The organism is Spongiactinospora sp. 9N601, from assembly GCF_044326295.1.
GTDB lineage: Bacteria > Actinomycetota > Actinomycetes > Streptosporangiales > Streptosporangiaceae > Spongiactinospora > Spongiactinospora gelatinilytica.
Genome location: NZ_JBIRBB010000004.1, coordinates 340726 through 397434 on the forward strand (window position 1 = coordinate 340726; position 56709 = coordinate 397434).

The following is a 56709-nucleotide window of genomic DNA, read 5'->3' on the forward strand; positions in this document are numbered from 1 at the left end:
GTCTGTACGTCGCCTCCGGTCTGGAAACGCCACCGCTCCCGGCCGGTGGCGGCGTCGAAGGCGTGCAGGACTCCCTGGGCGTCTCCCAGGTACACGGCTCCATCCGCCACCGCGGGACGGAAGGAGTAGCCGGTGTCCAGCGCGGCGCTCCAGCGCTCCACGCCGGTCGTCGCGTCGAGGGCGTGCAGTCCGCTGTCGGGGCCGCCCGCGTAGACGACGCCCTGGGCCACCACGGGCTCCCACCCCCTTCCGTCCTCGCCGCCCACCGCGGGGAAGCTCCACAGGCGCTTGCCGGAGCGGGTGTCCAGCGCGTACGTCGCGCCGAACCTGTTGGCGAGGTACACGATTCCGCCGGTCACCACGGGGCGGAAATCGACGGTCCCGTGGACCTGCGAACTCCAGCGGACCTTCCCGGAGGCGGCGTCCAGCGCGCGGACGTCGCCGCTCTCGCTCGCGGCGTAGACCATGTCGCCGGTCCGTGCCAGGTGGACGGTGTCGTATCGGCCGCCGACCGGCGAGCGCCACCTGCGGGCTCCGGTGCGGGGGTCCAGCGCGTACAGCATGCCGTTGACGTCGCCGACATGGACGGCCGCTCCGGCGACCACCGGGGCGGGGGCGGCGAAATCGCCCGGCGGCCGGAAGGTCCACAGCCGCCGGCCGGTGGCCGCGTCCAGGGCGACGAGCTCGGCGTTCGGCGCGTCGGTGAAGGTGGTCCAGATGTAGAGGCGGCCTTGAGAGACCACCGGCGCGGTGCTCACCTCCATTTCGCGGCTCCACCTTTTCCGGCCGGTGGCCGCGTCCAGCGCCACCAGCCGCTTGTCGCTCGCCGCGAACATGGTGCCGTCGGCCGGTACCTGGAAGCGGGCGCTCCCATCGCCCATTCGGAAGCGCCACCGCTCCGCGCCGGTGGTGGCGTCCAGCGCGTACACCGTGCCGTCGTCGCTCGTGGCGTGGACGACACCACGGGCCACCACCGGATCGGCATAGAAGACCGCGTCGGCCGGGAGGTTCCAGCCGCGCGGGCGCGGGGCGGCGGGGGCACGGACGCCCGGTCGGTAACGTGCGAGCAGGTTGTCCCGCAGCAACGGCGAGATCAGCCGCACCGCCGGCCGTGACGGGGAGCTGATCCGGACGATGACGGGGCCCACATTGATGATCGTCGCACCGAGGTAGCCGGTCGGCCGGGCCAGCGTGTAGGACAGGAAACCGGGGCCTTCCGTGGTCGGATCATGGGCGTTGGCCGCCTTGACGGCCGCGACCTCGGCGGCGAACAGCTTTCGCGCCCCCGCGCTCGACGGCGACACCGCCTCCACGGCGACCGAGACGACGGCGCCGTCGTCCGTGCGCGGAATCCAGTCGCATTTCGCCGGCGTCGTACCGGCGAGATGGTCCGAGCCCGGCAGCACGCGGTATCCCTCGGCGAAAACCGAAAGGTCACGGCCGGTCAGCAGGGCGCAGGCGGGCGGCCAGGCACTCGCCGGGACACCACCGAACCTGGCGGGCCCGCGCGCAGGCCCGTAGCTCAGCTCGTACGCGGTGATCCGGTCGTCACCCGGGACGGTGCTGTGCACGAAGGCCATGTCCCGGATCGAGCCGATCAGCGTGGCGTGCTCGTGCGGCACGTCCAGCGGCAGCCCGCCGAGCCGCCCGGTGCCGGGGTCCAGCGACACCAGAAACGCGGGCAACGGCCACTGGTTCCCGGGGGTGACCTCGCGCCGGTGGACCGCCTCGGAGTAGGAGTCGGCGAACAGGGGCGGGCTCCAGCGGCCCGGGTTCGGTATGCCGGTGGTCTCCCTGGCGTCGGGCAGCGGGCGGCCGTCGGCGTTGTAGAAGGAGTCGTCCGACCCGACCCAGACCCGGAGGTGCCCCTCCGCATTGGTCGTGACGGAGAGATAGGCGTCCTCCAGCGCCGCGAAGGGCGAGGTCAGCGGGCGCGTCCAGGCGGGCCGCAGGGTGCGCGGGGTCAGCGAGGCGAGCTGTGGCCTGGCGCCCGCGCAGTGGCTGAGCAGGACCACCGCTCGCGGGGTCGCGGCGCTGCGCATGTCGCACCCATGCGTGTACGTCGTCCGTGCCGTGGTCGCGCCGGTCCGCAGATCGAGGGCGTGCGCGGCGACGGGCTCGGCCGACCGCTCGAACACCATGATCCCGCGCTCGGTCACCATGATCGGTGAGTCCAGGTACTTCAGGTCCACACTCATCGGTACCTGGTGAAAGGCGATCGTGCGCCGCCACCGCACGGCACCCGTGGCCAGGTCATGAGCCTCCAGGGTCTTCTCGGCCTGGTCCGGTGCCCCTCTCGACACGACCAGGACGTCCGCCGCGATCCACACCCCCGTGATGGGCTCGGTGCGTGTGGGGACGGTCCGCCTCAGCTCACCGGTACGCAGATCATGGATCCGCAGGCCGCCCTCGCGGGTCGCCACGGCGAGCGCGTCGCCGGACACGGCGTGCCGCGGGGTCTCGAAGGACGGTGGGTGGGCGGGCAGGTCGGTGCGCATCGACCAGGCCACCCGCCATTCGGCGGGCACCGGCCGGAACCGCGGGGCATCGGCGACCGCGGCCGGGTAGGCCGCCATGATCATCGCGGCCAGGACCGCCGCCGAACGGGGAACGAGCACGGTCAGCACCCCTCGGACTTCTGGTTCTTCTCGACCTTCGCGCATGCCGCCGCGCGGGAGAGCGGCTGCCAGCCGCCCAGTGCGGAGCGGCCGTAGTAGGCGCGGTAGCGGTCGGCGATGCCGCTCACCCGGAACGGGCGGCCGTCGGGGCCCTTGATCGTTATCTGTTCGGTCCGGTCCTCGGCGAGCACGGTGACCTGGAGATCGAACTCGTAGTACGCCGCCGAGCCCGTTATGGCCATGACCAGCGTGACCGGCTCGCCGCGTTTCAGGTCGATCTGCTTTTTCCGGAAGTAGGAGGTGTCCGGGTCCCTGGCGGTGTCTTCGGCGGTGTCTCTGGCGGTGGTGAAGCGGGGGGCCGGTTGGTCCAGGTCGGCGGACAGTTCGACGGTCTCGGCCACTCCCTCGGCGGCGTAGACGAACAGCGCGCCGTCCGAGACCGGCTTGCGGGCGAGGACACGAGGGATGATGTCGACGATGCGCAGGCTGCTGCGGTTGCCGGCCAGAACGACCGTGACGTCCGCCGTTCCGAGCGGGGCCCAGTCGTGGCCGGCCATGATCGCGTCCCGGCTGGAGCCGGAACCGGCGCCCAGCAGGATCGCCCGCTCTCCGGGATCGGTCACCGGCCGGCGCAGCGTGGTGTGCCGCGTGGTGTGGTCCACGGCCACGTGGCCGATGGTGAGCGGGGGCTGTCCGCTGATCCGATCGACGGTGTCGGGGCCGCTTGTGCTGAACCATTCGGTGAACACGACGCCGATCGCCGCGACGAGCACGGCACCGAGGATTCCGGCCAGCCATGTCCGCATGGCCTTCCACCGCCCCGCCGCGCTTTGGCCGGTCCCGTGCGCCGGGTCGGCCTTTTGGGCCCGGACGCGGACCACCGCATTCGCCCGAGTGAGTCTGGCCCGCCTCTTCTGGCGCGCTTTGACCATGAGGCCACCTCCCAGGAGCAATGCGCGGAGTGACTTCCCCCTAACGCATAGCTATATACCGGCGAGGCCGTGACGGACAGGTTTTCGGCTGACTCGCGGTACGGCGGACCTGGGAATTGTCCATTTCATCCGACTGCGTGTGGAAGTGAGCCCCGGCCCCGAGGGCGGGCCGGGGGGGTGATGCGGTGGTGATGGGGTGCGCTGAGGTCAGGCCCAGGGGTCGAAGGAGATGCCGCCCGGCTTGGAGGCCGCGAGGTGGCTCTTCATGGTCTCGGTACCGAGCTTGATGGTGGCCCGGCCGTAGCTGGTGTGATAGATGAACTGGTTGCGGAAGTCCACGCTGGGATAGCCGTTCCAGCCCACGAGGCGCGGATAGAACCACCCGCCGGTGTGGTTCTCGATCGCCTCATCGCCGCTGTTGGCCAGGCGGAAGCAGTGCGTCTTGCCCGCGTCCTTGTGATAAACGACCTTGGGGTGGGTGCCGCTGGAATCGAAGCGCACGCTCGAACGATGGTAGGTCTCCCAGTAGTCGTGCTCGGAGTATGAGACGTACTGCACCTGGTTGTTCTGCACCCATACGACGACGTGCTCGAAGTCGTGCCGGTGGCCGCAGCCCGGTTCGACGCTACAGCCGTCCACCGTCTGGTCCTTTTCGAAATAGCTGGCGTACATGATCGCGCACCAGCCGTTGTTGCACTTCGCCCGCGCGTAGGTGTTGGACTCCTGTAATTGCGCGAGGTCGCGGCAGTTGCCGTTCACCGCGCCGCCGAGGCCCCTGCCCGGGTTGGCGTACCGCGACGAGGTGATGGCCGCCGTGGCGTAACAGCCGTCCTTGTCGTAGTCGTACGCGGGGGAGAACGTCTGCTCCAGGCCGTCCGCGTTCTGCGGCAATTTCGGGATGACGTCGGCCTGGGCGGGATACGCCAGGCCCAACACGAGCGCGAGCGCGCCGAACACGCCCACCAAGGTGCTCACCCACGGTCGCCTGCGTGTCCGTGGCCGGGGGTTCGTTGCGGGGGTCAGACCGGCTGTCGGAGCTGTGGTCATCGCGGCCCTTTCCTTTTCTTCGATGGCCCGGAACATGTTCTCCGGCGGAATGCGGGCGCGCGGCCGGATCGGAGGAGCATCGGCCGCGCGCCCGGATTCAGCATCCGCCGGGGGCCGCCTTTCGTCACCTGGTGACGGTCGCCTGGGTCGTGAATTTCCCATTGCTGCCTGGCGGTCACCGGCCGTCCGGCGCGCAGCGGGGGTGACACGGGAGGCGGCGCACGCGTACGGTGAGCGCGTGGACGATGGAGGCGGCCCCCTGGCCTGTGCCGGGACGAACGGCCGATGAGCGGCGGCAGTTGCCCCGACTGCGGCGGAAGCGGCGAGGACCGTACCCTGCCGGGGTACGTCCTCCGGTGCGGCCGTTGCTCCGGCCGTGGCACCGACCAGCCACCGGGAAACGTGACCACCACGCCCACCGAGCCCCCACCGGTCTGGGAAGACCGCTGCTGGGCCGACCCCCGCCTCGCCGGCATCTCCTGCCGTATCTGCCTCGACCAGAGATCCGTCGCCAACGTCCGGGGCGGCGTCCTGGCCACACTTCCATGCCCGGCCTGCACAGCCAGCAGCGACTGACCCCCTGCATTACGTCCTACCGCTCGCGAAGCGGGGCCACGAGCCTGAAGGCCCTTGCCTCGGGGCCGGGGGCGGTGTCCTGGCCGCGCTTTCACGCCCGGCCTGCACGGCCAGCGGCGGCTGACCCTCTGCGTAACGTCTTACCGGTCGTGGAGCGGGGCCACGGACCCGAGGCCGCTCGCCTCGGGGGCCGGGGTGTTGTTCTGGCCACGCTCCCGCGCCCGGCTTGCACGGCCAGCGGCGACTGACCCCCTTCATCACGTCCTACCGTTCACAGACCGGCTCCACGAACCTGGAAGGGCCGCGCCCGGGGCCGGGGGGGGGGGTGTCCTGGCCGCGCTTTCATGCCCGGCTTGGACGGCCAGCGGCGACTGAGCCCCGTGCGTTACGCCGGGTCTGCCGTCAGGGCGTACCGGTCGCGGGCCGGGCCACGGACCTTGGAAGGCCCGCGCCCCGGCCCGTCGCGCGGTGGTGGGCAGTTCATCGCCAGATCTGGTGGCAGTTGTTGTTGCAGACATTCAGGCGCACGCCGCCCTGGAGATGCTGCCGTCGAGGCGGCGTGCGCTCTGATTGTGGATGATGCGGTACGACGCGGCGGCGGTGCCGGATTGTTTTGTCGTTTCGGTGGTGCCGGCGCTGGCCTGGACGGCCGCGACCCCCCGTCACTGGTACGGCGGTGGCCAGAACGACCCGAGCCTTTTCGAGACGATCATAGATGCATGGGAAAAGAGCAGGCGAAAACCCCGAGGCAAATGGACTGCCGGCGAACATCTGACGTTGGCCCGGCGCTTACCGGGCCTGCTCGGCTTTCGGCCTGATCGCCCCCCTGGCATCGACCGGCATCGCCCATGCTGGCGGCTCGCCGGGTTGAACACCAAGCCCCCTGAGCCGCTTTTTTAGCGCCAGCCGGTCGTGCCGCCGCTGAGCGGGCAGGTGGCATTGGCGCGGTCCACAAGGCTGTGACCTGTGCATTAACAGTGTGTTTCGGTGTGTGGTAATAGAGATGATCACGGCTGGCCGCCGGACATTATCGGAAGCGGTCGCGTGGCACTTCAGGGTGGCCGCATAAAGGAATTCGGAGAAAGGAGTTGCGGGAACGGCGGTATGTGTGTCCGAATAGGAGCATGGGGCGTCCGGAGAGCCCGTTGGACCCTGACGCGGGTCCGGCGGAAGAGTTCGCATTCGCCTTGCGGCGTTTAAGAAACGCGGCGGGTAAACCGACCTATCGGGAACTCGCCAGTCGTACGCGTTATTCGGCCACCGCATTGCAGATGGCCGCCCGGGGTGAGCGCTTACCCAGCAAGGCCGTGGCACTGGCATTCGCCGAGGCGTGCGGGGGGCGGAGGGAGGAGTGGGAACGGCGCTGGCAGGCCGCCAGTATGGCCCTGTCGGCCGCCGCCGCGACACAGAACGGCCAGGCGGGGGAATCGCCCTACCTGGGGACGGCAAGCTATGACATCGAGGACGCGCCGCGCTTCTTCGGCCGTACCGAACTGGTGACGGGGCTGCTAGCGCGATTGCGCACCCGCCGGTTTCTGACGCTGACCGGCCCGTCGGGCTGCGGAATCTCCTCCCTGCTACGTGCGGGGCTGATCCCGGCGCTACGCGAGCGCCTGAATCCCCAGGAACCCGCCCCCACCGTCGTGGTCCTCACCCCAGGCCCACACCCACTCACCGCCCTGCACAAAGCCCTGACAAACCCGGTGCAGTCCGATTCGGAGCCGGGGAGTGCAGGTCTGTCGAATTCGGTGTCGGGGGGTACAGGCCGCGAGGGTACGACCTTGCGGGGTCCTGGGCCGGCGAATTCGGTACCGGAGAATGCGGGCCTGGGGGGTACGAGGGGTCCACGGTCGGGGCCCCCGGGGTTGTCGGGGAGTACCGGCCGGGAGAGCACGGTCCCGTCGGGGCCGGGGCTGGAGGAAGCGGATCTGGGGGGTACCAGGAGTTCGGGGGCGGTGCCTCCGGGGCGGTCGGGTCCCCCGCCGCGGAGTACAGGCCAGGAGAGTGCGGCTTTGTCGGGGCCAGGGGCGAGGCTGGCGGATTCGGTGTCGGCAAGTTCGGGCCTGGAGAGTGTGGGGCTGGGGGATTCGGGGGCGGGAAGTACGGGTGCGGGGAGCCAGGGATCGGAGCCTCCGGAGCGGTCGAGTGCCGTGTGGGGGAGTACGGCTCTGTCGGGTTCGGGTTCGGGTTCGGGGAGTACGGACCCGGGGGGCCAGGGGATGGGGAGTCCCGGCTTAGAGAGTTCGGGCATGGGGGGTTCGGGCTCTGAGGGGGCGGGGGGCGCGGGTGTACGGGGTTCGGGCTTGAGCGGGGCGGGGCCGGCGGATTCGGGGGCGAGGGGCGCGGGCGCGGAGGGTGCGGCGTTGGGGAGTACGGGGGTGGCGGATTCGGGGTTGGTGAACGGGGATCGGGCGGGGGTGGGGAACGGCTGGGCCGGGCGGGCGGACCTGGGCGATCTGGCCGGGCTCACCAAGGTGGGCGAGATGGCCGATGGCTACGACCTGACCGAGCGGGCCCGGGCGTGTGGGCTGCTCACGGCCGGGGCGGAGCTGGTGGTCGTGGTGGATGAGCTGGAGGAGGTGTTCACCCGCTGTGCCGACGCGGAGGAGCAGGTCACGTTCATCGCCGCGCTGCTGTCCGCGCGGCGGGTCGGCAGCCGGGTGCGGGTGGTGGCCGGGATGCGGGCCAGCGCCGCGGCGCAGTGCGCGGCGCATCGGGAACTGGCGGCGGCGGTACGCAGCGATGGTGTCGCCATGCCGCCGTTGCGCGCCGCCGAACTGCGAGAGGTGGTCGTCAAGCCGGCCGCTGCCGAACGGGTGATGGTCGAACCGGCTCTGGTGGCGACCATCGTGGCCGACGCGGGGGAGGCGGCGGGCGCGTTGCCGCTGGTCTCGGCGGTACTGGCCGAAACCTACTGGCATCGCACCGGCAGGAGCCTGACGCTGTCGGTCTACCACGCCCTTGGGGGCATCGGCGGCTCGGCGGCCCGGCTGGCGGAGGACTGTTACACGGCCCTGCCGTACGAGTGGCGGTGGTTCGCCCGGCGGCTGTTGCTGCGCCTGGTCACCGTCGATGAGCACGGCCGGGCAGCAGCCGGTACGCTCCGCGCCGCCGACTTGCCCGCCGTACTCGCCGACTCCGGCCCAGAGGCCGTTTCGGGTGTGGAGGTCGTCTCCGGTTCGAGAGCCGCGCCTGCTTCGGCCGCCGTTCCGGGTTCAGGTGTGGTCCCTGATTCCGAGGCCGCGCCTGGCTTGGTGGTCGCCCCCGCTTCAAAGGCCGTTCCCGGTTCAGGGGCTGTCTCTGGCCCAGAGGTCGTTCCCGGTACAGAGGCCATTCCTGGCTTGGGGGCTGTCCCTTGTTCCGAGGCTGTTTCCGGCCTGGAGGGCGTTCCTGGTTCGGAGGCCGGTGCCGGTTCGGGGGAGGGGCCGGGGGCTGGGGCGGTTGGGAGGGAGGTGTTGGAGCGGCTGGCACGGGCGCGCGTGGTCACTGTGGATGAGCAGGGCGTACGTCTTGCGCATGAGGCGGTGATCGGTGCCTGGCCGCGTATGCAGGACTGGCTGGAGCGGGACCGCGCCGGGTTACGCACGCATAGGCATCTGGCCGAGGCCGCCGCCACCTGGCGGAACCATGACGGCGACCCGGACCTGCTCTACCGAGGAGGATGCCTGACCGCCACCCGCAACTGGGCCTACGACGACGCGCCGGTCCCGCTCACCGACACCGAGCGGGAGTTCCTTGAGGCCGGGATCACCGCGGCCGAGGCCGAGCAGGACGCCGCCTGCCGTACCGTACGGCGGCTGGGCATGCTGTCGGCCGCGCTGGCGCTGCTGCTCATCCTGGCCTCGGGCGCGGCCGTCGTCGCCGGTCACCAGCACAGGCTCGCCGAGCGTCGCCTGACCGAGCACCAGTCCCGGGACCTGGCCCGGCAGGCGGGCAACGCGGCCGACGCGGGCCGGGCGCTGGAGCTGGCCCGCCAGGCGTACCGGCGGGCGCCGACCGTCGAGGCGCGCAGCGCCCTGCTCAGCATCGCCGCCGCCCGCCGTCCCACGAAGGGCGTCGCCTACCGGCCCGACCGGCCCGACCGGCGCATGGTGGCCATCGGCCACCCGGCCATGGTCGAGCTGCGCGATCCCGTCGCCGACCGGCGCCTGGCCACCCTGCCGGTCACCGCCGAGCCGAGCCAGGTGGCGTTCAGCCCGGACGGCCGTACCCTGCTGGCCCGGACCGCTTCCGGGTACACCTGGCTGTGGGACGTACGCACCCGCGCCCTCCTGCTGTCCACCGACGGATGCCATGGCGGCCTGGCCTTCACGCCGAGCGGAGACGAGTACGTCTGTCACAACGGCATGACCGTCACCTTCCATGACATTCCATCCCCGTCCGGGACGGTGGGCGGCCGGGCCGCCGACGCCCCGATTCTCACCGGGCGCAGCGGGTACGGCCCGGGCCGGCGACACCTGGCGTCCCTTTCCGAGGCCGGGGAGGTGGCGGTCTGGGACACCGCCCGCCGGACCAGGACCGTACTGGAGGCGGGTCGCGAGCCCGTCGTACGCGTCGTGGCGTTCAGCCCGGACGGGCGGCTACTGGCCGCCGCCGACGACCGGGCCATCCGGCTGTGGGACCTGGCCGATCAGCGCCCCTGGGCCACCCTGACCGGCCATACCGGCACCATCACCGGCCTCGCCTTCCACCCCGACGGCACCACCCTGGCCTCCGCCGACGCCGATCGCCACGTCATCACCTGGCCCCTACGCCCAGAGACCCTGATCCGCTGACCGGCCGCCACCCGCTCACCAGTCGCGGGTGGCGATCAGGTCTTCGACGTCCGCGTTGGTGAACCCGTATGCGGAGGCGATGAACCAGAAGTCCTCGGCGATCTCCTCGCGGGCGACGGTTTCGATCTCGCTCCCCTCCGCCTCGAACTCCGCCTCCAGCCGGTTGAACTCCTCCGTCGCGGCCTGGGTCAGCCGGTACAGGGACGCCAGGTCCGATGGCTGCTCGGACTCGATCCGTTCGCACAGCCGTACCAGGATCGCCCGGCCCTTGTCGAGGACGTAATCAGGGAAGTACGCGTCCGCGTACAGTCGGCGCAGAAATGTGCGCCCCGCCGCCTGCCGGTTGGTGATCGCCATGGTCGAGTTCAGTCCTTCCGCTGGTCGCCCGGGGTCCGGTCCTGGATCGAGAGGCTGAGGAACACGAAGGCGACGACGAAGACCACGCCCGCCGTGGCGCCCCAGCGCCAGTCGCCCAGCCAGATCCAGGCGATGAGCATCGCGGCGACGGCGGCGAACAGGGCGATGGCGACGTTCTTCATCCATCCGGTGGGCTGACGGGTGCTCATCTCGCTCCTGTTCGCGGTGACTGGGGGTCGTGCGATGCCGACGATAGTTGTGAGTGGCCCGGAACGGGGGCGGTCGGGCAAGATCGAGACATGGTCTCTGTGGTACAGAATGTCGCGATCGACTGCTCGAACGCCTACGAACTAGCGCAATTCTGGAGCCAGGTGACCGGCTGCCCCCTGCATCCGGAGGATCGGCCTGGGGATGAGGAGACCCAGGTTCTGCTCCCGGAGGGGCCGGTGCTGCACTTCAACCAGGTGCCCGAGGCCAAGACGGTCAAGAACCGGATCCACCTGTGCCTGCGTCCCGAGTCCACCCGCGAGGCCGAGGTCGATCGCCTGCTCGCGCTCGGTGCGACGCTCGTGGCCGACCGCCGCAATCCCGACGGCACGGGCTGGGCCGTGCTCGCCGACCCCGAGGGCAACGAGTTCTGCGTACTGCGCAGCGCCGCCGAGCGCGAGCGGACCGGCTCCTAAGCCAGGCCCCGAATAAGCCGGGTCCCGAAACCCGTCGGCGGCCGTCCCCCCGAAAGCTCCTTCTCGCCAAGCAGAATGCGGCGCGCGCGGGTCATCGTCGCCCACCGGTTCGCCGCCGTCCGGGACGCCGGCCAGGTGCTCTTCGCCGAGGACGGCAGGCTCGCCGAACACGGCTCCATCGACGAACTGCTCGCCCGAGACGGGCGCTTCGCGGAGTCCTGGCGGCACCGCGAGCGCAGCACCCGGTGGCGGATCACCGCGCCCGCCGATCCCGCCCACGGCCGGCTTCCGTAATTTCCGATATATCAAGTAGGTAATATTGACTTATCGGAGATCGCGGCTTAGCGTCGAAGCATGAGCCAGGGCCTTTCCTTGATCAGGTGCCGCCACGTGGACTTCGGGCACGTCGCCGCCGCTCTCTGTCCTTGATCGGGGACCCGTAGCCGCGGGCCTCCCGCCCTTTCAAGATCGCGGTGTGGCCGGTGCCCCCGCCGACCTCCGGCTCCCCCGCGCCACCCGGGCACCCGCCCCGGCCGCCGGGCGAGCGTGCTTCTCCCGTGAGGCCCCTTTCGACCCTTCACCCTGGGAGGACTTGTGTCCACATACGCACGTACGGCCACCCAGCCGTCGCTCTACGCCACGCCGGTCGATCACACCGCCTACGGCCACTACGGCGAGGGCCGCCTGTACCAATCACCCGGCTGGAACCGCCCGCTCTACCCCTTCCAGGGCCGGATCACCTCCGACGGGACCGGCCCGTTCCCGGCCGAGCCCGGCCGCTACCACATCTACGCCGCGTGGGTCTGCCCCTACGCCCAGCGGACCGCGATCGTCCGCAAGCTGAAGGGCCTGGAGCACGTCGTCTCGCTCTCCTACGTGGACGACGAGCGCGACGGCCGGGGCTGGGCCTTCCGGGAGCGCCGCGGCCCCGACCCGGTCAACGGTTTCACCCTGCTGGAGCAGGCGTACGAGGCCACCGAGAAGGGGTACGGCGGGCACATCTCGGTGCCCGTGCTGTGGGACCGGCAGACCGGCCTCATCGTCAGCAACGACTTCCCCGACATCACCATCGACCTGGCGACCAGGTTCGAGCGGTGGGCCGGTACCGACGCCGACCTCTACCCCGTGCCGCTGCGCACGCGCATCGACGAGCTGAACCGCTGGATCTATGACGACGTCAACACCGGCGTCACCCGCGTGGCCAGGGCCGCCGTGGAGGTCGAGCGGGAGCGCGAGCGGCACCGGGTGGTCGCCGCGCTGGAACGGCTGGACGAGCACCTGTCCGAGCAGCGGTTCCTGACCGGGGACACGATCACCGAGGCCGACGTGCGGCTGTGGGTGACGCTGGCCAGGTTCGACTCCGAGTACAACCGCGGCCACCTGGTGAGCGAGCGGGAGCTGATCGACTTCGAGTACCTGTGGCCCTACGCCCGCGACCTGTACCAGCGCCCGGCGTTCCGGGAGACGACCGAAGGGCTGCCCGCCGCCTGGGACGCCCCGCACGGACGGGGCCGATGAGCCGCAGGCGGGTCCACCTGGCGGCCCACTTTCCCGGCGTGAACAACACCACCGTCTGGAACGACCCACACTCGGGCAGCCAGATCGACTTCGCCTCGTTCGTCCATCTGGCGAAGACCGCGGAGCGCGGCAAGTTCGACTTCTTCTTCCTGGCCGAGGGGCTGCGGCTGCGCGAGCTGAAGGGCCGCATCCACGATCTGGACGTGGTCGGCCGCCCCGAATCGCTCACCGTGCTGAGCGCGCTGGCCGCGGTGACCGACCGGCTCGGCCTGGCCGGCACGGTCAACGCCACCTTCAACGAGCCCTACGAGCTGGCCCGCCGGGTGGCCACCCTGGACCATCTCAGCGAGGGCCGCGCCGGGTGGAACGTGGTGACCACCTCCGACGCCTTCACCGGCGAGAACTTCCGGCGCGGCGGCTACCTGGACCGCGCCGACCGCTACGAGCGCGCCGCCGAGTTCGTCAGGCTGTCGCGCGAGCTGTGGGACTCCTGGCGCCCGGACGCCATCGCCGCCGACCAGGCGGCCGGACGGTTCGTCCGGGAGGGCGCGATCGGCACGGTCCGGCACGATGGCGCGCAGTTCACGATCGAGGGCCGGGCCACCGTGCCGCGCCCGCCGCAGGGCCATCCCGTGATCATCCAGGCGGGCGACTCCGACGAGGGCCGCGAGTTCGCCGCCGCGTCCGCCGACGTGATCTTCACCCCGCACGGCACGCTGGAGGACGGCCGGCGCTTCTACGCCGACGTCAAGCGCCGCCTGGGCAAGTACGACCGGCGACCCCACCAGCTCAAGATCATGCCCGGGGTGACCTTCGCGCTCGGCGACACCGAGGAGGAGGCCGCCGAGAACGCCGCCGCGATCCGCCGGCAGCAGGTCGGGCCGCAGACCGCCATCGCGTTCCTGGAGCAGGTCTGGGGCCGGGACATGTCGGCCTACGACCCGGACGGCCCCCTGCCGGACGTCGAGCCGGACCTGTCGGGGGGCGTCATCCAGGGCCGCACCCCGCTCGGGGACCGCGCCGCGGTCGCCGCCAAGTGGCGGGCGCTGGCCGAGGAGAAGCGGCTGACGATCCGCGAACTGGTCATCGAGGTGACCGGACGGCAGAACTTCGTCGGTACCCCGGCGACCGTGGCCCGGAAGATCGACGAGTACGTGCAGGCCGAGGCCGCCGACGGGTTCATCCTGGTGCCGCACCTGACGCCCGGCGGCCTGGACGGGTTCGTGGACCAGGTGGTCCCGCTGCTCCAGGAGCGCGGCGCGTTCCGCGCCGACTACCGGGGCACCACCCTTCGCGAACACCTGGAGCTGGCATGACGTTGCACCTCGCGGTGGCCCTCGACGGCGCGGGCTGGCACCCGGCCGCCTGGCGCGAACCGCCCGCCACCCCGGAGACGATCTTCTCGCCGCGCTACTGGGCCGGGCTGGTCGCCGAGGCCGAGCGGGGACTGCTCGACTTCGTCACCATCGAAGATGATCTAGGTTTGCAGTCCGCCCTGCCCGACGCCCCCGACGACCGGACCGACCAGGTGCGCGGCCGGTTCGACGCGGTGCTGCTGGCCGCCCGGCTGGCCCCGCCGACCGGCCGGATCGGGCTGGTGCCCACTGCCACCACCACGCACACCGAGCCGTTCCACGTCGCCCTCGGCATCGCCACCCTCGACCACGTCAGCGGCGGCCGGGCCGGGTGGCAGGTGAAGGTCTCGCCCCGCCCCTTCGAGGCCGGGCACTTCGGCCGCAGGCCGACGCCCGGGGTCAGAGACCTGTACGCCGAGGCGACCGACGCCGTGGAGGTGGCCAGGCGGCTCTGGGACAGCTGGGAGGACGACGCCGAGATCCGCGACGTGGCCACCGGCCGGTTCATCGACCGCGGCAAACTCCACTACATCGACTTCGCCGGGCGGTTCTTCTCGGTCAAGGGCCCGTCGATCACGCCGCGCTCGCCGCAGGGGCAGCCGGTGGTGACCACCCTCGCCGGCTCGCGCCTGTCCTACGAGTTCGCCGCGGCCGGGGCCGACGTCGTGTTCGTCACGCCGCGCTCCGCCGAGGAGGCCAGGGCCGTCGTGACGGAGATCAGGGAGCTGTCCGCGGACCTGAAGATCTTCGCCGACCTGCTGGTCTTCGCGGGTGAGGACGCGCACCGGCGCAAGGCCCGGCTCGACGAGCTGGCCGGGGCCGAGCCGGTCTCCGACGCCGCGGTGGTCATCGGCACCGCCGCCGAGGTGGCCGATCTGCTGCTGGAGTGGCGGCGGGCCGGCGTCCAGGGGTTCCGGCTGCGGCCGGGGGCGCTGCCGTACGACCTGTGGGAGATCACCCGGCGACTCACCGCCGAACTCCGCGCCCGCGGGGCGTTCCGCTGCGAGTATGAGTCCGACACCCTGCGCGGGCTGCTCGGCCTCCCGCGGCCGGTCAGCCGTTACGCGGAGGTTCGATGAAATTCCTGACCATAACCTTGATCGCGCACAGTGACGAGCGGTCACCCACCGAACGCTTCCGCGAGGTCGTCGGCAACGCGGTGCTCGCCGAAGAACTCGGCTTCGACGGGTTCGGCGTCGGGGAGCGCCACGAGCGGCCGTTCATCTCCTCCTCGCCGCCGGTCGTGCTGAGCCACATCGCCGCCAAGACCACCAGGATCCGGCTGTTCACCGCGGTCACCACGCTGAGCCTGCTGGACCCGGTACGCGCCTACGAGGACTACGCCACCCTGGACCACCTGTCCGAGGGCCGCCTGGAACTGATCATCGGCAAGGGCAACGGGGCCGCGCAGGCCAAGCTGTTCCACGTCACCGCCGAGGACCAATGGGACCGCAACCGCGAGTCCTACGAGCTGTTCCGCCGGCTGTGGCGGGAGGACAAGGTCACCTGGCGGGGCCGGTTCCGGCCCTCGCTCACCGAGGCCGAGACCTGGCCGCGCCCGCTGCAACGCCCGATCCGGGTCTGGCACGGCAGCGCCACCAGCAAGGAGTCGGTGGACCTGGCCGCCCGCTACGGCGATCCGCTGTTCTCCGCCAACGTCACCAACCCCATCGAACCGTACGCCGAGCTGGTCGAGCACTACCGCGAACGCTGGGCGCACTACGGCCACGACCCGCGCGACGCGCTGGTCGGAGCCGGTACGGCCGGCTACTACGCGGCCAAGACCTCCCAGCGGGCCATCGAGACCTACCGGCCGATCTTCGAGGCCCGCACGGCGTTCCTGCGGAAGTTCGACGTGCCGGTGGTGTTCCCCACGCTGGAGGACGCCATCGAGCGCAGCTCGATGCTGGTCGGCAGCCCGCAGCAGATCATCGACAAGGTCCTGCGCTACCACAAACGGTTCGGCCACGAGGTCATGCACCTGCACGCCGACGCCGACGGACTGACCCCCGCCCAGCACCGCGAGTCCTTGGAACTGTTCCAGGCCGAGATCGCCCCCGTCCTGCGGGCGGAGATCCCCAGCCGCCCGCTCGGAGGAGCCTCATGACGCTGTCCATCCTGGATCTGGCCCCGATCAAGTCGGGCCACACGGCGGCCGAAGCGCTGCACGAGACGATCGACCTGGCCCGGCACGCCGAGCGGTACGGCTACCGCCGCTACTGGCTGGCCGAGCACCACTTCGCCCGGGGCGTGGCGAGTTCGGCCCCGGCCGTGCTGATCGCCCTGGTCGCGGCGGCGACCTCCACGATCAGGGTCGGGTCGGGGGCCGTGCAATTAGGGCACCAGACGCCGCTTTCCGTGGTCGAGCAGTTCGGGCTGATCGACGCGCTGCATCCGGACCGGATCGACCTCGGCATCGGCCGCTCCGGGCAGCGCCGCGGCGAGATCGCCGCCGCAGCCGCCAAACCCGCCGGGCCCGCAGGGAAGCGGCCTGCCCAGGTCGTGGACGGCCTGCTGATCCCGCCCCCGTTCGACTTCGCCAAGCTCATCAAGCACCCCCATTTCGCGCACCAGGCGACGTTCCTCCAGCAACCGGGCGCGCAGACCCCGGACTTCGCCGGCCAGATCGACGACGTGCTCGCGTTGCTCGCCGGCACGCACGAGGTGCCCGCCGTGCCCGGCGAGGGGGCCCGGCTGCGGGTGTGGATCCTCGGCAGCAGCGGCGGGCAGAGCGCGCAGGTCGCCGGGGAGCGCGGCCTGCCGTTCGCGGCCAACTACCACGTCAGCCCGTCCAACGTGCTGGAGGCGGTGGCGGCCTACCGGGCGGCGTTCAAGCCGTCGGAGACGCTGGCCGAGCCGTACGTGATCGTGTCGGCGGACGTCGTGGTGGCCGACGGCGAGGACCGGGCCCGCGAGCTGGCCAAGGGCTACGACCTGTGGGTCCGCAGCATCCGGACGGGCACGGGCGCGATCCCGTACCCGACGCCCGCCGAGGCCGACGCGCACGTCTGGACCGCCGAAGACCTCGAACTCGTCAAGGACCGGGTGGACACCCGGTTCGTCGGCACGCCCGAGCAGGTCGCCGGGCGGCTGCGCGTACTGCGCCGAGTCACCGGGGCGGACGAACTGCTCATCACCACCATCACCCACGACCACCAAGACCGGGTGCGCTCCTACGAGCTGCTCGCCGAGGCATGGAACCGCCCGTGAGACGCCTGACCCCCCTGCTGCTCGTGCTCGCCCTCGCCGCCTGCGGCGGGCAGCCCCAAAAGACCGCCCAAAGCGCCCAGGGCGGCTCGCTGACCTGGGCGATCGAAACGCAGCCGGTCACGCTCAACCCGCAGCAGTGGTCCCAGAACAAGGCCAGGCTGCTGGTGTTCAACCAGTTCGACGCGCTGGTCTCGCGCGCCGAGGACGGCTCCTTCCGGCCGTGGCTGGCCAAGTCCTGGAAGGTCTCCGAAGACGGGCTGACCTACACCCTGCACCTCCGCGACGACGTCACCTTCCACGACGGCACGAAGTTCGACGCCGCCGCGGTCAAGGCCAACCTCGACCAGTTCCGGGTGCCGGGCTACAACCCGCAGGTGCTCGCGATCCAGCTCAAGGCGTTCGACCGGGCCGAGGTCGTCGGGCCGGCCACCGTCAAGATCACGCTGAAGGAGCCGGACGCGCTGTTCCTGGACTTCCTCGCCTCGCCGTACGCCGGCCAGGTGTCGCCGAAGTCGCTGAAGAACGCCAAGGACGTGAAGTTCGGCGGGCCGGACCTGGTGGGCACCGGGCCGTTCGTCCTGAACCGGTACGTCCAGGGCCAGGAGATCCACTACCGCCGCAACCCCCGCTACGCCTGGCCGCCCGCGGGCGCGGCGCACCAGGGCCCGGCCCACCTCGCGGAGATCACCTACCGCTTCCTGCCCGAGGCCGCCGTCCGGGTCGGCGCGCTCACCTCCGGCCAGGTGCAGGTCATCGAGGGAGTACCGGCCACCGAGACCGCCCTGATCAGGACCGACCCGAGCCTGACGCTGCTGACCAGCCTGAACTCCGGCACCGCCTACTCCTACTACTTCAACACCACCCGCCCGCCCTTCGACGACCAGCGGGTGCGCGAGGCGTTCCGCGAGGCCGTGGACGTGGACACGGTGCTGAAGTCGGTCTACCAGGACACCGCCACCCGGGCGTGGAGCGTCGCCGGCGACAAGAGCCCGTTCTACGACGCCACCCTGAAGGACGCCTACGGCGGCGACGTGGCCAAGGCCAACGCGCTGCTCGACGCGGCCGGCTGGAAGGCCCGCGACGCCGACGGTTACCGGGTCAAGGACGGCAAGCGGCTCACCGTGCGCGAGGTGGCCTCCGCCCCGTACGTCCGCGACCGCAGGGACGTCCTCGCCCAGGCCGTCCAGGCCCAGGTCAAACAGAACGCCGGGATCGACTTCCAGGTCAGGATCGTGGACCAGGGCTCGGCCCAGAAGGCCCTGGACGAGGGGCAGTACGAGCTGTTCGGCAACTCCCGCGGCGACTCCGACGTCGGCGCGGCGCTCAACCTGATCCTGCCGACCGGCGGCGCGATCAACCGGACCGGGTACGCCGACCCCCAGGTGGACGGGTGGCTGCGCGCCGCGTCGGCCACTTCCGACGCCGCCGAGCGCAAGGCCCTGTACACCAAGGTGCAGCGGAAGGTCGTGCTGGACAAGGCGATCCTGTTCCCGCTGTACGTGCCCGCCGACCAGATCGCGGCGCAGCGCAGCGTGCAAGGGCTCGGTTTCGACCCGGCCTCCGGCACGCCCGCGAGCGCCTACGACGTGCGGATCGCCACGTGATCAAGCGCCTCGGTACCGGCCTGGTCGTGCTCTGGGCCGCCGCCACCGCGTCCTACCTGGCGCTGCTGCTCGCGCCCGGCGACACGGTGGACATCCTGATCGGCGACGGCGCGGACACCCCGGAGATCCGGGCGGGCATCATCGCCGAGTGGGGCCTGGACCGGCCGGAGGTCGTCCAGTACCTGGCCTATCTGTGGCGGCTGCTGCACGGCGACCTCGGCCGTTCCTACCTGTTGCAGCGCGGGGTGGGCGAGATCCTGGCCACCCAGCTCGGGCCGACCGCGCAGCTCACGCTGGCCGCGGCGGCCACCGGGGTGGCGCTGGCCGCCGTCATCGCGATCGTCACGGCCGGCCGGGGCCGGTGGCTGCGCGGGGCCGCCTCCGCCGCCGAACTGGTGTCGGTCTCGGTGCCGCCGTTCCTGATCGGGCTGGTGCTGCTGTCGGTGTTCTCCTTCACCCTGGGCTGGTTCCCGGTCTCCGGCGCGCAGGGCCCGGCCGCGCTGGTGCTGCCCGCGCTCGCGCTCGGCCTGCCGATCGCGGGCGTACTGGGCCAGGTGCTGCGCGGCGGGCTGGAACACGCGCTGGAACAGCCGTTCGCGGTGACCGCCAGGGCCCGCGGGCTCACCGAGCGGGCACTGATCGCCCGGCACGCGCTGCGGCACGCGCTGATCCCGGCCGTGACGCTGGCGGGCTGGTTCACCGGGACGCTGCTCGGCGGCGCGGTGATCACCGAGGTGCTGTTCGGCCGCCCCGGGCTCGGCCAGGTCGCCATGCAGGCGGTGACCGGCCAGGACATGCCGGTCGTGATGGCCGTCGTCCTGCTGTCGGCCGTCGTGTACGTGACCATCAGCACCCTGCTCGACGTGGCCTACCGGCTCATCGACCCCCGGATCCGCGCATGAGGTACGTCCCTGTCGCCTTTCTGGTGCTGCTCGCCGTGGCGGTGGCCGCGCCCGGACTGGTGGCCGTGGCCGACCCGCTGGCCGCCGACCCGGCGGGCGCGCTCGCCCCGCCCGGCGGCGGCGGCCTGCTCGGCACCGACCACCTGGGCCGGGACGTTCTGGCCCGGGTGATTCACGGGGCCCGGCACTCCGTCAGCATCGGCGTCGCGGTCACCGTCCTCGCCGTCTCCTGCGGCGTGCTGCTCGGCCTGGCCGCCGGGCTGTCGCCGAAGTGGCTGGACGAGGCCCTGGCCCGCGCGTTCGACGTGCTGTCCACCCTGCCGGAACTGCTGCTCGCCCTGCTCATCGTGGCGATCACCGGCCCCGGCACCGGCAACGTCATCCTCGCCATCGCCGCCGCGCAGCTCCCCAACTACGCCCGGGTGATCCGCGCGCAGACCTTCGTGGTGCGCCGGGCCGGGTACGTCGAGCAGGCGCTCACCTTCGGCCGCTCGCGCTGGGCGATCACCGCCCGGCACGTCCTGCCCAACGTGCTCGGGCCGATCCCGGTGCTGGCCACCATCGGCCTGGGCCAGGCGGTGATCGCCGGGTCGGGGCTCAGCTTCCTCGGCATGGGGCCGCAGCCGCCCGCCGCGGAGTGGGGCGCGATGCTCGCCGAGGCTCGCAACTACCTGCGGGTCGCCTGGTGGGAGGCGCTGTTCCCGGGGGTGGCGATCACGCTCACCGTCGTCTGCCTGACCGTCGTCGGGCGGCGCCTGCAACGCCGCTTCGAGGGGAGGACGCCATGACCATGTTCACGGCGGCGAAGCCCGCGGAGTCCACGGCCACCCTGCTGGCCGTCACGGACCTGCGGGTCGGCTTCGGCGGCGAGGAGGTCGTGCGCGGGGTGTCGCTGGCGGTGGCCCCGGGGGAGTGCGTGGCGATCGTGGGGGAGTCCGGGTCGGGCAAGAGCGTCACCGCGCGCACGCTGCTCGGGCTGACCGGGCCGGGCTCGGTCGTACGCGCGGCGGAGTTCCGGGTGAACGGGCGGGACGCACTCGGCTTCGGCCCGGCGCAGTGGCGGCGGCTGCGCGGCGGATTCGCCGGGCTGGTGCTCCAGGACGCGCTGGTCTCGCTCGACCCGCTGCGTACCGTGGGGGCCGAGATCGGCGAGGTGCTGGCCGTACACGACGTCGTACCGCGCGACCGGCGCGCGGCCCGGGTGCTCGAACTCCTGGACGCGGTGGGCGTGCCCGACCCGGCGCTACGCGCGAAGCAGCGCCCCCACCAGCTCTCCGGCGGGCTGCGGCAGCGGGCGCTGATCGCCTCCGCCATCGCCGCCGACCCCGCGCTGATCATCGCCGACGAGCCCACCACCGCGCTCGACGTCACCGTGCAGGCCCAGATCCTCGCGCTGCTGGCCGCGCGCAAGGCCGCCGGCACGGCATTGCTGCTGGTCAGCCATGACCTGGCGGTCGTCGCCTCGATCGCGGACCGCATCCTGGTCATGCGGGAGGGCCGGTTCGTGGAGGAAGGCCCGGCCGCGCAGGTGCTGACCGCGCCCGCGCACGACTACACCAAGGCGCTGCTGGCGGCGGTGCCGTCCGCGGCCTCCCGGGGCACCCGGCTGACCACCGGCGAGCCGCGCCCGCGTGCCAGGCCCCTCCCGCAGGCGCGGGTCCTGGCCGGTGCCGGGCTGGTACGTGCCTACGGCCGGCGCCGGGTCGTGGACGACGTCGGCTTCACCCTGCACGCGGGCGAGACGCTGGGCGTCGTGGGAGAGTCCGGTTCCGGCAAGACCACCCTCGCCCGGCTCGCCCTGGGCCTGCTCGAACCCGACGCGGGCGAGGTCAGCCTGCACCGGCGGCAGTGGAGCCGGGTGCCCGAACGGGTCCGCCGCCCGCTGCGGCCCCGGATCCAGCTCATCTCACAGAACCCGCTGGACTCCTTCGACCCCCGGCACGACGTCGGCCGGCTGGTCGCCGAACCGCTGCGGCTGCCCGCCGCCGAGCGCCGGGCCCGGGTGCTCGACCTGCTGGCCCGCGTCGGCCTGCCGCCGGAGACGGCCCGCCGCCGCCCGCGCGAGCTGTCCGGCGGGCAGCGCCAGCGCGTCGCCATCGCCCGCGCCCTCGGTCCCCGCCCCGACGTACTGGTCTGCGACGAACCGGTCTCCGCGCTGGACGTCTCCATCCAGGCCCAGGTGCTCGACCTGCTCGGCGACATCCAGGCCGAGTACGGCACCGCCATGGTGTTCATCTCGCACGACCTGGGCGTGGTCCACCACATCGCCGACCGGGTGCTGGTCATGAAGGACGGCCGCGTGGTGGAGGAGGGCGACGTGGCGGAGGTGTTCGCCCGGCCGCGGCACCCCTACACGCGCGCCCTGGTCGCGTCGGTGCCGCGCGCGCCCGACGACTGGCTGTAGCGGTGTGGTACCCCTGGCTGTACCCCCACTTGGGGTGCTGGTGACAGCGACTTCGGAGGCCGCCGGTGATGTGCTGATCCGGCACGAATCAAGCGCCTCCGAGAGGAAACAACGATGGTCACCGACCGTCTGGCGGATGTCGATCGGCAGTCCGCCGGCGGGCTGACGGGGTTCATCCGCCGCCGCCCGCTGCTGTCCTTCTTCATCCTGGCCAACACGCTGAGCTGGCTCGCCTGGATCCCGTACATCCTCTCGGGGACCGGCCTCGGGGTCTGGGAGTGGAGCTTCCCCGCGGTGCTCGGGACGACGCAGATCCTCGGCATGCTCCCCGGGGCCTACCTCGGGCCGATCGCCTCGGCGTACCTGGTGACCAGGATCGCGGACGGGCGGCGCGGCGTGCGCCGCTGGACCGCGCGCCTGTGGAAGTGGCGGGTGAGCTGGCGCTGGTACCTCGGGGTGCTGGTCGGCGTCCCGGGCGCACTGATCATCACGTCCCTGGCGATCAGCGGGGGGCAGATCCAGGCCCCGCCGGCCCAGGTGCTGGTGCTCTACCTGCCGCTGATGCTGTTGCAGTTCGTCACGACCGGCATCGCCGAGGAGCCGGGCTGGCGGGACTTCGCGCTGCCCCGCCTCCAGGCGAAGTACGGGCCGGTCGTGGCCACGCTGATCCTCGGGCCGCTGTGGGGCGTCTGGCACCTGCCGCTGTTCCTCAGCGAGTGGGGCGGCTGGCCGGACGTGCAGCCGCTGACGGTGGTGCAGTTCGTCGCCTCCTGCGTGACCCTCAGCATCGTGATGACCTGGGTGTTCAACCGGACCGGCGAGAGCCTGCCGCTGGCCATCATCCTGCACATCGGCATCAACACCTTCTTCTCGCTGGCCTTCGAGTCGATGTTCCCGACCATCGGCTCGCACGCGGGCTCCATGCCCGTGCAACTGCTGGCCACCACCACCCTGGCGGTCGTCCTGCTCGTCGCCACCAGGGGGCGGCTCGGGTACCGGCCGCGGCCGGAAGCCGTATGAGGTCAGCCGGGCACCGGAGCCGGGGCGACCGACAGGATGACGTCCACCAGCCGGTCGGCCGCGTCGGGCTTGCCGTGCGCGCGGGCCTGGGCGGCCACCGCGGCCCGCCGGGCCGGGTCGGTCAGCAGCGGCTCGACCGCGTGGCGCAGGGTCTCCGGGGTGACCTCGCCGAGCAGGGCCATCGCCGCCCCCGCCTCATAGAGATGGCGGGCGTTGTGGGCCTGCTCGTTGCCCGCGGAGGTGGCCAGCGGGATGAAGACGGCGGGCTTGCCGAGCGCGGTCAGCTCGGCGAGCGTGCCCGCCCCCGAACGGGAGATCACGACGTCGGCCAGGGCGAGCACGTCGGGCAGCTCCGGGCCGATGAACCCGGTCAGGTGGTAGCGGCCGACCAGCTCGGGGTGCATGGGCGGGAGCTGCTGGCGCAGCTCGTCGTACATGTCCCGGCCGCACTGGTGGATGACGTTGGCCCGGACCAGCAGCCACGGCAGCAGGTCGCGCACGACGTGGTTGACCTGCCTGGCCCCGAGCGAGCCGCCGGTGACGTAGACCGTGGGCAGCCGCCGGTCGAAGCCGGGCAGTCGCAGGGCGTGGATCGCCCGGTCGGGGATGCCGCTGAGGAGCTCGGGCCGGATGGGGTTGCCGGTGACGACGGCGTTGCCCCGGGCCGCCTCGGGCAGCAGCGGGATCGTGGACTCGGAGGAGACCGCGATGCGGGTGGCCGAACCGGCCAGCTTGCGGTTGGCCAGCCCCAGCCGCACGGTCTGCTCGTGCAGCACGAGCGGTCGGCCGCACATGCGGGCGGCCAGGCCCGCGGGGACGGCGACGTAGCCGCCGGTGGCCAGGACGACGTCCGGCCGGAACCCGGACACGATTCGCCGGGCCTGCGCCACCCCGAGCGGCACCCGGGCCATGTCCCGCAGGTTGGCCGGGGACAGCATCTTCAGGAAGTTGGCGGAGCGGCGGATCTTGCCGGTGGCGACCGTCGCGTAGGGAATGTTGTCGGCCGGCGCGACCCGCGACTCGATGCCGGTGCTCGTGCCGATCCACACGACCTCCAGCGCTCTGCTCTGCGCGGCGAGCCTGGCCCGGAGCGTGCGCACGGCGGTGAGGGCCGGGTAGGTGTGGCCGCCGGACCCGCCCCCGGTGACGATCAGGCGGAAGGATGTCGTCATGGGACGAGCCTAGCGGGACCCTGTCCCCCCGTTCGGTTCGTCCGGAACGCCGGAACCATCGGCACAGCGCGGTAAATGGACAAAAAGTGGACTGCTGAGTGGTAGGTCCCCGTCATGGCCACCGCCATGGCCGTGGTCAGGGTTCGTGACCAGCATGGATTACGCCCGAGGCCATGGAGTGCGTACGGTGTCCTTTCGTGACAGTTCAGGATTCGTTTGGCGTGACCCCATGACGCCCCGTCGCACCCCTGACACGTACGCAGCGGTCAAGAACTGGGCAGTGAATGGCCTGGGATTTGACCAGGAGAAGGCCCGACACTCAGGTGTTGCGCGTACCGATGTCCCCCATATGTCCCCCGTCCCCCTGCAAGGAAGGTCGATCGACCGTGACTGAACGCCTGCGCGTGGCCGTGCTGGCGGGAGGGCCGTCAGCCGAGCACGAGGTGTCGCTGCAGTCGGCCCAGGCCGTGCTCGACGCTCTGCCCCGGGACCTGTACGACCCATTCCCCATCGTGATCGACCGGCAGGGCAGGTGGCCGGTGGAGCTACGTCGAGGCATGGCGGACGTGGTCTTCCCGGTGCTGCACGGGCCCTACGGCGAGGACGGCTCGGTACAGGGACATCTGGAGACGGTGGGCCTGCCGTACGTGGGCTGCGGCGTGCTGGCCTCGGCCGTGGCCATGGACAAGATCGCGATGCGCCGCGCCTTCGCCGCCGAGGGCATCCCGATGACCCCCGGCGTGTGGTTCACCGAGCGCGACTGGCGTACCACGACGGACGTCGCCGGGTTGGTCAAGCCGCTTGAGTACCCGCTGTTCGTCAAACCGGCCAACATGGGCTCCTCCATCGGGATCACCCGGGTCACCTCCCCCGACGATCTGGCCGAGGCCGTCGAACTGGCCCTCACCTATGACCGCGTGGTCATCGTCGAGCAGGGCGTGACCGCCCGCGAGCTGAACTGCGGCGTGCTCGGCGGCTACGACGAGGCCGAGTTGTCGGCGGTGAGCGAGCTGCGCCCGCTCTCCGAGGGCTGGAACGACTACGAGGCCAAGTACCACGCCACCATCGACCCCGTGATCGTCCCGGCCGATCTGCCCGAGCGGGTCGCCGAGGACGTGCGGGAACTGGCGCTGCGCGCCTTCCGCGCGGTCGGCGGCTACGGGCTGTCGCGGATCGACTTCCTCTACGAGGAGGACCGCGGGCGGATCAACGTGCTGGAGATCAACACGATGCCCGGGTTCACCTCGCGTTCGATCTACGCCAAGTTGTGGGCGGCCAGCGGGGTGCCCTACCCCGAGGTGCTGCACCGGCTGATCGGCCTGGCGCTCGCGAGGAGCCGTTCATGATACCGATGCCGCTGAACGAGATCGCCTGGCTGCTCGACGCCGGCCTGCACGACGTGCCCGACCCCGAGGCGCTGGTGACCGCGCCCTCCACGGTGGACTCCCGCGAGGTCGTGCCCGGCGGGCTGTTCGCCGCCACGGTCGGCGCCCGCGTGGACGGGCACGACTACGCCGCCGCCGCCATCCGCGACGGGGCCGTCGCGGTGCTGGCCTCCCGGCCGGTCGGCGTGCCCGCCCTGGTGGTCGGGAACGTCGAGGCGGCGCTCGGCGTACTGGCCAGGCACACGCTGGAGCGGATGGAACCGACCGTGGTCGGCATCACCGGTTCGATGGGCAAGACCACCACCAAGGACCTGCTGGCCCAGATACTCGAACGGCACGCCTCCACGATCGCCACCGACCGGTCGTTCAACAACGAGCTGGGCCTGCCGCTCACCGTGCTGCGGGCCGACGCCGCCACCCGGTACCTGGTCCTGGAGATGGGCGCGGGCGCGAAGGGCGACCTGCGGTACCTGACCAACATCGCGCCGCCGTCCGTGGGCGTGGTGCTCAACGTCGCCAACTTCCACATGACCACCATGGGCGGCACCCTGGAGCACGTCGCCGAGGCCAAGAGCGAACTGGTCCAGGCGCTGCCGCCGGACGGCCACGCGCTGATCAACATCGACGACCCGTACGTCGCCCGCATGACCGGCCGGACCAAGGCCCACGTCATGACGTTCGGCAGGTCGGAGACGGCGCAGGTGCGGGCCGAGGACGTACGGCTGGGCGAGGGGGCGCGGCCCACGTTCGAGCTGGTCACCCCCACCGGCCGGGCCCGGGTCACGCTGGACGTCATCGGCGAGCACCAGGTGAGCAACGCGCTGGCCGCCGCCGCCGCCGCGACCGCGCTGGGGGTCCCGATCGAGGAGATCGCCGCCGGGCTGAACGCGGCGCGGCGCCGCTCCGGCGGCCGGCTGGAGATCGTCGAACGGGCGGACGGCGTCACCATCATCAACGACGCCTACAATGCCGGCCCGGAGTCCATGCGGGCGGCGCTGCACGCGCTGAAGGCGCTCGCCGGGTCCCGCCGTACGGTCGCCGTGCTCGGCGCGATGGGCGGCATGCACCCGGAGGCCAGCCGGGAGCGGCATGTCCAGCTCGGCAGGCTGGTGGCCGACCTGGGCATCGACGTACTCATCGCGGTCGGACCCGGGGATCCGGTCGCGATGGCGGGCGAGACGGAGTTCGCGAACGCGGGTGTGTCCGTCCACTTGGCCGAAGACGTCCCCGGATCAGTCAGATTGGCCAAAGAACTTCTCGAACCGGGCGACGTGGTGCTCGTCAAGGCCAGCAATGCCTTCGGGTTGAGCGTCACGGCGCGCGAACTGGCCGGTGCCTGACCGGCCCTACCATGATGGAGAGAGCGTGTCCGGTGAGCAGATCGAGGCGGCCGTCTTCGACGCGATGTTGGAGGGGTGGGCGCGGCAACAAGGCGGCACCGGGCGTTTCCAGGCGTCGACGATCGCCTTCCGGGAACAGGTGGTGCGCCGGTTCGCCCGGTTCATCGTCGCCTATCCCTGGCAGTGGTCGCCTGAGCACGTGGACAGGTGGATCACCCACCTGACCACGGAGCGGCGCAGGGCGCAGTCGACCGTGCGCGGCTACCAGGCCGCGCTCCGGCTCTTCTGCGACTACGTCACCTCGCCGCAGCACGGCTGGGTGGCGGAGTGCGAGGCCCACTTCGGCGCGACTCCCGTACAGGTCTGCCAGGACTGGAACACCGACGCGCATCTCGTGGGCTATCAGGGCGACCCCGGGCGCCGGCCGATGACCCGCAGGGAGATCCAGCTCCTCCTCGACCACGCCGACGAGCAGGTCGAGCAGTCCCTCCGTCAGGGACACAAGGGGGCGCTGGCCAGCTACCGGGACGCCACGGTCTTCAAGGTCATCTACGCGTGGGGGCTGCGTTGCTCGGAGGCGTCCGCGCTGGACGTCGCCGACTTCCAGCCCCACCCGGACGCCCCGCAGTTGGGTCGCTTCGGCTCACTGCGGGTGCGCACCGGCCGCCGGACCAAGAACGCTCCACAGCGGCGGACGGTCGTCAGCCTGATGCCGTGGGCGGTGGAGGCGGTCCAGGACTACCTGGCCAACGTCCGGCCCCGGTACCGCGGCGGTCACCTGCCGGCCATGTGGCCGACCGAGCGCGGCGGCCGGCTGCGCACCAGGGAGATCGAGGACCGCTTCGCCGGCTACCGGGACGCCCTCGGCCTGGACCGCGCGCTCACGCTGTACTGCGTGCGTACCGCCTACATGGCCCACCTGCTGGAGGACGGCACGGACCCGGCGTTCGTGCGCGAGCAGGTCGGGCACCGCTCGCGGCGACTACGTTCCGTGTCGGCGCCGCTTTCTATGATGGGGGCGCTGTGACGGCGAAGCTGGACTACCGCTGGCACCTGCGCGCGGTGATGGCCGGCCGGGGGATGTACGCCACCACCGACCTGCGCCCGCTGCTCGCCGAACGGGGTTTCCACCTGTCGCAGAGCCAGGTCTACCGCCTGGTCACCGAGCGGCCGGAACGGCTGAACCTGCGGGTGCTGATGGCCCTTCTGGACATCCTCGACTGCGCGATCGAGGACCTGATCGAGCCGGTCACGGACGGGGAGCAGCCGGACGAGCCGCTGACGCGGCGGCCGGCCGAGGCGGAGAGCAGGTTCCGCTCCCGCCCGACCCGGGCCCGGGTACACCAGGAGTAGCGCCCCTGGCGAGGTGCCGATGGTTAATGTGCACTAAATGATCCGCGCATATCTGCCGGACTGCATTCTGCCTGCTGGTTCAGGCTAACCACATTTCGCGCTTTATGCGCTCTACAGCTAGCTGTACCTTCGGCCGGTAGCGAGGGGTATCGTCGCGACCTGTCATCGTTTCGTAGTTTTGTCACGCAACGGCGGAGCCCAACGGTGGTTCCAGTCAGTAGTCGTACCGACGAGCTCATGGGGGGCTCGCCAGGGATCCGACCCCGGCAGGCGCTCAAGGAGGATTACAGGTATGTCAACCGCGACCGACTACAAGACCGGATTGCTGGGATGGCGACTGCAGGCCGCGCGCGAGCTGGCCTTCGTGGGCAGGCAGGAGGAGCTGGCGGTCTTCAACGCGGCGTTATACGGCAACGGGTGCAGTGTGCTGTACGTCCACGGTCCCGGCGGCATCGGCAAATCGGCGCTGCTGCGCCGATTCACCCAGGAGGCCGAGGCGGTGGGGCGGCCGGTGGTGAAGCTGGACGGGCGGATGCTGCCCGCGTCGGTCGCGGCCTTCGAGGCCGAGGCCGGCGAGGTGCTGCGCGACGACCGGGCCGTCCTGCTGATCGACGCCTTCGAGGAGATCCAGAGCCTGGAGGGATGGCTGCGGGAAAGGTTCCTGCCCAGGGTGCCGATGGGCGCGCTGGTGGTGATCGCGGGCCGGTTCCCCCCGGAGATGCAGTGGCAGGCCGATCCCGGATGGGTCGGGGCGCTGAAGGTGATAACGCTGCGCGACCTGCCGGCCGAGGAGACCCACGCGCTGCTGGACTCCTGCGGCGTCGCCGACGAACTTCGTGAATCGGTGCTGAGCTTCGCGGGCGGGCACCCGCTGGCGCTGCTGCTCGCGGCGGCGGCCCGGAACGGCGCACGCGACGCCGGTACCGTGCTGTGCCACGACGCCGTGTCCACGCTGCTGGACCAGATGGTGGGCGAGGTGCCCTCGGCGGCGCACCAGAAGGCGCTGGAGATCTGCGCGCACGCGTACGTGACGACCGAGGACCTGCTGCGCGCGTTCATGCCGGAACAGGCCGGGATGTTGTTCCGGTGGCTGCGGCGGCTGCCGTTCGTGGAGTCGAGCAGCCTCGGGCTGTTCCCGCACGACGTGGTCAGAGAAGGACTGGAGATCGATTTCCGCTGGCGGGACCCCCAGGGGCACGCCGAGATGCACGAGCGCATTCACGAACACCTGTACGAGAAGGTGCACACCGTGTCGGACACGGACGTCGTGGGCGCGGTGGGGGCGCTGCTCTACCTGCATCGTGACGAGGAGGCCAGCTCCGCCTTCTACAGCGCCCGCACCGAAGCGCTGGTCGAAGAGGGCTTTCTGCGTGCCGGTGACCTTGACAGGCTCTGTCAGGTGGCCGCGGAATCCGACGGTGAGGAGTCGGCGGCGGCGGCCGTCTTCTGGGCGCAGCGGCAGCCGGAGGCGTTCCGGGCGTACCGGCTGGTCGAGACCGGCGAACCGGTGGCCTTCTTCGCCTGGCTGACCCTGTCGGACCCGGCCGATGAGGAGATCGCGGCCGATCCGGTCGTGGCGAGCGTATGGGCGCACGCGCGGGCCACCGCGCCGCTGCGGGCCGGCGAGCACCTGGCCGTCGGCCGGATCTGGGGCATCCCCTCCTGCCTGCGCGCGACCCCGGCGATGGACCTGATGGCGTGGCGGGCGGTCGGCAACAGCCTGCGCTCGGAGCGGATGGCCTGGTCCTACATCGCCATGCGGCGTCCCAACCAGGGCATCGTGGAATGCCTGCGACGCTACGGGCTGGACGAGCACACCGAACGGCCGATAGTGGACGGCGTCCGTTTCACGCTGTTCACCCACGACTGGCGGGCGGTGCCCGCACAGGCGTGGCTGGAGCGACTGAGCCGCGTGCCGGTGTCGGTCGGTCAGTTCCCCTCCGCGAAGCTGGCGGTGTTGTCGCGGGCGGAGTTCGCCGAGGCGATCAGGCAGGCGCTGCGCCAGATGTCGCGGCTGGACGCGCTGGCGGCCTCCCCGCTGACCCGCACCCGGCTGATCACTGAACGCGGCGGCGCCGACCCGGCGACCACCCTGCGCGACCTGCTCCGCCAGGTGATCGACGAACTGGGCGAGGACCCGCGCTCGGTGAAGTTTCACCGGGCCCTGTCGGCGACCTTCCTGAACGGCGCACCCACCCAGGAGGTGGCCGCGGAACGGCTGGGCCTGCCGTTCACCACCTACCGCAGGCACCTGGTCGCCGGCATCGAGCGTGTCTGCGCCGAACTGTGGCACCTGGAGCTGTACGGCACCGCACAGGACCAGAAAGCACGCGATTGATGTCGTCTCCTCACCTCCCGCATTTCACGATAGCCGGTGTTTTTGCTCATTCTGGAGACCAGAAACCGTCCACTTACTGTCCACTCGCCGCCGCTTACCTACCACTCGTCGAATGGTCAGATGTTGGCCAGGGATTGACCTGTGAAGTGGACAGCCGGCGCACCTAGCTTGCCGCGGTCTGGCTGTAATGAACCGACCACTTCGTGGCAGGAGAGATTTCCGTTGAAGACCAAGGGCACGGCCGTGCTGACCGGCTTGCTGGCGCTCGGCACCGTACTGGGTGCCGGCGCCTGCGCCGCCAACAAGACCGAGACCGCGAGCGGCGGCTCGGGCTGCGACACCAGCAAGGGGAGGCTGGTGATCGGGGTCATCGCCCCGATGTCGGGCAAGCTCTCGGCGATCGGCCTGGGCATCCGCAACTCGGCGCAGCTCGCGGTCGAGCAGGCCAACCAGAAGTGCGCGGTCAAGGGCTACCAGCTCACCGTGGACGCGCAGGACGACGAGGCCAACCCGGACAAGGGCGCCGCCGCCGCGCAACGCTTCGCCGATGACCCCAACGTCGTGGGGATCGTGGGCTCGTACAACTCCGGGGTGGCGCGGGCGATCCAGCCGAAGATCGCCGGCTCCAAGCTGGTGCAGATCTCGCCGGGCAACACCGACCCCGTGCTCACCCGGGGCGCCGACTTCGCGACCGCGCCCAAGCGGCAGTACGACAACTACTTCCGCGTCGTGGGCACCGACGACCTCCAGGGCCCCTTCAACGCCCGCTTCATGGTGGAGAAGGAGGGCAAGAAGCGCCTCGCGATCATCACCGACGGCAAGGCGGTCGGCGAGAACATGGCGACGCAGTTCGCCGCCGAGGCCGAGCGCCTCGGCGCGGAGATCGTGATCAGGGAGAAGGTCAACGAGAACGACAGCGACTTCGCCAGCGTGCTGACCAAGGTCAAGGCCAAGCAGCCGGAGGCGATCTACATCGGCTCGGAGTACCACGTCGCCGGGCCGCTCAGCAAGCAGGCCAAGGACCTCGGCCTGAACGTGCCGATCTCCGGCAACGACGGCCTGTTCGACCCGCAGTTCATCGCGCTGGGCGGCAAGGACGGCGACATCGCGACCTCGGTCGGGGCCCCGATCGAGAAGCTGGACAGCGGCAAGGCGTTCGTCGAGGCGTACAAGAAGAAGGGCTTCTCCGACGGCTACGGCGGGTTCGGGGCGTTCGCGTACGACTCGGCCAACGTGCTGATCACCTCGATCGGCAAGGTGACCGCGAAGGCCGACTGGACCGGCGCGCCCGCGCAGCGCACCGAACTCATCAAGGAGGTCCAGGGCTACCGGACCGACCAGGGCGCCAACGGCACGGTCGGCTTCGACCAGTACGGCGACAGCGTCAACAAGTTGTTCACCGTCTACCAGGTCGACTCCGGTGTCTGGAAGGACATGACCAGCGGCGAGTTCGAGGCGAAGTGACCTGTGGCGACCCTTGCCCAGCAGATCGTCAACGGCCTGGTGCTGGGTGCGCTGATCGGGTTGATCGCACTCGGGTACACCATGGTCTACGGCATCGTCCAGTTGATCAACTTCGCCCACGGTGAGGTGTTCATGGTGGGCGCGTTCGGCGCCCACTTCATCTCGCTGTACGTGCTGCCCGTGGGCGTGCCCTGGTACGCGGCCCTGCCGGTGATGTTCCTGGCCGCGGTGGCGGTCTCGGTCGTCGTCGCGATGGCCATGGAACGGCTGGCGTACCGGCCGCTGCGCGGCGCGCACACGCTGGCCCCGTTGATCACCGCGCTGGGCGTGTCGATCCTGCTCCAGGAGGTCGTCCGGGTGTTCTACCCGGGCGCGACCGCGCCGCTGCCGTTCCCCCGGGCCTTCCCGGACGGCAGCCTCGCCGTCGGCCCGGTGACCGTGCTGTGGACGGGCGTGCTCGCCCTGACCGTCGCCCCGCTGCTGGGCGCGGCCGTACACCTGTACGTCGAGCGCTCCCGGCTCGGCCGCGCCATGCGGGCCACCGCCCAGGACGCCGACGCCGCCCGCCTGATGGGCATCGACACCGACCGGGTGACGCTGGCGACCTTCGTGATCGGCGGGGTGCTGGCCGGGGTGGGGGCGGTGCTCTACGGCATCCACTACACCCAGATCGACACCGCGATCGGCTTCCAGAACGGCATCTTCGCCTTCACCGCCGCCGTGCTCGGCGGCATCGGCAGCATCCGCGGAGCGATGCTGGGGGCGCTGTGCCTCGGTCTGGTCAAGTCATTGGCCGGGCAGTACGCGTGGGGCGGCGCCCAGTACGACTACGTGTGGGTGTTCGTGCTGCTGATCCTGGTGCTGATGTTCCGCCCGCAGGGATTCCTGGGCCGGCCGGAAAGGGTGCGCGCGTGACGATCCTGGTTGACGCCACCGAGGAAAAGCACACGAGCCCGGCGCGCTCTCGCCCCGACCTGCTCGCCCTGGCGGGCGCGGCGCTGGTCCTGGTCGGCGCACTGCTGCCGTGGGCCGCTTTCGTACTACCCGGCGGGGCCTACCCCGACCGGGCCACGTTGCAGTTCTTCGACGCCCCGCACCTGGTCAGCGGCTTCCGGCTGCACCTGGTGCTGCTGGGCCTGGCCGGTCTGGCGGGCCGGGCGCGCAGGCCGGCGGGCATCGGGGTGGTCGTCATCGCGGTGGTCCACCTGGCGTTCCTGATCGGCCTCGGCGCGCCGTCCGCGGGCGGGCCGGTCGCGCTGGTGGGCGGGGCGCTGCTGGTGTGGCGGCGGCCGGCCGTACCGGCTCTGTCGTTGCCGCTCCCGGGTCGCGCGCTCGCCTGGCCCGCGCTGCTGGCCGCCTTCGCCGGCCTGCTCTGGCTGGTGTCGGCCACCCTGACCGCGGGCGGCCAGAGCCGGGCCACCAATCCGCACGGCGGCGCGGAGTTCCTCGCCTTCTGTGGCTTCGCCTTCGCCCTGGTCGGAGTGCTGTCCGCGTACGGGGTCCTGGCCTGGCTCGCCGCCCTGACCCAGCGGCACCGGATCTTCGCCTTCACCGTCATGCTGGCCTGCGCGCTGCTGCTGCCGGTGACCGGCGCGGGCACCGGCTACTGGATGACCGTGGCCTCCACCATCGGCGTGTACGCGGCCACCGCGATCGGGCTCAACATCGTCGTCGGCCTGGCCGGCCTGCTCGACCTCGGTTACGTGGCCTTCCTCGGCATCGGCGCGTTCACCGCGGCGAACCTCGCGCACAGCGTCCCCTTCCCGGTCGCGGCGCTCGCCGGGGCCGCCGTCGCGGGCTTCTTCGGCGTCGTGGTCGGCGCGCCCACGCTGCGCGTACGCGGCGACTACCTGGCCATCGTGACCCTCGCCTTCGGCGAGATCTTCTTCCGGGCGGCGCAGAACGACATCGGCGGTCTCACCGGCGGCGTCAACGCGATCCCCGGCATCCCGCCGATCACGCTGTTCGGGCAGGCGTTCAACCAGCCGGTCGGCGCGCTGCCCGGCGGGTTCCTGTACTACGGGCTCGCGGTGCTGATGGTGGCGGCGGCCATGGTCGTCCTGGTCAACCTCAAGCACAGCCGTACCGGGCGGGCCTGGGAGGCGATCAGGGAGGACGAGGACGTGGCCAGGGCCATGGGCGTGCGCACCGGGCGGGCCAAGATCCTCGCCTTCCTGGTGGGCGCCACGATGGCGGGCCTGGCGGGCGCGGTCTTCGCGCACAAGCTGGGCACGGTCGGCTACGAGAGCTTCGACTTCAGCGAGTCCGTCACGCTGCTGGCCGCGGTCATCCTGGGCGGGATGGGCACCGTGCCCGGCGCGGTCGTGGGCGCGTCGCTGCTGTTCGTGCTGCCGGAGAAGCTGCGCGAGTTCAGCGACTACCGGCTGATGCTGTTCGGGCTCGCACTCATCCTGATCATGCGGTTCCGGCCACGGGGGTTGGTGTCGTCGTCATGACCTTGATCGCGGAACGCGTCTCCATGCGGTTCGGCGGGCTGGTGGCGCTGGAGGACGTCTCGCTCGCCGTACCCGACACCGGCATCGTCGGCCTGATCGGCCCGAACGGCGCCGGCAAGACCACCCTGTTCAACTGCCTGACCGGCCTGTCCGCCCCCACCTCCGGGCGGATCACGCTCGGCGGGCGGCCACTGCCCGCCGACCCCGCCGAGGCCATGCGCGGCGGGGTGGCGCGGACCTTCCAGAACATCCGCCTTTTTGGTGAGATGTCGGTACTGGACAACGTCCTGGTGGGCCGGCACAGCCGGATCAGGCAGTCGCTGCTCGGCGCGCTGGTACGCAGCCCCGGCTTCCGCCGCAGCGAGACCGAGGCCGCCGAACGGGCCCGCGCCGAACTCACCTTCGTCGGACTCGACCCCGACGGCCGCCGCCCGGCCAGCAGCCTGTCCTACGGCGACCAGCGCCGGGTGGAGATCGCCAGGGCACTGGCCGGCGACCCGGCGGTGCTCATGCTGGACGAGCCCACCGCGGGCATGAACGGCGCCGAGACCGCCGCCATCGGCACCCTGATCCGCGGCATCCGCGACCGGGGGATCGCCGTGGTGGTGATCGAGCACGACACCAAGTTCATCTTCTCCCTCTGTGACCACGTCCACGTCCTGGTGCGCGGGCGGATGCTGGTGGAGGGCCCGCCCACGTCCGTGCGGGACGACCCACGGGTCATCGAGGCGTACCTGGGGACGGCCGAATGCTAGAGGTACACGGACTGTCGGTCGCCTACGGCGCCATCGAGGCGGTGAAGGACATCAGCTTCACCGTCGCCGAAGGGCAGATCGTCTGCCTGGTCGGCGCGAACGGCGCGGGCAAGACCACCACCCTGCGCACGATCTCCGGGCTGCTCCGTCCGGTTCGTGGGGAGATCATCTTCGGGGGGCGGCCGATCCACCGGCTGCCCGCGCACGCCGTACTGGCCGCGGGCATCGCGCACTGCCCCGAGGGCCGCAGGCTGTTCACCGGCCTCACCGTCGAGGAGAACCTGCTGCTCGGCGCGCACCTGCGCCGGGACCGCCAGATCGAGTCCGATCTGGCCCGCGTGTACGACCTCTTCCCGGTACTCGGCGAGCGGCGGACGGAGCGGGCCGGGCTGTTCTCCGGCGGCGAGCAGCAGATGGTGGCCATCGGCCGGGCGATGATGGCCCGCCCGAGGCTGGTCATGTTCGACGAGCCCACCATGGGCCTGTCCCCGATCATGATCCAGCGGATCATGGACACCCTCGCCCTGCTCCGCGACCAGGGCACCACCATCCTCATGGTCGAGCAGAACGCCCTGGCCGCCCTCACCCTCGCCGACCACGGCCACGTCGTGGACCTCGGCCGCACCACCCTCCAAGGCCCCGGCGAGCACCTGCTCGCCGACCCTCGCATCCGCGAGGCGTACCTCGGCTGAACGCCGAGGCGACGGGGGGCGTCGCGCTCAGCGGGCAAGCCCCAGCCCGCTGAGCGCGCCAGCCCCACCTCCTGCGGTACCGCGCTCCCGCGCGCAATCGTCTTCGCTTCGCTCAGCCGTGTTCCCTGTGTCGGGCTTCGCCCGACGCCTTGCGCCACCAGCTTGACGGTCACCACACCAAGGGCGCTATGACAATCCCAGGCTTTGATCACACGGGGTCATCCGCCGAATCGACGCCCCCACACCGCCGCCAGATGCGACGTTTCCCAGAATGCGCAATAGCAGGTATCTCAATGGCGGATGCCACACCCCGAGCCGCACCCGCCACTCTCCCCCCGACACCTCCTCGAATTCCCGCGCCCACAGGATCGGTATCGCGTACGCCCCCGCCAAATCCTGGACGTACCCCAGCACACCGAGCCCCACCACCTGGGCGGACCCGCTAGGTGATCGCGGCGGCCGGCGTCGGGAACCCGTGCGGCTTCACCCCGAGGCGGGGCGTGGTGGCCGCCACCTACGGGTCTTTACGAGCTTGGCCCGGCCTGAGATCACCAGGAGCGGCGATAGCGAGATCGCGAAGACGACGCAGGCGATGAACATCACTTCTCCAGCGGGAAATTCGAGGTGCGGTTGTCGGACGGCTGAGAGATCGGTTCGACCGTGGCAGGCGTGAGAGTCGCTTCGGAGCCAGAACCGGACGGGTGATCGGCGGCGGCTCGCCGTCGGGACGGGGCAAGGAAGGCCCAGACGGCCAGTGCGATCACGGTGCAGAGAGCGGCGACGGACCACAAAGCGAACTGCCAGGCGTCGGTGAACAGGGCGGCGTGCCGGGCCTGGTCTGGGCCGGTGAGGTCTCCTGCGGCGATCCGGGCGGCGGGCTGGGCGGCCCCGACCCGCGACTGGAGCAGGGTGATCAACCCGGTGCCGAAGGCCGTCATGGTCAGGGTGGAACCACCGGCGCGGATGGTGTTGAGCAGGCCGGTGGCCATGCCGATTCGGTCAGCCCCCACCTGGTTGAGCGCCTGGGCGTCGGCGAGGCCGGCTCCCAGCCCCAGGCCGATCCCGATGGTGGCCAGCGGGCCGAGGAGCTCCAGGGTGGTGATGGCGGGGTGGAGTACGGTGAGCCAGGCGTTGCCGGCCGCGATCAGCAGCAGGCTGAGGGTGATGAGGCGGCGGGGCGGGATGCCGCGGTTGATCAGCCGGGCGGCGACCTGCGGCAGAAGCAGGACCGGGGCGGTCAGCATCAGCATGCTCAGGCCCGCTGATCGGGCCGAGGAGGTGCCCGCGCCCTGCAGGTAGACGGGCAGGTAGACCTCCACCCCGGCGGGCCCGGCGACGACGAACAGGCCGGCCAGCGACCAGGCCATGAACCGCCGGTCGCGCAGCATGCTCAGATCGAGCACTGGATGGGGGCTGCGGTGCTCGATCCGGGTGAAGGCCACCAGCAGGAGCAGCCCGGCGCCGATGGGCCCGAACACCTGCGCCTCGCCCCACCCGGCCGCCGCCGCCTGATTGATCCCGAACATGACCAGCGCGAGAGCGCCGATGAGGGTGAGGGTGCCGGGAAGGTCGATCCTGTGCCGGTCGGCCGCCCGGGATTCCGGCATGAACCAGGTGGCCGCGCCCAGTACGAGGCCCACGGCGGCGAAGGCGGCGAACGTGGTCCGCCAGCCGAGGGAGTCCACCAGGGCGCCGGACAGGGCCGGGCCGGCGGCCAAACCTATGCCGGCGGTGGTGCCTGTGGCCGCGAACGCCCGGGTGCGGGCGGTCCCGGTGAAGGTGGCGCCGAGGATCGCGCCGCCGCCGGCCAGCACGCCGGCCGCGCCCATTCCCGACAGGGTCCTGGCCGCGTTCAGCAGCACGATGTCGTGGGCCAGGGCGCTGATCCCGGCTCCGGTGGTGTAGATGACGGCGCCGATGGCGAAGATGCGCCGACGTCCGAACAGGTCACCCAGCGAGCCGGCCACCAGCATCAGCGACGAGGCGGCAAGGAAGTAGCCGACGAGCACCCATTGCAGGGCCGGGCCGGAGGCGTGCAGGTCGGCCCCGATCTGCGGCAGCGCGACAGTCGTGCCGGACATCAGCATCGGCAGCGCGAGGAAGCCCAGCAGGACCGCGGCCAAGGTCACGGCCGGTCGGGGTTCTATGTCCATGGCAGTGGCCTTCCATCGAGCCTGGCGGAGGGCTCGCCGAACACCGCCGGACCGGCCTGGGCGAGGAAGTGGCCGAGAAGGCCGAGGGTGAGATCGGTGGCCGCATCGGACAGGCCGACCTGGAGGATCTTTCCGGCGCGGGCGGCCTCGTCCAGCGCCCTCATGGTCTCCTGGATCGGGGTGTGCCGGTCCCACCGATGGACCCGGTACAGGTCGAGATGCTCGGTACGCAGTCGGCGCAGGCCGGCTTCCAGGGACCGAGTGAGATTCTCGCGGTGACCGGCGCCGACATTGGGATCGCTGCCGTCGCGCGAGACGGTGTGCTCACCGGCCAAGACGAACCTGTCGCGGCGACCGGTCAGCAGTTCGCCCAGGGCCCAGGCTGGTCTCGCTCCGTCCGCCCGAGTAGGAGTTCGCGGTATCGATGAGGTTGCCGCCGGCCTCCCCGTACAGGGCCAAGACGCGAAGAGCCTTGTGGGACGAGGCGCCGATCTCTTCCTCACCGAGGGGCATCGCGCCGAGGAGGACCTCCGAGATCCGCAATCCCGTACGGCCCAGCAGCCGGTAGCGCATGCTCATGCGCCCGCCACCTGGCCGACTTCTTGGCGCAGCGGCTTGAGCGCCCGCGACCAGGCAATGACCTCGTCGAGCAACTCGTTCAGGGTCGGCTCCTGGTGCGGGCCGGGGGCGATGGTGCCGGGCTCGGCGGGATCGGTGATCTCGAAATCGGTGAAGGCCGAGAGCGCGACCTGAGTGCGCACGTTGGCGACCTGCAGTTCGGTCATGACCTGCCGCAGGTGCTCCACGGCGCGAACACCGCCATGAACGCCATGGCTGACGAACCCGGCAACCTTGTTGTTCCACTCGGCGAACAGGAAGTCGATGGCGTTCTTCAACGCGGCCGGGGCCGAGTGGTTGTACTCCGGGGTGACGAAGACGAATCCGTCGAAAGAGGCGATGGTCTGGGCCCACCGGTTGGTGTGGGGGTGGTGGTAGGTGCCGAAGAGGGCGGCCAGCGGCTCATCCAGTACCGGCAGGCTGTGTTCGGCCAGGTCGACGACCTCGAAGGCGACTTCTCCCGCGGTGACGGCGGGGTGATGGGCGGCGACTTGGGTGACCCAGCGGGCCGCGACCGCGGTCCGGCGGTGGGGGCGGGTGCTGCCGACGACAATGGCGATCCTGATCATGCGCTGTTCTCCTCACGAGGTGCCGCCCGAGTGCGGCATGAGGTAAAGTACAACGCTCATGGCAAAAAGTAAAACGAACATTGCAAATCAATGGAGGACCTCCGGTGACCAGTGAAGACAGCACGACACCCCGCCCTCGCCGGGCGCCGAGCGGCAAGCGGCAGGCGATCCTGGACGGCGCTCTGACGGTGTTCGCCCGCGACGGTTACACCCGTGCCAGCGTCGATGCGATCTCGGCCGAGGCAGGGGTGTCCACCCGGACCATCTACAACCACTTCACCGACAAGGCCGAACTGTTCCTCGTCGTGATCCAGGAGAGCGCACAGCAGGCCGCCGATATCCAAATCGCGATCATCGACCGCCACCTGCGCAAGGTCACCGACGTGGAGAGCGACCTCATCGAGTTCGGGCGGGACTGGGTGACGCCGAGGCCCGGCAGCGCCGCGCACTTCTCCTTGGTCAGGCAGATCACCGCCGAAGCGGGCCACATCCCCCAGGAAGCGATCGACGCCTGGCAGGAGACCGGGCCACGGCGGGTCCGCCGCGAACTGGCCGGCCACCTGCGGCGGTTGGCGAAGCAAAGCGTGCTCCGTGTCGACGACCCCGACCGCGCGGCGCTGCACCTGCTCCTACTGGTCTCGGCCGGGTTGCCGACGCATTACGCCACTCTGCCCGCCGAAAAGATCACCGAGACGGTCACCGCGGGCGTTCACACCTTCCTGCACGGCCACCGGCACCGCGTCGGTACACCCGGACACGAGTGACCTCTGGCCCTGGTCGCCGCGAACAGAGTTTCGAGCACAATCCCCTGCTCACCAAAGCCGGGCGCAGTCTTCGGAAAACGTTCGTTCATTGAAGGTCACGCGTCGAGAGTCCGGCATGGGCCCCTAGCTAGGCCATGGCCTGGACCTGCTGATCTATGGCTCGATGGGATTGGCCGGTCTTCTTACGTTTCCCGTTGTTCGCCGGAGTTCTCGGCGCCTCTGTACCGCAGCAGGTCACCGGGTTGGCAGTCGAGTTCTTCGCACAGGCGGGAAAGTGTGCTGAAGCGGATGGCTTTCGCGTGCCCATTTTTGAGGATCGACAGGTTGGCGAGGGTGATTCCCACCCTCATGGACAACTCGGTGAGGGTGAGGCCACGTTCGGCAAGGATCTCGCCCAGCGCGATCTCGATGCCGTGCGCGGGTTCGCCTTCCATCAGACGGTTCCTTCGAGGTCCTCAAGCATGAGGCGGCCTTTCCGGATGATTTCGGAGACGGCGAGTGCGGAGAGCCCGACGAGCGCACCGCCGGTGAAGGCGGCCGGGGACAGGTCCCCGTAGTACGCGCCGACGCCGAGGGCATGGATGGAGAGCGTACTTCGGATCATGTCGGCGGTGAGCGGGATCACCGCCGCGCCGACGAGCTGGACCACGCCGATCAGGCGCAGACGTCGGGTGGCCTGTGCGGAGAACAGGGCGCGGTCGCTCTTGAGACCGCCGGCCAGGAGCCGGGCCAGCCACCAGAACGACAGGACGTTCACCACGGTCAGCGGCAGCCAGGTCAGGAGGTGGTAGAACCCGATGGCGGGATCCGCTCCCGCCACGAGCACGGTAGCGTCCACGTGGTCGCTGTTGAGTTCGACTCCCGAAGGGAGGGGACCGCTGCGTGCAGCCCCCGTAACCAGGACCTGCCGCGGCCCCCGAGCCCTCCGGCTCCTGATCCCGGTGTCGAAGTCGGCTGTCTCATGCGAGCCTCCTTATCGATTATCGATACTATCGAAAAACGATAAGCCACAATCTCGGGTGCGCGCAATCCCGGGACGTCTGATGCCGCCGCGCATCACGCCCGGGCCACCCGGTGCAGCACACGGAGAAGGCGTTCGATCTCGGTGCCGTGGTCGGCAGGTCGGCAACGCTCACGCCGGTCGCGTCCTTGGTCGCGTAGGCAAGTGGCGACTGCGTTTGCCGGTGAGGAGTAGCAGCGTTCTCGGGCTTGCGGTGGGACGATGAGTGTGCTGCAAAGGGTTATGTGGGAGCGAACGAGGTGCACGTTCGCGAGGACGACGTAGCTGGGCACGTGCGTTGCAGCCGCGAGACCCCGGCGTGTGTTGCGCGGCGCCGGTGGCACGACGACGGAGAGGGGAGAAGGACATGTCGCCGTGGGGCCTCGTTGCAGTGGGACAGGAGACGGATTCGTCGTGGTATCTCCCCGTGGGAGTGCTTGTGGGTGGGGTGCTGTTCATGCTGTGCCTCGCGGGCTTTCCGCTGTGGATACGCGACAGTTGGAAGCACCGGCGCGTGATGCGGGAGCTCGGTCGCACGCAGGCGGAGAAGATCGTCGAAATGCGGGCCGCCCGCAGCGGAAACCGTAACCTGGGAACACTGGTGCACGTGTTCGACAACCAGCCGCCGCAACGGCCACTGAAGTCCTCGATCCGGGTATCGGTGATCAGCGCCGCGGTCTTGGTGGCCACCGTCGGAGCGATGGTGTGGGATCTCACCCCCTCTTCCTCCGGCCACGTCGTCCCGATCGGCGGTTTCGCCTCGGTGGCCGGCCTGGCCTTCACCGTCATGGTCTTCTCGACCCGGAACGTGATCCACTACCGGCGGCATCGCGATGAGCAATTCCAGCTGTACCAGGGCGGCTTCGTCCACGTCGACGCCCGCGGCACACGCTCGATCCCCTGGGACGACATAGAGGCCGTTGACTACAACTTCAACGAGGGCGAGCGGGGTCCCGCCGCCAAGGTGCGAATCCGTGACGGATCTCGGATCGGCATCCCACGCACGATCCAGCACGCAAGGAACCTCGTGGACCTGATCAGTGGAGCCGTCTACCGCGGACATTACCCAGGTCAACCCACGACTTCCGGCGACTGACCGATTCCACCGATGCCCTTGCGGGCGTGGTCGACGCCCAGAGTCGGCTGTCACCGACGGAGTCGCGGCCATGGACGTAGGTCACGTGGTGGCGAAGGCGCGGCACCCTTCGGCGCCGAGTTCGGCCTCACCACGGGAGGACCCGGATTCGCCGGGTGGGTCGAGCACTGGGCCGCCCAAAAGCCCTGGTTCGATTCCGCCTGAGCCAAGGATCATGACGCCACCTGGGTACAGCACACGGAGCTTTGCCGCTTTCGAGCTGACCCGCAGACCTTCGACTTTGCCCAGCCAGGCGTTCACCCTGCCGCCTCAGTACAGTGACTTCGCATGACCGACGCCGAGATCGAGATCACCGCAGATCTGGTCCGTGACCTGCTGCAGGAGCAACATCCGGACCTTGCGGGGCTGGCCATCCGCGAGGTGGCGGGCGGGTGGGGCAACCAGATGTGGCGTCTCGGGGATGAGTTGGCCGTGCGCATGCAGCGCATGGACCCCACCCCGGAGCTCCAGCTCAAGGAGCGGCGGTGGCTACCCGTACTGGCTCCGCGCCTGCCGCTGCCGGTGCCGACTCCGGTGCGGTTCGGCGAGCCGTCCGAGCGTTTCCCCAAGCACTGGACCGTGATGACGTGGGTTCCCGGCGAGCCGTTGGATCATGGCTCGATCAGCCGTGGCGCCCACGCGGCCGACACGTTGGCGGGTTTCCTCCGGGCGCTTCATGTGGAGGCGCCCGCCGATGCGCCGGTCGCCACGGACCGTGGTGCCCATCCCAGGGACTGCACGGACGGTTTCGAGTACTTCTTTCAGGCCGTTGCCCCCGACGACATCGCCGCCGCCGAGGTCCGGGCCGTATGGGACGACGCCGTCGCGGCTCACGCGTGGGAGGGCCCGCCGGTGTGGGTGCACGGCGACCTCCATCCCGCGAACGTCGTCGTCTCGGACGGAACGCTCTCGGGCATCGTCGATTTCGGCGACATGTTCGCCGGCGATCCGGCGTGGGACCTCGCCGCCGCATGGTTGCTGCTGCCCGCGGGTACGGCCTCACGGTTCTTCGACATGTACGCGCATGCGGACGAAGCGGCGATCCGGCGCGCCCGCGGGCTGGCCGCGATGAAGAGCCTCTTTCTGATGCTCATGGGGCAGAACGGAGAGCGGGGCCTTCCCGGCGGCAAGCCGAACTGGGGACCCATAGGCCGCGCGGCACTTGATCGTGTTCTGAAGGGCGTTTGACGCGCGCTTCTTTGGGTGAGGGTCACGCGGCAGTCCATGTTCGTGCGCTGGGACGGCGCCACTGGGCGGGGTGTACGCGAACGAGATGACCGGCCTCAGGTGGCCCCGAGGAGATAGTTCGGCGTTTTCGCCGAGGCGGAGGAGAACGGTCGATGAGGGCCATGTTCGCCCCGCTGTCCATCCCCGTTTTCCGGCGGGTGTGGGCAGGACAGGTGATGAACCTGACCGGGGACGCCGCGTACGGGGTGTCGGTGGCGCTGTTGCTGCTACCCCGCGAGGACGCACCCCGTGCGCTGGGGACGGTGCTCGGTATGTCCGCACTCGGCGGGATCGTCTCCATTCTCGTGGGAGGCGCGCTGGCCGACCGGCACCGCAGGGCCCGGATCATCATCGTCTCCGACCTGCTGCGCGCCGCCGCCGTCACCGGCGTCCTCCTCGCGGGGCCGTTCGCGCCGCTGTGGCTGCTGGGGGCGTTGTCCGGGTTGCTGGGTGTCGGGACGGGTCTGTACCGCCCGGCGTACATGGCGATATTGCCGAGCCTGGTGCCGCCGGATCGGCTGCCCGGTGCCAACGCGCTGCGCTCGACCACGAACCGGCTGACGACCCTTCTGGGGGCCGCCGCCGGAGGGGCCCTGTCGGTGGCGACGTCGCCGCAGTGGGCGCTGGGCGTTAACGTCGTGACCTTCGTCGTCGGCATCCTCACCCTTGCCGGGGTGCCGGAGGTGGTAGCCGAGGCGCCGGAAGGCCGGCCCCGGCTGGCCGCCGAGATCGCCGACGGCCTGCGTTACGTCTCCTCGCGTACGTGGATGGCCGCGGTGATGATCCAGGGGACCGTCCAGATGGCGCTGGTCGCCGCGCCGGTTGCGCTGATCCTGCCGGTGCTCACCGGGCGTGAGGGTGCGTGGTACGGGTGGATCGTGGCCGCGGAGGCCGCCGGCGCGTTCTTGGGGGCGGGTCTGGCGGCCGGCATCCGGTCCCGCTCCCGGGGCTGGATCGCCATGCTCGCCCTGCTGGCCCAAGCGCCCCAGACGGTGGCCCTGACACTGGCGGCGCACCCGTCGATCATCTTGGCGGCCTCAGCCCTGACGGGTGCGGGGCTGGCGGTGTTCGCCGTACTGTGGACGACCGCGTTGCAGACCGGAGTGCCCGCGCGGTACCTGGGCCGGGTGTTCTCGGTGGACGGGCTGGCCACGGCCGGGTTGAGCCCGGTCGGCTATGTGGTCGCGGGGTGGCTGCTCGCCGACCTCGGCACCGCCACGCTGGCCGGGTTCGCCGGTATCGCCCTGGTCGTCTCGATCGTCGCCGTGCTCCCGATCCCGGGCCTGCGCCGGTTCGGCGAGATCGACGATCGACAGCCACAACGGAGGATAAGCGGGGAGCCGATCCAATGATGAATGGAAATGTCGCCACGTGGACGTACCGGCCGTCCCCAAGACTCACGTCCGTATGCTCGACGATGCGGCCATGAGAGAGCATGGCCCTACGCGTATGCGAGCCTATTCCTGTGTGAACATCCCAGAATCAATCGACATTATCCGGCGTAAAGCTGAAAGTGACGGCCCCGAGGAGATTGGTTGGGGGTGGAGGTTCGTCCACGGCAGGGACGGCCTTGCCGCTGTGCTGGTGGAGCGTCAGGTCCGATGGCCGGACGCATTCCAACCTCCGAGGAAGTGCCGCCCCCGCGACCACGCGCCTTGGTCGAGGGCTTGGCACGGTACGCCGCCTCGATGAGCCGCCCAGAACCCATGATGTCGGTATGTCTACTCATTCTGGAGACCGCGAAGCGTCTATTCCGGAGGTACGGTCACGGACTATATCCGCGGCGAATGCATCGGCGTCGGCAATGAGCTCGTCGCGGCGGGCGAGAAACCAAAGCTTCCGAAGCGCTACCAACTCGGCGACCAGTCGCGCGCTGGAGGTCGCTATGGCCGGAGTCTTCCCAGTCGAGGAGGCGGACCTGCTGGTCGCGGCCGTCCCACAGGTAGTTGGCGTGGTTGCCGTCGGACAGGCCGAGGACGGGCGGCAGCGGATTAGAGATCAGGCGATCGGGGGCGGGGGTGGCCAGTCACGTTCTGCCCTTCTGCCGGTGACCGGAAGGCTCCTCCCAGGCATCTCGTGCCGGCTGAGGATGGCCCCGCCGAGGCTATAGCAGGGCAGGGTGCGAGGCCGGTCATGTGTGATTGAGACTGGTGACAAGTAATCGCGGGCAGTGTTGATCGTTTAGCCGGTGGCGCTAGCGGTCGGGCGGAGCCCGACATGGGAAACGCGGCTGAGCGGAGCGAAGGCGATTGCGCGCGGTAGCGCGGTTTTTCTCGCGCGGTAGCGCGGTTCTTTTTCGTGCGGTAGCGCGGTTCTTTTTCGTGCGGGGGCGCGGCCCCTGCTTTGGGCGGGGGCCGCGCTGGGTTTTTAGATGTGGGGGCGTTCGTCTACTACGGGGAGGACTTTGCCGCTGCGGGGGTTTATGGCCAGGGTGGAGGGGTGGGCCCATTCGATGGACAGGGGGTGGACTGTGCCGGCGGTGACGCTTTCTGGGTACATGGGCTTGGCGGCGTAGATGGCTTTGATCAACTGGTCGGTCAGGTCGGTGGGGGGTTCCGAGGCGCAGGAGATGCGGAGGAGGAGGCCGTCGCGGCCGTTCCAGCGGCGTTGGACCAGTTGGAGCTGGGAACCGGACAGGGCCGGGGCGGCCTCGGTGAGGACCTTGCGGATGTCGGCGACGCCCATGGGGACGTTCGCGACCCTGGCGCCCTCGGTGGTACGGCCGACCAGGCGGAACCTGCGGCACTCCGCGTCGGTCCATTCGGCGAGGTCGCCGACGGGGTAGCGGATGATGGGCATCAGGGTTCGGAAGAGGTTGGTGACCACGACCCGGCCGGGGCGGCTGGGGGTGGTGATCGGGGCGGCGGTGGCCTCGTCGATCAGTTCGACCACGGTCCGGTTGGGGAATGCCTCGTGGACCCGTACGTCGCCGCCCGGGACCGGGGCGCCGATCAGGCCGCCGTCCACCGACGCGTAGCCCAGGGAGGCGATGGTCGCCCGGGGGAACGCCTTGGCCAGTACCGGCCGCAGGTCGTCGAAGAGCAGGTCGCCGGCGAACAGCAGCAGTTCCACCGAGTCGGCGGCCCCGCCCCGTGAAGTCACCTCCTCGGCCACCCGGGCCAGCTTGTTGGGCAGCCCGGCCAGTACGTTGATGCCGAGGGTGCCGATCAGGCCGGCGATGAAGTCGTCGGCCGCGTGCCCGGCGATCGGCAGCCGGACGTTCTCCACCGGCGCGTTGTGCAGCGAGTGCTCGATGTAGAGGAACCCGCCGTACAGTTCCCCGGCCAGGAACAGGTTGGCCACCCGGTGCCCCGGCCGCAGCCCGGCCGCGACCATGCCCGCGCCGAAGGCGGTCACCGAGTCGGCGTGTTCGGTGCGGGTCCAGGGGGAGAACTTCGGTGCGCCGGTCGTACCGCCGGAGGTGTAGATGGCGGCGTCGGTCAGCGGGCCGGTCAGCAGCCGGTTGTCCGGCCAGGTGTTGGCGGCCCAGAAGGCGGTCTGGTCGATGATCGGCAGTTCGGTCAGTTCGGCGACGCCCTGGGGGAGGTCGCGGTACAGCTCGCCGTAGAAGGGCGAGTTACGGCGGGCGAAGTCGATCAGTTCGCGGAGCGGTCGGGCGGGCATGTGCCGCCTCCTTTCATGAAGTACATGAAGTACGGGGCAGGGTGATGCTCTGGCCGCGGAACTCCGCGACGATCTGGCCGGACGGCCGCGACACGGTGACGTCGTAAACGCCGTGCCTGCCGTACCTGACCCGTTCGGTGGCCTCGGCGACCAGCTCGTCACCGGGCATGACCGGGCGGACAAAGGTCACCTGGGCGCTCTGCGCCAGCGTCAAAGGGCCGCCACAATTACAGGCCCGGTCGAAGGCCGCGTCGGCGAGCAGGAACACGTACCCGCCATGCGCGAGCCCGTGCCCGTTGACCATCTCGGCGGTGACCCGCATCCGCAGCCGCGCCCGGCCCGGACCAGCAGATTCGACGGTGATGCCGAGCGTCCGGCAGGCCGTGTCGATGCCGCTCACACCGGGGCCCCGAGCCAGCTCCGGGCCATGGCCTGTACGGCGGAGCCGTCCACGTCGGCGAGCTTGCTCGCCAGGTATTCCGCCACCCATGCGCTGGTCGGGATACGGAAGGCGGGCTCGTCCAGAGCCAGCGCACCGACCACGACCTCCGCCACCTCCTGGGCGGACTGCCCGGCCGTGGCCCACCCCGCGTTCACCGCCCACTCGAAGTAGCGGTCGAACGCGGGCGCGTACGGCCCCGAGTCCCGCCGGATCGTCTTACGGCTGACGTCCGGGAAGTACCCGAACCGGGTGTCTCGCACGAAACCGGGCACGACCACGCTCACCCGCACCCCGTGCTCGGCCGCGACCGGCGCCAGGCTCTCCATGAAGCCCTCCACCGCGCCCTTGGCCGCCGCGTACGCCTCGTTGAACGGCTGGCCCACCACCCCATGGACGCTGCCGATGGTCAGCAGCCGCCCCCGGGCGGCCCGCAGCATCGGCATCGCCACCCGGCTCACCGCGATGACCCCGAAGAAGTTGACCTCCAGGTTGGCCCGCAGGGCCGCCATGGTGGACATCTCCATGGTCGGGTCGAAATTGGATATCCCGGCGTTGTTGACCAGCGCGTCCAGCCCGCCGTACGTCTCGCGCACCCCCTCCAGGCAGTCCGCGATGGACACGGCGTCGGTGATGTCGAGCCGGCGTACGTCCAGCGAGACCCCGGCCTCGGCAGCCGCCGCCCGTAGCCCGGCACCCCGCGCCTCCGGGTCGCGCATCGTGGCCACCACCGTGTACCCGGCGCGAGCGGCCATAACAGCAGTCGCCAGGCCGATGCCCGAGGACGTCCCGGTGATCAGCAGTGTCGTCATGTCAGGCTCCCCGCGGGTTCGGCGTCCCGCCGGGCGCGGTCCAGCAGCGGCTGGACCCGCAGGGCGGGCAGGAAGGAGAACGCGGCCAGCAGCGTGCCGCCGACCATGACGGCCTGGGCCGCGCCGAGCACGCCCATGCCGCCGGTGAGCAGGGTGACCGCCGTACCGCCCACCAGCGCGGCCAGCGGGATCACCCCCCAGGTCGCGGTGCGGAACGCCGCGTGCATCACGCCCTGGTTGTCGGCGTTCATCCGGGACTGCCGGATCGGCGCGCTGCACACGTTGATGCACGACATGAAGAAGCCGTAGCAGCCGAACGTCACCGCGATCACCGGCCCGGCGGGCAGCGCGGGCGCGGCGAGGATGCCGAGCCCGACCAGGCAGTGCAGCAGCAGCCCCCAGGCCAGCGTGCGGCCGAGTCCGAGCCGGGCGCCGATCCGAGGGGCGACCAGAGCGCCTGCCACCGCGCCGCACGCGGCCACCGACATGGCCGCGCCGAGCGCGCCCGCCGAGAGCCCGAACCCCTCGTACGCCAGCACCGGCAGCACGGTCACGAAGATCGGCCCGCCCGAGTTCAGCGTCACGGCGGCGACGATCACCCGGCGCAGTACCGGATCGGCCCAGTTCAGCCGGAACCCGAGCAGCAGCCGCGCCCACATCCCGCCCTCCGGCACCGATGTGCCGCCCCAGGGCCGCATGGCTCGCACGCACCCGGCCGAAACCAGGTAGCTGGCCGCGTCCACGAGCAGCGTGGCCACCCCGAAGGCGTGGTACAGCGCGCCGGCGATCGACGGGCCGCCGACCTCGGCGACCGTCCGGCTGCCCTCCAGCCGCGAGTACGCCCGCACCAGCCGGTCCTCTGGCACCGTGGTCGGCACCGCGACCAGGTAGCCGATGTTGAAGAAGATCGTCGCGGCGCTGATCAGCGCCACGCACCCGAACAGCAGCGGCGTGGACAGCACCCCCAGCCAGTACGCCACCGGGATGACCAGCACCGCCGCCATCCGCACGAGGTCGCACACCAGCAGGGTCGCCCGCTTGTCCCAGCGGTCCACCAGCACCCCGGCGACCGGCCCGAGCAGCGGAATCCCGAGGTACTGGGCCATCGCCACCACGCCCACCTCGAACGGCGACGCGTCCAGCGCCACGATCATCAGGGTCGGGACCACGAACACCGTGATCCGGTCGCCCACGAGGCTCACCGACTGCGCGGCCCAGAACAGGCCGAACTCGCGGCCCAGACCCAGGCCGCGCGGCAGCCTCACGGCTCCTCCCGCACGACGAAGCCGGAGGTCTTGCCGGTGCGCCCGTTGCTGATCAGCTCGTCCACCACCGACACCCGGAAGGACTCCGGGTCGTGCTGGAAGGCCGTACTGATCGTGAACGTGCCCGACATCAGGTCCCGGCGCAGCCGCTCCGGCGAAGCCCCTGGACCGGCGAGCAGCAGGACGTCCACGGAAGCCACCCGCCCCTGCCGCTCGGTGATCAGCACCTGCGCCCGGGTGACCCCCGGCTCCCGCTCGGCCCGCGCCACGATGTCGTCCACGTGCAGGCCCAGCCCGCGTACCTGCACCACCGAATCCCGGCGCCCGAGGATGCGCAGCGCCCGATCCTCCCGCCCGCACGAACACGTCACGAACCGCCCCGCGTCGCCGGTCCGGTACCGCAGCACCGGGTTGAGCACGTTCGGGTCCAGCGTGGTGAAGTCCAGCAGTCCGTCCGAGTCCGCGTCCACCCCAACGAGCTGCGACGGCAGCAGATGGAACACGTCCGCCGGGCACTGCGGTGTGTTGGTCCCCGCCACCCACGTCTCGGTGCTGCCGAACATCCCCCAGCGACGGGCGTCCGGGGCCACCGCCGCCATGTCCTCCTCGAGCTGCGGGTGCCACGCCTCGCCCAGCCAGAGCACCTTGCGCAGCGCCGGCAGCTTCACGCCGGTGGCCCTGGCGTGCGCGAACCACAGCCGCAGCACGCTCGGCGTTCCGCCGAACGCGGTCACCTCGCGGTCGGCGAAGAACGAGAGCCAGTCGCCGTACTCGTCCCTGCCCACCGACCCCAGCGCGATCACCTGGCAGCCGGACAGGTCGGCGAACGCGCCCGCCAGGAAGTGCGCGCCCCACATCCGGCCCGCGCCCCACCCGTTGACGAACACGTCGTCGCGGTCCAGCGGACGCCACTGCTCGTATACGCCCCGCATGTAGAAGCCGGTGGGGGCGTAGCCGACCTTGGGCGCGCCGGTGCTGCCGCCGCTCTGGAACAGCCAGGTCGCGCCGCGCTCGGCGGCCGGCCGCAGGTGCGCCAGCGCCACGTTCAGGTCGTCCTTGACCAGCGGGGGGAGCGCGGCCACGTCGTCCAGCGTGCGCGGTTCGCCGTGGCCGGAGTAGCGGGCGGCGAGCGCGGGCACGCCGCGCAGCCGGTCCAGGGACCGGCGGGCCACGTGCAGGTACGGCTCGGCGGCGGCGGGCGTCAGGGAGAACGCGTTCACAGGGTCACCAGCTCTCGGGTGTCGTGGTGGCGGGCGTGGGCGTCCCGGTAGGCGGTCCAGCGGGCGCGGGTGACGTCGCGCTGGAGCGCGCGGGCGGGGTCGCCGAAGTCGGGGGCGATCACCCCGTCCGGCTCCAGCTCGGAAAACCAGTACCGCTCCCCGTCGAACAGGAAGTCCACGCAGAAGAACGGGATGGGCAGCTTCTCGGCGAAGTACGCGGTGGCCGCGGCCAGTTCCGGCGGCACCGGCGGGAACTCCATCGCGCCGCCCCTGCTGGCGTTGGCGACCGGGGAGCCGGGCTCGGGGATGCGCTTCATGACCGCGTACGGCTCGCCGTTGACGACGTAGACCCGGTAGTCCACCGTCCCGTCGCCCAGGTACGGCTGGACGACCAGCGTCGTGTCCCCGCCCTGCGCCAGGCTGGCCAGGCCGCGGATCTCCTCGGCGTCGCGGGCCAGGTTCACCCCGCCGCCGCCGCACCACCCGGCCGGCTTGACGATCGCCGGGTACGTGAGGCCGCCGAGCGCCACCTCGTACAGGTGCTTGCCGACGTCCCGCCCGGTGCCGATGCGCAGGGTCGGGATCGGCGGGACGGGCGAGTCGGCCAGGTGCAGTACCGTGGCCAGCTTGTCGTTCGCGATCGGCGACAGCCACGGCGGGAACGGCAGGTAGAAACCGGCCTGCTCCAGCACGGCGTACAGCGCGTACTGGTTGAACACGTCCATCGACTGGTAGGGCAGCGAGTACAGCGCGGTGATGAACAGCGTGTCGGCCGGGGTGACCCGCTCACCGTCCACGTAGACGCGCGGCTCGCCGGGGCGCAGGCCGTCCACGGTCACCGCGTCGGGGGCGTGCATGGTCCAGGAGATGCCGAGTTCGGCGGCGACCTCAGCGTACATGTCCCAGAAGAACGTGTGCCACATCGCGGTGGTCCTGGTGGACTCCCGGTCGGGGAAGATCCAGCACATCCGGCGCAGCGTGCTCATGGTCGCCTCTCTTTGCCGGCCCACCAGCGGCGGCCGGGCTCGGGCAGGGTGTCGATCGGGTCGTAGAAGGGGTACTTCCGGTCGAGGTCGGCGTCCCCGCCCAGGCCCAGGCCGTGTTTCCTGGTCCAGTAGGAGACGCCGCGTTCCCGGTCGTACTCCACGAGCTGGTGGACCCAGCGCTTGCCGACGTACGGCACGTCGCACACGATCCGGGGCGTGGCGTAGCCGGGCAGGTAGCCCATGATCGCTTCCTGGAGCCGCTGCGCCTCGTGGATCGGGGTCCGCCAGTGCTCGGCGTTGGGGATCATGTCGCAGACGTAGAAGTAGTACGGCAGGATGCCCGCCTCGTCCTGGAGGGCGAAGCACAGGTCCAGCAGGTCGGCGGGGGTGGTGTTGCACCCGCGCAGCAGTACGCCCTGGTTGCGCACGTCCCGTACGCCCGCGTCCAGCAGGGCCCGCGCCGCCTCGGCGACCAGCGGCGTCACCGAGCGCGCGTGGTTGGCGTGGGTGTGCACCGCGAGGTTCACCCCGCGCCGCCGGGCGAGGCCCGCGACCCGGGCCATGCCCTCCAGCACGTCCGGCTGGAGCCAGTGCTGCGGCAGCCCGACCAGCGCCTTGGTGGCCAGCCGGATGTCCCGCACCGACGACAGCTCCAGCAGCCGCGTCAGGAACGTCTCCAGCCGTGGCCACGGCAGATTGGCCAGGTCACCGCCGGAGACCACCACGTCCCGGACGCCGGGCGTGCGCTTGAGGTAGTCCAGGATCAGCTCCTGCCGGTCCACCGGCCGCAGCACGAGCCTGGCCTTGGTCACCTGCGGGGTCGAGGTGCCGACCAGGTCCATCCGGGTGCAGTGCCCGCAGTACTGCGGGCAGGTGGACAGCAGCTCGGCCAGCACCTTGGTCGGATACCGGTGGGTCAGCCCTTCCACCGCCCACATCTCCGCCTCGTGCAGCGAGTCGCGCTGGGCGTACGGGTGGCTGGGCCACTCCGGGTGCCGGTCGGACCGCACCGGCATCAGGTACCTGCGCACCGGGTCGGCCAGGAAATCCGCTGTGAAGGTCCCTGGGCCGGCGTCGCCCGCCATCACGTTGAGCAGTTGCGGCGTGACCAGCACCGGCATGGTCGCGAACCGTTCGGCGTCGGCCGCGAGGTCGGCGTAGAACGACTCGTGTAACAGGTCGCCCACGACCGCGCGGAGCTGCCGCGCGTCCTTCACGCAGTGCGCCCGCTGCCACTGGGCGTCGCGCCACTGCGCCACGGTGACGTCGCGCCAGCCGGGCAGCCGCCGCCAGTCCGGCTCGGTGAGCGGCCGGCGCGCGTACACGTACGGGTCGGCGCTCATCCGGTCAGCAGCCCGGCGTGGCGGGTGCGCAGTTCCCGCTTGAGCACCTTGCCGGTGGGGCCGAGCGGGTACTCGTCGTCGCCGCCCGCGATGATCACCGCGGCCAGCGGGGCCAGGCCCGCGTCGGCGAGGGCCTTGTTGGCGTGCTCGCGTACCTCCTCGGCGGTGACACCGGCCGCCTCGGCCTGGGGCCGTACCACGGCGATCGGCCGCTGGCCCTCGCCGGAGGGGACGCCGACGACCGCGCAGTCCTGCACGAGGCCGGCGCAGTCGGCGATCAGCACCTCCTCCACCGGCAGGCTGTAGACCGGCCCGGCGGCGGTGTCGATCACGTCCACCGTCCGGTCCAGGTGGTAGAACCGGCCCTCGCCGTCCCGCCAGGCCACGTCTCCGGTCAGCCAGTAGCCGTTCAGCTCGAAGCTCCTGGTCATCCGCTTGTCGTGCCAGTAGCCCGGGGTGCGCGACGGGGTGATCACACCGAGCAGGCCGACCGTGCCGTCGGGCACCTCGGCGCCGTTCTCGTCCAGTACCGCGGCCTTGATCACCGCCTCCTGGGCCCTGCCTACGCAGCGGTCGGCGCGTTCGGTCTCGGGCGTGGTGACCTGGCCGAACAGCGCCATCCCCATCTCCGAGGAGCCCAGCCCGTCGATGAACTGCGACCCCGGCCGCGGCTCGTCGTCCGGGCCGCCGCCGGGCAGCAGCCACGGCTTGATCAGCCCGGCGGGCCGCTCGCCGAGCCGCACCAGCTTCCTGATGTGCCCGTAGTGCGCGCTGTCCCCGGTGTTGAACCAGGTGTGGACCTTCGCCGCGGCCTTGGCCGGCGGCTCGCCGGTGGCCAGTTCCACGAACGTCCTCGGGAACGAGGCGACCATGGTCGGCTGGAACGCCTCCATCACCGGCTCCACGACCGCGCGCCGCCAGTCGGACATGACCACGGTCGGCAGGCCGAGCAGCACCGCGGTCAGGAAGTAGCTGAGCCCGCCCGCGTGCGTGTGCGGCATCAGCGACATCAGCTTGTCGTACGGCTCGGCGGGGAAGCGCACCATCCGCTGCTGCTTGCCGTCCCAGAAACTGCGGTGGCCCAGGGTCGTGGACTTCGGCGTGCCGGTCGTGCCGGAGGAGTGGATCAGCGCCACGAGGTCGTCGGGCGCGTGCCGGTGCGGGTAGGTCTCCGGCAGCTCGCCGGAGGCCGCGTCGTGCGCCCGCACCTCGGCGGACAGGGCGATGAACCGGGGGCGGCGGGCCGGGTCGTCCCGGTACGCCAGCAGCAGCTTGGTGGTGTCGTCGGCGACGATGCCGACCACGCCCACGTGGTCGAGGTAGCGGACCATGACGTCGGTCCGCATCGCGTCGTTGACCAGCGCCGGGATCGCGCCCAGCGCGGTCAGCGCGAGGAAGTGGACCAGCGGCTCCAGCCCTTCGGCGACCACGATGGCCACCGGCTCGCCGGGGCGTACGCCGTTGGCCCGGTACCACTTGGCGTAGCGGTCGCGCAGCGCGGCCAGGTCGGTCAGGCTGTGCCCGCGCAGCACCACGCCGCCGCGATGGTCCTCGTGGTGGCTGTAGATGAACGGCACGCCGCGGTTCGGGTTGGCCGCCAGGGCGTGGTCCAGGAAGTTGCCCGCGCCCAGACCGGGTTCGGTCATGAACGCCTGCCGTACGTCGAGCGGGGCGATGGACGTGGTCTCCGTCATTGCTCCTCCTGTGTTTCGGCTATCGCCGTGGCCGCCCGGTGTCCCGAGCGGATCGCGCCTTCCATGAGCCCGAAGAACTCCGTGCTGGTCTCGGTGCCGGCCCAGTGGACACGGCCGTGCGGGGCGGTGAGGCCGGGGCCGAGCAGGCCCCAGTCCCCGGGGCCGAACAGCGCCGCGTAGCAGCCGCGGCTGTACTCCTCGCCGATCCAGTCCGTGACGTGGACCTGCGCCGGGGCGGGCAGTTCGGGGAACAGCCGGGCGGCCTGGGCCAGCACCCGTTCGCGCCGCTCGGCGGCGGGCAGCGCGGCGAACCGGTGCGCCTCCGCGCCGGTCACGAACCCGGTCAGCACGCCCGCGCCGCCGTCCGGCGGCGAGTCGTCCACGGTGGACAGCAGCGGGCCGGTCGCGTTGACCGTCCAGCCGGACAGCCCGTACTCCCGCCACAGCGGCCGTGGATAGATCAGGTGGACCTTGACCGCGCAGCCGGGTGCGGTCGCGGTCCGCGCCCGGGGAGTCGGCAGGCCGGGCCGGAAGTCGATCGCGGCGGCCAGCGCGGGCGGCACCGCGACCACCACCGCACCGGCCCTGACCTGCCCGGACGCCGACACAACGGTCACGCCGTCGCCGTCCTGGTGGATCGCGCGCACCGGCTCGCCGAGGCGTACATCGAGCCTGGCGGCCAGCCGTTCGCACACCTGGTGCGCGCCGCCGTCGATCCGGTCCTCCTGCGCGCCCCCCGCGAACGCGTTCAGATACCGCAGCCCGCCGCCGGACCGCAGGTAGAACGCCATGTGCAGGACGGACACCGCCGCCGGGTCGGCGGCCATCATCTCGCCCAGGAACAGCGGGAAGAACCGGCGCGCGTCCGGGTGCCGCAGGTGCTCGGCGGCCCAGCCGGCGGCGGTCCGCCGGTCCAGGCCGGCGGCGTCCGGGGTCAGCCAGGGGGCGTCCACGCGGACCTTCGCGCACAGGTCGGTGAGCGCGTCGAACAGCTCGCCGAGCGCCACCGCCGACAGCGGAGGAAACCGGCCCGCCCGGGTCTCGACGTCGCCGCCCAGCTCGAACCGGCTGTCGCCGTCCATGGCGGTGGGAGTGGTCTTGAGGTCCAGTTCGGCCAGCAGGGCGGTCAGTGCGGTGTGCCGGTGGCCCAGGTACGCCGCGCCCGCGTCGGCCCACACGCCCGGCGCGACTTCGAGGCCGTACGTCCGGCCGCCCACCCGGTCGCGGGCCTCCAGCACGGTCACCTCGACGCCCCGGGCCAGCAGGTCGCGGGCGGCGGTGAGCCCGGCGAGACCGGCTCCCACGACGACGACGCTCATGCCCGGCTCGCGATCTTCTCCGCCAGCGCGCCGGGAGTGGGCGCGGAAAGGAAATCGTCGAAACCCAGCTCGACGCCGCAGTCGCGGGCGATACCGCTCAGCACGCGAGTGGCCAGCAGTGAATCACCGCCGCTGACGAAGAAGTCGCTGTCCGCGCTGACGTCGGGGTTTTCCAGCACGCGGCGGAAAAGGTCGGCGAGTGCGTCGGCATTCACGAAACGGCCTCCTTGGGGGTCGGGTTCTTCTGGTTTCCTGCGGCATATCGGCGGTGCGTACCGGCGCGGTCGGCCTTTCCACTCGGCGTGTAGACGAGTTCCGGCACGACGGTGATCCGGCCGGGCACCAGATGGGCCGGTACGCGGTCGCGCAGGAATTCCAGGAGGTCGGTGGAAAGGTCACCGGCCGGCCATTGCGCGCGGGGCACGACGTAGGCGGCGAGGGTCGTGTGGTCGCCGGTGGCCACGCCGGTCACGGCCACCCCGCCCACCCCCGGATGGGCGGCCATCTGGCCCTCGACCTCGCCCGGGTCCACCCGGACGCCGCGGATCTTCAGCTCGTGGTCCAGCCGTCCCTCGTGGACGAGCA

General features: G+C 71.0%; 52 protein-coding genes and 1 pseudogene (2 of these 53 cut by a window edge). 29 read left to right on the forward strand and 24 right to left on the reverse strand.

Annotated elements, in window-relative coordinates:
• From ACH34R_RS11400 to ACH34R_RS11410, 3 genes are all read right to left on the reverse strand, one after another.
• Positions 1-2618: the 5' portion of a PQQ-binding-like beta-propeller repeat protein gene (locus ACH34R_RS11400; protein WP_397561326.1), read on the reverse strand. The gene continues 85 nt to the left of window position 1, outside the view; 2618 of the gene's 2703 nt are visible here — the first part of the coding sequence; it begins with the start codon at positions 2616-2618; the stop codon falls past the left edge of the window.
• Positions 2619-2620: 2 nt separating this feature from the next.
• A complete protein-coding gene (locus ACH34R_RS11405; protein ID WP_397561327.1) occupies positions 2621-3424 on the reverse strand; it encodes a hypothetical protein in 804 nt (267 codons plus the stop codon).
• A 333-nt stretch (positions 3425-3757) separates the two neighbouring features.
• Entirely contained in the window at positions 3758-4525 is a 768-nt protein-coding gene (locus ACH34R_RS11410; protein WP_397561328.1) for an NPP1 family protein, read from the reverse strand.
• Between the two features lie 1227 nt (positions 4526-5752).
• Here ACH34R_RS11410 and ACH34R_RS11415 point away from each other — a divergent pair.
• The 3 genes and pseudogenes from ACH34R_RS11415 (at position 5753) to ACH34R_RS11425 (ending at position 9948) form a co-directional block, all read left to right on the forward strand.
• The gene (locus ACH34R_RS11415) at positions 5753-6073 is read left to right on the forward strand and encodes a hypothetical protein (RefSeq protein WP_397561329.1); all 321 of its coding nucleotides are present in this window, start codon (positions 5753-5755) and stop codon (positions 6071-6073) included.
• Positions 6074-6552: 479 nt separating this feature from the next.
• A pseudogene (locus ACH34R_RS11420) lies at positions 6553-6870 on the forward strand (hypothetical protein); the annotation flags it as partial.
• 699 nt (positions 6871-7569) lie between these two features.
• A complete protein-coding gene (locus tag ACH34R_RS11425; RefSeq protein ID WP_397561512.1) occupies positions 7570-9948 on the forward strand; it encodes a hypothetical protein in 2379 nt (792 codons plus the stop codon).
• A gap of 15 nt (positions 9949-9963) precedes the next feature.
• Here the strand turns inward: ACH34R_RS11425 and ACH34R_RS11430 are convergent, their stop codons facing one another.
• Positions 9964-10305: a DUF5713 family protein gene (locus ACH34R_RS11430; RefSeq protein ID WP_397561330.1), complete on the reverse strand. Its 342-nt coding sequence runs from the start codon at positions 10303-10305 to the stop codon at positions 9964-9966.
• 8 nt (positions 10306-10313) lie between these two features.
• A complete protein-coding gene (locus tag ACH34R_RS11435) occupies positions 10314-10514 on the reverse strand; it encodes a hypothetical protein (protein WP_146607264.1) in 201 nt (66 codons plus the stop codon).
• Between the two features lie 90 nt (positions 10515-10604).
• Between ACH34R_RS11435 and ACH34R_RS11440 the strand changes: the two genes are divergently transcribed.
• The 12 genes from ACH34R_RS11440 (at position 10605) to ACH34R_RS11495 (ending at position 23001) form a co-directional block, all read left to right on the forward strand.
• On the forward strand, positions 10605-10988 hold the full coding sequence (locus ACH34R_RS11440) for a VOC family protein (protein WP_397561331.1): 384 nt from the start codon (positions 10605-10607) through the stop codon (positions 10986-10988).
• Between the two features lie 75 nt (positions 10989-11063).
• Positions 11064-11282, forward strand: a complete 219-nt coding sequence (locus tag ACH34R_RS11445) for a hypothetical protein (protein ID WP_397561332.1) — start codon at positions 11064-11066, stop codon at positions 11280-11282.
• Positions 11283-11582: 300 nt separating this feature from the next.
• Positions 11583-12506, forward strand: coding sequence for a glutathione S-transferase C-terminal domain-containing protein (locus ACH34R_RS11450; RefSeq protein ID WP_397561333.1), 924 nt, complete (start codon positions 11583-11585; stop codon positions 12504-12506).
• Positions 12503-13822, forward strand: a complete 1320-nt coding sequence (locus ACH34R_RS11455; protein WP_397561334.1) for an NtaA/DmoA family FMN-dependent monooxygenase — start codon at positions 12503-12505, stop codon at positions 13820-13822. The genes ACH34R_RS11450 and ACH34R_RS11455 overlap by 4 nt, the downstream gene beginning before the upstream one ends.
• Entirely contained in the window at positions 13819-14940 is a 1122-nt protein-coding gene (locus ACH34R_RS11460; RefSeq protein ID WP_397561335.1) for an LLM class flavin-dependent oxidoreductase, read from the forward strand. Before ACH34R_RS11455 ends, ACH34R_RS11460 begins: the two co-directional genes overlap by 4 nt.
• Positions 14937-15968 (forward strand): LLM class flavin-dependent oxidoreductase, encoded by a 1032-nt coding sequence (locus tag ACH34R_RS11465; RefSeq protein WP_397561336.1) that lies wholly within the window; start codon positions 14937-14939, stop codon positions 15966-15968. The genes ACH34R_RS11460 and ACH34R_RS11465 overlap by 4 nt, the downstream gene beginning before the upstream one ends.
• Entirely contained in the window at positions 15965-17071 is a 1107-nt protein-coding gene (locus ACH34R_RS11470) for an MsnO8 family LLM class oxidoreductase (protein ID WP_397561337.1), read from the forward strand. The genes ACH34R_RS11465 and ACH34R_RS11470 overlap by 4 nt, the downstream gene beginning before the upstream one ends.
• Positions 17068-18675, forward strand: coding sequence for an ABC transporter substrate-binding protein (locus tag ACH34R_RS11475; protein ID WP_397561338.1), 1608 nt, complete (start codon positions 17068-17070; stop codon positions 18673-18675). Before ACH34R_RS11470 ends, ACH34R_RS11475 begins: the two co-directional genes overlap by 4 nt.
• A complete protein-coding gene (locus tag ACH34R_RS11480) occupies positions 18672-19577 on the forward strand; it encodes an ABC transporter permease (protein ID WP_397561339.1) in 906 nt (301 codons plus the stop codon). The genes ACH34R_RS11475 and ACH34R_RS11480 overlap by 4 nt, the downstream gene beginning before the upstream one ends.
• Positions 19574-20365, forward strand: coding sequence for an ABC transporter permease (locus tag ACH34R_RS11485; protein ID WP_397561340.1), 792 nt, complete (start codon positions 19574-19576; stop codon positions 20363-20365). Before ACH34R_RS11480 ends, ACH34R_RS11485 begins: the two co-directional genes overlap by 4 nt.
• The gene (locus tag ACH34R_RS11490) at positions 20362-21981 is read left to right on the forward strand and encodes a dipeptide ABC transporter ATP-binding protein (protein WP_397561341.1); all 1620 of its coding nucleotides are present in this window, start codon (positions 20362-20364) and stop codon (positions 21979-21981) included. Before ACH34R_RS11485 ends, ACH34R_RS11490 begins: the two co-directional genes overlap by 4 nt.
• Positions 21982-22095: 114 nt before the next feature.
• Positions 22096-23001: a CPBP family intramembrane glutamic endopeptidase gene (locus ACH34R_RS11495; protein ID WP_397561342.1), complete on the forward strand. Its 906-nt coding sequence runs from the start codon at positions 22096-22098 to the stop codon at positions 22999-23001.
• 2 nt (positions 23002-23003) lie between these two features.
• Here ACH34R_RS11495 and ACH34R_RS11500 read toward each other — a convergent pair whose 3' ends face one another.
• A complete protein-coding gene (locus tag ACH34R_RS11500; protein WP_397561343.1) occupies positions 23004-24173 on the reverse strand; it encodes a UDP-N-acetylglucosamine--N-acetylmuramyl-(pentapeptide) pyrophosphoryl-undecaprenol N-acetylglucosamine transferase in 1170 nt (389 codons plus the stop codon).
• 386 nt (positions 24174-24559) lie between these two features.
• Between ACH34R_RS11500 and ACH34R_RS11505 the strand changes: the two genes are divergently transcribed.
• The 10 genes from ACH34R_RS11505 to ACH34R_RS11550 all read left to right on the forward strand — a co-directional run bounded on the left by ACH34R_RS11505 (position 24560) and on the right by ACH34R_RS11550 (position 35956).
• On the forward strand, positions 24560-25519 hold the full coding sequence (locus ACH34R_RS11505; protein ID WP_397561344.1) for a D-alanine--D-alanine ligase family protein: 960 nt from the start codon (positions 24560-24562) through the stop codon (positions 25517-25519).
• Entirely contained in the window at positions 25516-26898 is a 1383-nt protein-coding gene (murF, locus tag ACH34R_RS11510) for a UDP-N-acetylmuramoyl-tripeptide--D-alanyl-D-alanine ligase (protein ID WP_397561345.1), read from the forward strand. Before ACH34R_RS11505 ends, murF begins: the two co-directional genes overlap by 4 nt.
• Before the next feature lie 25 nt (positions 26899-26923).
• The gene (locus tag ACH34R_RS11515) at positions 26924-27925 is read left to right on the forward strand and encodes a tyrosine-type recombinase/integrase (protein WP_397561346.1); all 1002 of its coding nucleotides are present in this window, start codon (positions 26924-26926) and stop codon (positions 27923-27925) included.
• On the forward strand, positions 27922-28251 hold the full coding sequence (locus ACH34R_RS11520; protein ID WP_397561347.1) for a helix-turn-helix domain-containing protein: 330 nt from the start codon (positions 27922-27924) through the stop codon (positions 28249-28251). Before ACH34R_RS11515 ends, ACH34R_RS11520 begins: the two co-directional genes overlap by 4 nt.
• A 292-nt stretch (positions 28252-28543) precedes the next feature.
• A complete protein-coding gene (locus ACH34R_RS11525) occupies positions 28544-30589 on the forward strand; it encodes an ATP-binding protein (RefSeq protein ID WP_397561348.1) in 2046 nt (681 codons plus the stop codon).
• 222 nt (positions 30590-30811) lie between these two features.
• Positions 30812-32053, forward strand: a complete 1242-nt coding sequence (locus ACH34R_RS11530) for a branched-chain amino acid ABC transporter substrate-binding protein (RefSeq protein ID WP_397561349.1) — start codon at positions 30812-30814, stop codon at positions 32051-32053.
• Between the two features lie 3 nt (positions 32054-32056).
• Complete coding sequence (locus tag ACH34R_RS11535) at positions 32057-32968, forward strand: branched-chain amino acid ABC transporter permease (protein WP_397561350.1); 912 nt, start codon at positions 32057-32059, stop codon at positions 32966-32968.
• The gene (locus tag ACH34R_RS11540; protein WP_397561351.1) at positions 32965-34509 is read left to right on the forward strand and encodes a branched-chain amino acid ABC transporter permease; all 1545 of its coding nucleotides are present in this window, start codon (positions 32965-32967) and stop codon (positions 34507-34509) included. The genes ACH34R_RS11535 and ACH34R_RS11540 overlap by 4 nt, the downstream gene beginning before the upstream one ends.
• Positions 34506-35264 carry an ABC transporter ATP-binding protein gene (locus tag ACH34R_RS11545; RefSeq protein WP_397561352.1) on the forward strand — a complete coding sequence of 253 codons (759 nt, stop codon included), beginning with the start codon at positions 34506-34508 and terminating at the stop codon, positions 35262-35264. Before ACH34R_RS11540 ends, ACH34R_RS11545 begins: the two co-directional genes overlap by 4 nt.
• Complete coding sequence (locus tag ACH34R_RS11550) at positions 35258-35956, forward strand: ABC transporter ATP-binding protein (protein WP_397561353.1); 699 nt, start codon at positions 35258-35260, stop codon at positions 35954-35956. Before ACH34R_RS11545 ends, ACH34R_RS11550 begins: the two co-directional genes overlap by 7 nt.
• 599 nt (positions 35957-36555) lie before the next feature.
• Here the strand turns inward: ACH34R_RS11550 and ACH34R_RS11555 are convergent.
• From ACH34R_RS11555 to ACH34R_RS11570, 4 genes are read right to left on the reverse strand one after another with little or no spacing between them, the layout of a single operon-like run.
• Positions 36556-38109, reverse strand: a complete 1554-nt coding sequence (locus ACH34R_RS11555) for an MFS transporter (protein ID WP_397561354.1) — start codon at positions 38107-38109, stop codon at positions 36556-36558.
• A complete protein-coding gene (locus ACH34R_RS11560; RefSeq protein WP_397561355.1) occupies positions 38100-38444 on the reverse strand; it encodes an aldo/keto reductase in 345 nt (114 codons plus the stop codon). The genes ACH34R_RS11555 and ACH34R_RS11560 overlap by 10 nt, the downstream gene beginning before the upstream one ends.
• On the reverse strand, positions 38434-38688 hold the full coding sequence (locus ACH34R_RS11565; protein WP_397561356.1) for an aldo/keto reductase: 255 nt from the start codon (positions 38686-38688) through the stop codon (positions 38434-38436). The genes ACH34R_RS11560 and ACH34R_RS11565 overlap by 11 nt, the downstream gene beginning before the upstream one ends.
• Positions 38685-39296: an NADPH-dependent FMN reductase gene (locus tag ACH34R_RS11570; protein ID WP_397561357.1), complete on the reverse strand. Its 612-nt coding sequence runs from the start codon at positions 39294-39296 to the stop codon at positions 38685-38687. Before ACH34R_RS11570 ends, ACH34R_RS11565 begins: the two co-directional genes overlap by 4 nt.
• A gap of 104 nt (positions 39297-39400) precedes the next feature.
• Between ACH34R_RS11570 and ACH34R_RS11575 the strand changes: the two genes are divergently transcribed.
• Positions 39401-40060 carry a TetR/AcrR family transcriptional regulator gene (locus ACH34R_RS11575; RefSeq protein ID WP_397561358.1) on the forward strand — a complete coding sequence of 220 codons (660 nt, stop codon included), beginning with the start codon at positions 39401-39403 and terminating at the stop codon, positions 40058-40060.
• 182 nt (positions 40061-40242) lie between these two features.
• Here ACH34R_RS11575 and ACH34R_RS11580 read toward each other — a convergent pair whose 3' ends face one another.
• Positions 40243-40494, reverse strand: a complete 252-nt coding sequence (locus tag ACH34R_RS11580) for a helix-turn-helix domain-containing protein (RefSeq protein ID WP_397561359.1) — start codon at positions 40492-40494, stop codon at positions 40243-40245.
• Positions 40494-40898 (reverse strand): hypothetical protein, encoded by a 405-nt coding sequence (locus tag ACH34R_RS11585; RefSeq protein WP_397561360.1) that lies wholly within the window; start codon positions 40896-40898, stop codon positions 40494-40496. Before ACH34R_RS11585 ends, ACH34R_RS11580 begins: the two co-directional genes overlap by 1 nt.
• A gap of 601 nt (positions 40899-41499) precedes the next feature.
• Between ACH34R_RS11585 and ACH34R_RS11590 the strand changes: the two genes are divergently transcribed.
• On the forward strand, positions 41500-42156 hold the full coding sequence (locus tag ACH34R_RS11590) for a hypothetical protein (RefSeq protein WP_397561361.1): 657 nt from the start codon (positions 41500-41502) through the stop codon (positions 42154-42156).
• Between the two features lie 81 nt (positions 42157-42237).
• On the opposite strand, the gene ACH34R_RS11595 is transcribed toward ACH34R_RS11590, so the two are convergent.
• Complete coding sequence (locus ACH34R_RS11595; protein WP_397561362.1) at positions 42238-42456, reverse strand: hypothetical protein; 219 nt, start codon at positions 42454-42456, stop codon at positions 42238-42240.
• A 27-nt stretch (positions 42457-42483) separates the two neighbouring features.
• Between ACH34R_RS11595 and ACH34R_RS11600 the strand changes: the two genes are divergently transcribed.
• Both ACH34R_RS11600 and ACH34R_RS11605 read left to right on the forward strand, forming a co-directional pair.
• On the forward strand, positions 42484-43383 hold the full coding sequence (locus ACH34R_RS11600; RefSeq protein ID WP_397561363.1) for an aminoglycoside phosphotransferase family protein: 900 nt from the start codon (positions 42484-42486) through the stop codon (positions 43381-43383).
• Between the two features lie 152 nt (positions 43384-43535).
• Positions 43536-44774 carry an MFS transporter gene (locus tag ACH34R_RS11605; protein ID WP_397561364.1) on the forward strand — a complete coding sequence of 413 codons (1239 nt, stop codon included), beginning with the start codon at positions 43536-43538 and terminating at the stop codon, positions 44772-44774.
• Between the two features lie 1015 nt (positions 44775-45789).
• Here the strand turns inward: ACH34R_RS11605 and ACH34R_RS11610 are convergent.
• The 11 genes in view from ACH34R_RS11610 to ACH34R_RS11660 are tightly spaced (at most 13 nt apart) and all read right to left on the reverse strand, a layout consistent with a single transcriptional unit that may run on beyond the window.
• Positions 45790-47046 (reverse strand): hypothetical protein, encoded by a 1257-nt coding sequence (locus ACH34R_RS11610; protein ID WP_397561365.1) that lies wholly within the window; start codon positions 47044-47046, stop codon positions 45790-45792.
• 13 nt (positions 47047-47059) lie between these two features.
• Positions 47060-47446, reverse strand: coding sequence for a hydroxyphenylacetyl-CoA thioesterase PaaI (gene paaI, locus ACH34R_RS11615; protein ID WP_397561366.1), 387 nt, complete (start codon positions 47444-47446; stop codon positions 47060-47062).
• On the reverse strand, positions 47443-48297 hold the full coding sequence (locus tag ACH34R_RS11620) for an SDR family NAD(P)-dependent oxidoreductase (RefSeq protein WP_397561367.1): 855 nt from the start codon (positions 48295-48297) through the stop codon (positions 47443-47445). Before ACH34R_RS11620 ends, paaI begins: the two co-directional genes overlap by 4 nt.
• A complete protein-coding gene (locus ACH34R_RS11625) occupies positions 48294-49562 on the reverse strand; it encodes an MFS transporter (protein ID WP_397561368.1) in 1269 nt (422 codons plus the stop codon). The genes ACH34R_RS11620 and ACH34R_RS11625 overlap by 4 nt, the downstream gene beginning before the upstream one ends.
• Positions 49559-50782 (reverse strand): AMP-binding protein, encoded by a 1224-nt coding sequence (locus ACH34R_RS11630; protein ID WP_397561369.1) that lies wholly within the window; start codon positions 50780-50782, stop codon positions 49559-49561. Before ACH34R_RS11630 ends, ACH34R_RS11625 begins: the two co-directional genes overlap by 4 nt.
• Entirely contained in the window at positions 50779-51768 is a 990-nt protein-coding gene (locus tag ACH34R_RS11635; RefSeq protein ID WP_397561370.1) for a RimK family alpha-L-glutamate ligase, read from the reverse strand. Before ACH34R_RS11635 ends, ACH34R_RS11630 begins: the two co-directional genes overlap by 4 nt.
• Positions 51765-53111, reverse strand: a complete 1347-nt coding sequence (locus ACH34R_RS11640) for a KamA family radical SAM protein (RefSeq protein ID WP_397561371.1) — start codon at positions 53109-53111, stop codon at positions 51765-51767. Before ACH34R_RS11640 ends, ACH34R_RS11635 begins: the two co-directional genes overlap by 4 nt.
• Positions 53108-54805: a class I adenylate-forming enzyme family protein gene (locus tag ACH34R_RS11645; RefSeq protein ID WP_397561372.1), complete on the reverse strand. Its 1698-nt coding sequence runs from the start codon at positions 54803-54805 to the stop codon at positions 53108-53110. Before ACH34R_RS11645 ends, ACH34R_RS11640 begins: the two co-directional genes overlap by 4 nt.
• Positions 54802-56124, reverse strand: a complete 1323-nt coding sequence (locus ACH34R_RS11650; RefSeq protein ID WP_397561373.1) for a flavin monoamine oxidase family protein — start codon at positions 56122-56124, stop codon at positions 54802-54804. The genes ACH34R_RS11645 and ACH34R_RS11650 overlap by 4 nt, the downstream gene beginning before the upstream one ends.
• Positions 56121-56339 (reverse strand): phosphopantetheine-binding protein, encoded by a 219-nt coding sequence (locus ACH34R_RS11655; protein ID WP_111165651.1) that lies wholly within the window; start codon positions 56337-56339, stop codon positions 56121-56123. Before ACH34R_RS11655 ends, ACH34R_RS11650 begins: the two co-directional genes overlap by 4 nt.
• Positions 56336-56709, reverse strand: the end of a protein-coding gene (locus ACH34R_RS11660; protein WP_397561374.1) for an amino acid adenylation domain-containing protein. 1090 nt of this gene lie beyond the right edge of the window; the window shows 374 of its 1464 coding nt (coding positions 1091-1464); its start codon lies beyond the right edge, outside the window; it ends in the stop codon at positions 56336-56338. The genes ACH34R_RS11655 and ACH34R_RS11660 overlap by 4 nt, the downstream gene beginning before the upstream one ends.

Excerpts from the sequence above, each read along its gene's own strand:
- ACH34R_RS11620 (WP_397561367.1), bottom strand. The coding sequence starts at position 48,297 with ATGACGACACTGCTGATCACCGGGACGTCCTCGGGCATCGGCCTGGCG.
- ACH34R_RS11565 (WP_397561356.1), bottom strand. The coding sequence starts at position 38,688 with ATGAGCATGCGCTACCGGCTGCTGGGCCGTACGGGATTGCGGATCTCG.
- ACH34R_RS11485 (WP_397561340.1), top strand. The coding sequence starts at position 19,574 with ATGAGGTACGTCCCTGTCGCCTTTCTGGTGCTGCTCGCCGTGGCGGTG.
- ACH34R_RS11415 (WP_397561329.1), top strand. The coding sequence starts at position 5,753 with ATGCGGTACGACGCGGCGGCGGTGCCGGATTGTTTTGTCGTTTCGGTG.
- ACH34R_RS11495 (WP_397561342.1), top strand. The coding sequence starts at position 22,096 with ATGGTCACCGACCGTCTGGCGGATGTCGATCGGCAGTCCGCCGGCGGG.
- ACH34R_RS11405 (WP_397561327.1), bottom strand. The coding sequence starts at position 3,424 with ATGCGGACATGGCTGGCCGGAATCCTCGGTGCCGTGCTCGTCGCGGCG.
- ACH34R_RS11610 (WP_397561365.1), bottom strand. The coding sequence starts at position 47,046 with ATGCCCGCCCGACCGCTCCGCGAACTGATCGACTTCGCCCGCCGTAAC.
- ACH34R_RS11490 (WP_397561341.1), top strand. The coding sequence starts at position 20,362 with ATGACCATGTTCACGGCGGCGAAGCCCGCGGAGTCCACGGCCACCCTG.
- ACH34R_RS11430 (WP_397561330.1), bottom strand. The coding sequence starts at position 10,305 with ATGGCGATCACCAACCGGCAGGCGGCGGGGCGCACATTTCTGCGCCGA.
- ACH34R_RS11525 (WP_397561348.1), top strand. The coding sequence starts at position 28,544 with ATGTCAACCGCGACCGACTACAAGACCGGATTGCTGGGATGGCGACTG.
- ACH34R_RS11455 (WP_397561334.1), top strand. The coding sequence starts at position 12,503 with ATGAGCCGCAGGCGGGTCCACCTGGCGGCCCACTTTCCCGGCGTGAAC.
- ACH34R_RS11635 (WP_397561370.1), bottom strand. The coding sequence starts at position 51,768 with ATGAGCACGCTGCGCCGGATGTGCTGGATCTTCCCCGACCGGGAGTCC.
- ACH34R_RS11500 (WP_397561343.1), bottom strand. The coding sequence starts at position 24,173 with ATGACGACATCCTTCCGCCTGATCGTCACCGGGGGCGGGTCCGGCGGC.
- ACH34R_RS11445 (WP_397561332.1), top strand. The coding sequence starts at position 11,064 with ATGCGGCGCGCGCGGGTCATCGTCGCCCACCGGTTCGCCGCCGTCCGG.
- ACH34R_RS11645 (WP_397561372.1), bottom strand. The coding sequence starts at position 54,805 with ATGACGGAGACCACGTCCATCGCCCCGCTCGACGTACGGCAGGCGTTC.
- ACH34R_RS11605 (WP_397561364.1), top strand. The coding sequence starts at position 43,536 with ATGAGGGCCATGTTCGCCCCGCTGTCCATCCCCGTTTTCCGGCGGGTG.
- ACH34R_RS11545 (WP_397561352.1), top strand. The coding sequence starts at position 34,506 with ATGACCTTGATCGCGGAACGCGTCTCCATGCGGTTCGGCGGGCTGGTG.
- ACH34R_RS11555 (WP_397561354.1), bottom strand. The coding sequence starts at position 38,109 with ATGGACATAGAACCCCGACCGGCCGTGACCTTGGCCGCGGTCCTGCTG.
- ACH34R_RS11580 (WP_397561359.1), bottom strand. The coding sequence starts at position 40,494 with ATGGAAGGCGAACCCGCGCACGGCATCGAGATCGCGCTGGGCGAGATC.
- ACH34R_RS11465 (WP_397561336.1), top strand. The coding sequence starts at position 14,937 with ATGAAATTCCTGACCATAACCTTGATCGCGCACAGTGACGAGCGGTCA.
- murF (WP_397561345.1), top strand. The coding sequence starts at position 25,516 with ATGATACCGATGCCGCTGAACGAGATCGCCTGGCTGCTCGACGCCGGC.
- ACH34R_RS11470 (WP_397561337.1), top strand. The coding sequence starts at position 15,965 with ATGACGCTGTCCATCCTGGATCTGGCCCCGATCAAGTCGGGCCACACG.
- ACH34R_RS11435 (WP_146607264.1), bottom strand. The coding sequence starts at position 10,514 with ATGAGCACCCGTCAGCCCACCGGATGGATGAAGAACGTCGCCATCGCC.
- ACH34R_RS11460 (WP_397561335.1), top strand. The coding sequence starts at position 13,819 with ATGACGTTGCACCTCGCGGTGGCCCTCGACGGCGCGGGCTGGCACCCG.
- ACH34R_RS11650 (WP_397561373.1), bottom strand. The coding sequence starts at position 56,124 with ATGAGCGTCGTCGTCGTGGGAGCCGGTCTCGCCGGGCTCACCGCCGCC.
- ACH34R_RS11640 (WP_397561371.1), bottom strand. The coding sequence starts at position 53,111 with ATGAGCGCCGACCCGTACGTGTACGCGCGCCGGCCGCTCACCGAGCCG.
- ACH34R_RS11570 (WP_397561357.1), bottom strand. The coding sequence starts at position 39,296 with ATGATCAGGATCGCCATTGTCGTCGGCAGCACCCGCCCCCACCGCCGG.
- ACH34R_RS11600 (WP_397561363.1), top strand. The coding sequence starts at position 42,484 with ATGACCGACGCCGAGATCGAGATCACCGCAGATCTGGTCCGTGACCTG.
- ACH34R_RS11440 (WP_397561331.1), top strand. The coding sequence starts at position 10,605 with ATGGTCTCTGTGGTACAGAATGTCGCGATCGACTGCTCGAACGCCTAC.
- ACH34R_RS11550 (WP_397561353.1), top strand. The coding sequence starts at position 35,258 with ATGCTAGAGGTACACGGACTGTCGGTCGCCTACGGCGCCATCGAGGCG.